A 57671-nucleotide genomic window follows, 5' to 3' on the forward strand; every position below is an offset into this window, starting at 1 on the left:
TCACCCTACCCTGGGATTGCTATACACTGGTGCTCGACGATGCCGGCAACGATGGTCTCTCCTGGTGGGCCAACCCGGGACAGGGACAAGGCAGCCTATCGCTAGTCGACGGTCGCACAGGCACACAGCTCAAAAGCTTCAATGCCGATTTCGGCGTGCAGGTCTTCTATGCTTTCACTGTAGTATTTGGTCTTAGCGTGCCCGAGATCGACCTGAACAAAGATGTGCTGGTCTATCCCAATCCCAACAACGGCAGCTTTACAGTACAGATGCAGGGTTTCAACGGAAAAGTTGACCTGGAGCTATCCAATGCTGTGGGTCAAAAAGTATGGGGCCGGCAGGTAAGCTGCTTGGGCAGCATGACAAAAGTACCTTGCGAGACCAGACTGCCCGCCGGTATTTACCTGATGCGGATGAGCAGCGGCGGCGCTTCCGTGGTGAAAAAGATCGTGATCGAAAGATAAAGCGTATACAGGTCTCGCCTACCTGTCCAAAAGCCTGCGCATGTGCGCAGGCTTTTGTTTGCCGGAAAGATCCCTATTGATACAATATCTGCTCTACGACACCGGAAAAGCTGACCTGTGGCGCTGGCAACGCCTGCAATACCTTAGATGCCCGCAGGAATAGATCTGGCATCAATATATGCAAGCAATAAGCCCCGGTCTGGCGACCGGGGCTTATTGCTTTATGATGTTACTATAGGTATTTAATAATTCAGCAGCCACGCTATTTTCTCCTTCACCTTATCGGCATTGGGCAGCATAGCCGCTTCAAGGCCGGTATTCATAGGCACAGCAGGCAGGTTTAGCGCGCCTATTGTTTGTACCGGCGCATCCAGGTTACGGAAACAATGTTGCGCTATCTTGCCCGAAAGCGCTTCGCAGAAAGAGTTATTGAGCTGCTCTTCGGTGAGCACGATGCATTTACCGTGGCGGGTCACAGCCTCATATACCAGCGCTTCGTCGAGCGGGTACAGTGTACGCAGATCAACAATCTCTACACTTCCCGGGAAATGCCTGGCCGCCGCCTTGGCCCAATACACCCCCATGCCATAAGTAATGATGCAAAGCGAATTACCGTTAGCCATCTGTTCTTCATCGGCCGCCAGCACCACATTTCCTTTGCCGAAAGGCAACACATAATCTTCATCGGGCTCTACGGTGCGGGCCTCATCGGTACCGGGCACCTTGCTCCAGTAAAGTCCCTTATGCTCCAGCATCACTACGGGATTGGGATCGAGGAAGGCCGCTTTCATAAGGCCTTTCATATCGGCTGCATTGGAAGGATAGGCAATCTTAATCCCTTTGATGGTGGCCAGTGTGCTTTCCACGCTACCGCTGTGATAGGGTCCGCCACCGCCATAAGCACCTATCGGTACCCTTACGATCATGTTGACCGGGAACTTACCGCAGCTCAGGTAGCAGGATTTGCTGATCTCGGTCACCAACTGGTTCAGACCGGGATAGATATAATCGGCAAACTGCACTTCCACGATCGACTTCAGGCCCAGTGCGCTCAGGCCTACTGTAGAACCAATAATGTATGCTTCCTGGATTGCGGTATTGAACACACGCGCATCACCAAATTTATCGGCAAGGGTGGCTGCTTCACGGAACACCCCACCCAGCCTGCGTCCTACGTCCTGTCCGAAGAACAGGGCCTCGGGGTATTTCCGTAATATCTCTTCCACCGCATGCAGTGCAGCATCTACCATCACGGTCCGCTCCTTGCCTGCCGGGCTACGGTTTCCTTTTTCTTCAGTAACCGGCGTAGGCGCAAATACATGATCGGACACGGTAGCCGGATCAGGATCGGGCGCTGCCATGGCCATCTCAAATTCCCTTTGTATAAATGCCTTTTCCTCTTCTTCTATCTTATCCAGCTCGGCTTCACTTAAGCCGCGGCTCAGCAGCACCACTCTCAGCTTCGGTCCCGGATCATCTTTATAGTGCTTGGCCAGATCTTCTTCGGTACGGTACCATTCTTTACGTACGCCCGAAGTATGGTGACCCAGCAGGGGCACTTTGGCATGCACCAGTATGGGTTTCCGCTCCTTTCTTACCCAGTCGATGGCCTGCTGCATACCATTGTACGAGGCTTCGAAGTCGCTGCCATCGATCCTTACCCGCTCCAGGCCCTTGAAGCCGGCGGCATACTCGTAAGCATCCATAGTACGTGCCTCGTCGCTGCTCACCGAGATACCCCAGTCGTTATCCTGCACGAGATAGATTACCGGTAGCTCCTTCAGCACGGCAAACTGGAAGGCTTCGCTTACCTCGCCTTCGGTCACACTGCCATCGCCCAGCGAGCATACCACCACCGGCGGTTGCGGAAATTCCTTCAGCTGCTGCGATTCAATATAGGCGATACCCTGCGCCACGCCTGTGGTGGGGATCACCTGCATACCGGTAGCACTGCTCTGGTGAATGATCTGCGGTAGATTGTCCCTGCGGCTATTGGGGTGATTGTAGTAAGCGCGTCCCCCGGTAAAGGGGTCTTCTTCCTTAGCCAGCAGCTGCAGCATCATTTCATAAGGCCGCCAGCCCATACCCAGCATCAGGCTTTCGTCGCGATAGTAAGGGCTGACGTAATCGTATGGCTTCAGCAGAAAACCCGTGGCCAGCTGTATCGCTTCATGCCCCCTGGAAGTGGAGTGTACATATTTACAGACCGGCCGGTTATTTTCATAAATATCAGCCATCGCCCTTGCGGTCATCATGAGGCGGTAAGCTTTGAGCAAAATATCGTTGGAAAGCATGGTTCTTGTTTAATGCGCGCAAAGATAAGCGAAATGCTGCAAGAGGGCTACACGTCTATATTACAGGTTTTACCTATAGATGGCATTCCGTGCTGGTAACCTGGCACTACCGGCAAGCCAGAGGTTTTACATATAAAGACGCAGGCTTAATGTACTGCGTCTTGGGTATCAAGACAACACAAGCTCTATTCCGTCGCGCAGCGTTGCACTTGCATATTATCAATTTTTATTCTTTTCTAACCTTAATTGTTTTGGTCTGTAAGGTATCTATGTACTTAATCAGATAAAGCCCATTTGCAAAATGGCTCATGTTTATTGTCATTTCCTGAGCTACCGGTTGAAGTCTTACCAGTTGCCTCCCGGCTACATCATAAATGATAATCTCAGCACCATCTCCATGGTTCCCAGAGGTTTTCAGCGTAAAATACTGCCTGGTAGGATTCGGATAAACTGTTAAGGCAAATTCTCTGGCTGGACCTACTAATGCTGTCACCGTTTTTGAATAGCCAATGCTATGATCTGCACCCAACATCTTCAATCGATAATAACTAATCCCTTGCCATGGCAATTTGTCAACATATTGGTAATCTGAAGGCCTTTTTTTTGCGCTAACTGTGGTTAGGTAGGTAAATATTTTTCCGTCAGCGCTTCTCTCCAGCTCGAAATAATCGGCTGCCGATTCATTTGCCGTACGCCAGCTTATTTTGTTTACAGTCCCTTCATTATGCGCCGATATGTCAATCAATGTTACTCGCAACGGCACAGACCGTGCACTGTTGCTTGTAAAGTTAGTAGCAAAAAAACCCAGGTAATTATAAATAATATCCGCTTTATTAAGGATAACAGTACCAGGCGTTATAGCACCAGCAGGCATTAATGAAAAACGTATCATGCCCGAAACACCGGGAGCAATGACACCAGGAGAACCTGAAAAAGTAAATTTCAGAACATTTCCTGCCATCGGTACAATAGTATAATTATGAGAGGCACTTAATATCTGCAATGTATTTATATCAAGAAGCGGACTTATAGTATCGAACACAGTAACTACCTGCATCGGCGCGGTGCTTGTATTCTTAAATAAAATTGTATAAACCACAGGCTGCCCGGTTTGCAAGTATATACTATCAGTAACGCCTGTTTTTAGCTGTGGTGCCGCCATTCCGTATACACTATCACACAAAATGAACGTATTATTTACAGCATTCAAGTCGGGTTGCACAGGCATTATTACTGCAGTATTACAAAGGTAACTGCCTGTAGACGGATTGGAATTGAGCATCAAAGCAACTTTTATTGGCGCAGTTCCCAGCGCACTCAAATTAGCAACACTCCAAGTAAGCACCTGCCCGGTTTGCGTTTGTCCAGCTAAGGAAGAGGCCAAGAAGTTTAATGCGGGGTCGAGACTTAGCGATAAGGTGGCAGCGTCTGATGAGCACCCGCTATATTGAGGATAAATATAAACGGTATCAATACTTCCTGGCGTCCAGTAATTATGAGCTGCAATAATACTGTAGTCGCTTGCACCGACAGCACATTGGTAAGGAATATTGTACGTTATATATCCCGCGGCGTTATACATGTAAGTCAAAGTGCTCGCCGGCATACAAGTTGCACTTAAGGACTGGCCATTGGTCAGTTGCTGGGGAACCGTGATATTCACCTGGCTCCCTTCAGCTGCATTAAAATAAATATAGCCATTGATATCAGTTACGGCATTAAAGGTCTGCCCGTTTGCTGTTACCACTACTGTAATATTGGTCAGGGCCGTCTCATTGCCTTGCTTGGTACAGTTACCGTTAAGATCTGTAAACAGCCTGGCTTTTGGCACTTCACAAGAATGGGATACAATCAGGTTAGTAGTATAGGTATATTTATACACTGCCGAATCATTTTGACCTTTGATGAGCCAATAGCCTGGACAATAGGTTCCGTAGCTGTAAGTTGTTATCGGCCCCGCGGTATAATAGTAAGCAGAAATGGAGTTAAAGGGATCGGGGAACAAGAAACTAACCGTGTCCGGTTGACCACCCATACCATCGAAATAAGCAAAATAAAATTGATTCTGCTCGTTACGGTTGCCCCAGAGATGCCCTTTGAGCGTAGGGGTAAATACGCTGTCGCAAGGCCGGATATTACTCACTTCAGGAAAGACGTTGTAGCCGTTCGTCAGACCCGCACCGACTATAGTTACACTATCGATAAGCGGTATTTCGTAATAGCCGGTATCGCGTTGCAATATAGGCCAGGAACATCCTGGCGTAAAATAACGAGAATAATACCCTTTGCCCAATTGAGACGTAGCGCTAAGTACTATTTCGCGTAAGGTATCGTTACTGGCCGATATACTGAAACGCAAAGTCTCATTATCCAAGGCAACAGGGTATAGATTATAGCTACATGCAGCCATGAAATTCTGGATGAAAGCCTCTCCTGTATCTCTTACACAATTCCTATTCGCATCATAAAAAGCTTTTATTTTTGCTACACCACAATTGTTGATCTGGAAATTCTGTCGCAAAGTATCTGCGTAAGTATCATCCCACTTTTTGACAATGAAAGTCCCCTCCAGGTTATAGCCAGTAGTGTAGATTACCTTCTGGAAATAAAAGGTGAGTGTGTCATTTATAGGGGGAGCTATAGCAAAAGAATCCACCTGGCCGTCGCTGTAGGAAGCGATCAGAGAATAAACTGTGCCGGGGCCACCGCCAACCGTCTTAGTGTGTAATGCCAGTAACAATGTGTCGCCCTTGCATCTACTTCCATTCAGATTCTCATCGACGTCCAGGGATGCGATATCGATCCCGCCTTTATAAGCAAAATCCACACTATCCAAAGCGTCGGTAATGTAGGAGGGACTGCAATCCGCTGCTTCAGCAATATTATCAAAATAGTTGTAGTAGCCGGGACCGTATTGGGTAGTATAACCAAATTGCGGATCCCGATATACTGTGTCTCCGGGCCATACCAGAGTTGTAATGGTACCATCAGTGTTCTGCTGATAAGGGTTGCTGCCGTTACGGGCTACAGAATATAGCGTGTAGTTGTCGGCGTTATCTGCCAAATTGTAAAGGAACTCTCCTGGAGTCTTTAGACAATCATTGTTTTCATCACTAAATCCGGTGATTCTTACCGGATGACAATTCGCGAAACTTAATGTCTTTGGTAATGACATTAAAGGCCCATAGTAATTTTCGTTGTACAGGTAAATTCTTGCAGTCACCAATCCGTTAACGCCGTTATATAAATGGCTGAAATTCTGATAGCCGTTAGTTGTAAAAAAATTACTGGTTACCCCATCACCGAACGTAAAGTTGACCTGCCAGCTTCCGAAAGTGTTGGATTCGGAATTGACGTGGAAAGGAAAATCAACTAGGGAGCCGTTACAAATCATAGTATCCATATAATCACCAAACATCGTCAGTGCTACATTCTGCCCGCTATACAGACGAACGGGGATACTGTAATTGGAAACCGCGCCTGTAATAGGTGTAATTGTGTTGCACGCGGTTTCGACATAAGCATTGGCAAAATCAAAAGTTCCCGTTTGAGGTAATAAAGACTCGCCCGGATATACAGGCAGTTTAAACTTCCCCAAGCTATCGAGATACACCTTTCGGCTAGTGCTACCATTAAAAAAATTATGATACCGATTAGCACATCCTAGTTCCGCGTCATCTTGGACGCAATTCTGAATACAATCATAAAATACTGTACCTGATGCTTTAACACAGTTACCTATAGTCACGTTTAGCTGTACACTATCATGCAACACATTTCCAAGATCACGTACATAAGCTTTGACAAGATAGCTACCGTTGGCGGCATACTGATGCTGCCCCTGAAAAATATAGGAGCTATTATAGCTGCTTGTCTGAAAGGTATAAGTGCCTGTACTTCCGTCCCCGAAATCGAAATCGACATAATAATTCAAATTTTGATTGTTGAGCGCAAACAGCGCACAGGAAAAGGAGGCAGTATCTAGAACAGAGCAAATGCCGCCATCGGCAATCAACGGTCCGTTAATCGTATACTGCGGCGGTTGCGAAAAACTTCCGAAGCTGAACAAAATGCAAGCAAACAAAAAAGAGAAATACTTTAATAGCATGGCAATTTTTGGATTAAGATGTGCAAAAATATGACATAAATTAACAATTAATATTATTTCTCTTGGTAATCTTTGTGTCTAAATCATTTTAAAAAAGCCGCCCTGTCGGGCGGCTCAGATGTGTCCGGGTACCTTGGAGCAAGCGTTTCCCTTTGAGAACATCGGCATATTTCCCATGTGCAACATGCAAACGGGACTCATGATCGTCTATTTTATCTTTATACCCACTTTGGCGGCATAGGTCCGCTGTGCGGTCTGAGCATCGGATTCACCGGTATTAATCTTGTTTACGGCAGCATTAAAAGCTTCGATGGCTTTGTTGTATGCTTCTACATCTTGGCTGCCATTCAGATTGAGCAGCTTTTCGGCAGCGGGCACATAATCTGTCTTCACGATCTGGAACATCTTTAACACTTTTTCGTGAAAATCTTTGGCCGCTTCAGAAGGTTTTAGGCCATTCATGACACTGATACAACTGTCAGTGCTTTTGGTAATACTTTTCAATTCAGACATGGATTTTTCTTTATCTGTACCGCTGCTTGCCGCTGTTACTTTGGAAGCAAAATTGGTAGCATAGGCGGTATACATATTGGCTACCGTATCATTGTACTTCTTTTCGCTCATCTGGCTACAAGCGCTGAACAGCACGAGCGCGGCGGCAAGAATAAAAATGCATTTTTTCATAATTTATCAGTTTTTCGGTGTAAAAATACTTTTATACTCCCGGGGCCCCTGCCTTTCTTTCACATGCGTGCTTTTCAACTAAAAATTTGTCGGCAGAAAAAAGAAAAGCGTTTTTCTATCTGCCAGCTGCAGGCATCGCTGTGCAATTTTGGCTGTCAACCGTTACAAGTGGCTGTTATTCCTGAAAAAATGGCAAGATTTGCCGGTTGGCACATTTTTGGAGGGCCATTCTGTTGCAGGGTTGTAGGGTTTACAGCCGCAGCATACATTTCCAAACAATTAATATCTATAATCAATCTTTTTATGGCTAAGAAAGCTAGCATTACCCCGCTTCACGACCGAGTGATCGTAAAACCGGCTGCCGCTGAAACGAAAACCGCAGGTGGCATCATTATCCCCGATACTGCTAAAGAAAAACCCCAGCGCGGCGTTGTTGTGGCAGCAGGTCCCGGTAAAAAAGACGAGCCCGTAACCGTTAAAGCTGGCGACACTGTGCTTTATGGCAAATATGCCGGCACCGAGATCACTGTCGAAGGTGAAGACCTGATCATCATGCGCGAAAGCGATATCCTGGCAATTGTATAACGTAAAATGAAAATTAAAAATGCAAAAGGATACCCTTGCTGCATTTCAGATGCTCATTTTTTGAATTTTTACTTTTAAATTCTGAATAAAAATAAAATGGCTAAACAAATCCTTTTTAATATTGACGCCCGCAACCGGATGAAGAAAGGCGTTGACACCCTGGCAGATGCCGTCAAAGTAACCCTGGGCCCCAAAGGCCGTAACGTAGTGATCGAAAAGAAATTCGGCGCTCCTTCTGTAACCAAGGACGGTGTTACCGTTGCTAAAGAGATCGAACTCGAAGATCCCATTGAAAACATGGGTGCTCAAATGGTGAAAGAAGTGGCCAGCAAAACGGCCGATATCGCCGGTGACGGTACTACTACTGCTACTGTACTGGCACAGTCTATCATCTCCGAAGGGCTGAAGAACGTTGCCGCAGGCGCCAACCCTATGGACCTGAAGCGTGGTATCGACAAAGCTGTAACTGCTGTAGTAGCCAACCTGAAAAAACAAGCCCAGAAAGTAGGCAACGACAACCAGAAGATAGAGCAGGTAGGTACCATTTCTGCCAATAACGACAATGAGATCGGTAAGCTGATCGCTGAAGCGATGGCTAAAGTGGGCAACGAAGGCGTGATCACTGTAGAAGAATCCAAAACTACCGATACCAAAGTAGAAGTAGTAGAAGGTATGCAGTTTGACCGCGGTTACCTGAACCCCTACTTCATTACCAATACAGAAAAAATGCAGGTAGAAATGGAGAATCCTTTCATCCTGATCTTTGACAAAAAGATCAGCACCATGAAAGATATCATCTCTATCCTGGAAAAAGTGGTACAAAGCGGCCGCCCGCTGCTGATCATCGCCGAGGACGTAGAAGGCGAGGCCCTCTCTACCCTGGTACTGAACAAGCTGCGCGGTTCCCTGAAAGTAGCTGCCGTTAAGGCTCCCGGCTTTGGCGATCGCCGTAAGGAAATGCTGCAGGATATCGCGGTATTGACCGCCGGTACCGTAATCAGCGAAGACCTGGGCTACAAGCTGGAAAATGCCGACTTTACTTATCTCGGTCAGGCCGAAAGCATTACTATCGACAAAGACAACACCACTATCGTAGGTGGTAAAGGCAAAAAAGCCGACATCAATGCCCGCGTAACCCAGATCAAATCCCAGGTGGAAACCACTACTTCCGATTACGATCGCGAAAAGCTGCAGGAGCGCCTGGCTAAGCTGAGCGGTGGTGTAGCGGTACTGTATGTAGGTGCTTCCACTGAAATGGAAATGAAAGAAAAGAAAGATCGCGTTGACGATGCTCTGCACGCTACCCGCGCCGCAGTAGAAGAAGGTATCGTAGCCGGTGGTGGTACTGCCTTTATCCGTGCTATCGATGGCCTGGCCAAGCTTGAAGGCGCCAACAACGACGAGCAGACCGGTATCGCTATCGTACGCCGTGCGCTCGAAGCACCTCTCCGCACGATCGTGGAAAACGCCGGACTGGAAGGTTCTATCATCGTTCAGAAGATCAAGGAAGGCAAAGCCGACTTCGGCTTCAATGCCCGTACCGAGCAGTTTGAAAAGCTGTTTGCTGCCGGTGTGATCGACCCGACCAAAGTAAGCCGCGTAGCCCTGGAAAATGCTGCTTCTATTGCCTCTATGTTGCTGACCACCGAATGTGTGATCGCCGACAAGCCCGAGCCCAAAGGCGGCCCTGCTGCCCCGGCTATGCCAGGTGGTATGGATATGGGTTATTAATCGATCTTTCGATAAAAGCTTATATAAGACAAAGGCTCCGGATTATTCCCGGGGCCTTTGCTCTTTTAAGAATTCCTAAGGCCTGAATGTGCTACCTTAGCCGGGTACCAAAAACACCCGTTATGACCACAACAGTCCCTCATCGCGATCGCAGAAGCTTCCTGAAACATTCTGCGGCACTCACACTGGGCCTCACCTTCCTTGGCCGCCTGGGCCACGCCGCAGCCCCCGTTCCCGCTGATGATGAAGAAGGCCTGCTGACCATAGGACCACTAAAAGGATATACGCCGCAGATAGGCACCCTGGTTTCGATGCTTAACTACAACCGGGATACCATTGTGAGAGCCGTAAAATCGTTGACCATGGAACAGCTGGACTACCTGCATGACGGCCATGCCAATACCATAGGCGCTCTGGCAATGCACCTTGCCGCCGTAGAAAAATACTACCAGATCAATACCTTTGAAGGCCGGCAGGAATTCAGCGCCGAAGAAAGCAAACTATGGCATGCCCCCATGTCGCTGGGTAAGGACGGCCGGGCCAGCATCAAAGGCAAAGACGCCCCGTACTACCTGGATCTCCTGGGTTCGGTGCGGGCCCATACCCTCGAAGAGTTCAAGAAAAGAGACGATAAATGGCTGCTGGCCAAAGATCCTGTATGGTCTAAACCCGGAGAACCGGTCAATACTTATTGGAAATGGTTCCATGTATGCGAGCATGAATCCAACCACCGCGGACAGATCACCTTCCTGAAAAAAAGGCTCCCCGGCGCCAAGGTTGATGATGGAGAATAACCTTGGAAAAGCGTTCCTGCTGTTCTAGTCTCAAAAAAGAATACTTAAGTCTGCTGAACCAACAGCAGGCTTTTTTATGTCGTCTATAATTTTACCGGGCTGGCACGTTTACTTTTTATAACACTTAACATCCGGCCATCAATAAAGAACTATAGCACGAATACCCCCCACCATGAAATCACAACACATCACCGGCGCCCTGCTCCTACTTGCGGTTGCCTTCAGCGCCTGCACCAAGAACACCTGTCCGGCCTACTGGCAATACCCCGGCTGCCACTCACCGGAACGGGAAAGATTTTACGGCCTATATCGCGGCACTTCCCTGCTGGACGATAGCCAGCAGACGACAACCCAATGGCAAATGCAGGCCGGCCCCGAAATAGGCCAGCTCAGCATGGCGCCCGACCTGGTGCTGCAACTTGACGAAAAGGACCCGAGGGTGTTCACGATCAAAGACCGGTCCCTTATGGGCAATAACCGGTATATCCGCAGCAAAGGCTCCAAGGGATTTTTCAATGGCAGCGAGGTAACTATGGAGTTCTGGGCCGATGAGGGCTCATCGGTTGTGCCCGGCGAAAAGCTGATCCATTATACCTTTACCGGCACCAGGCAGTGAGCAGGGCACGGTATTAAAGCCGGAGCAGCTTCAACGTTTGCTTTACAGCCCCCTCATTATTTACCTTAAGCAAATAAAGTCCCCGCGAAAGGGTGCCGGCGCCAATCCGTATCGCGGTGCTGTTGCCATTGGTACCCTGCCATAGCCTTTTCCCGGCAATATCATATAAAACCAGGCGGCAACCGGTAGGTATTCCTTCCAGCAGCCAGGAATCGGCCGTGGGATTGGGATAGACCAGGTATAAGCTCGTATCGAAGCCTTGCAGGGACAAGAGCGAATGATCGCGGCGTATACTGTCGGTGCGCAGCAACACATGATGTTCGGGATCCAGGGCTATGCTGTCTACCGGCCGGTTCCAGGTAAAGGCAAAGGTCTCTGCCGGTTGCCTGTTATCGGCGCGCACTATGGTATCGCCACCGGAGCCATAGATTCTTATAGGCAGCGGCGTACGGAACAAAGCGACCGAAGCCGGGGCCGAGCCGGCTTGTTCCAGGTGCACCAGCACCTGGTCACCCACCTGGTTCCAGCGCGCCTGGTACACAGGGTAACCCTGCCCGTAGATCCATTGTGTGAAAAAGGTATCCAGGTTGCGCCCCAGGAAGCTTGCCGCCACCGCTTTGATTTGCTCGGTACCGGCAGTACCATAGGCATATTGCTCCTGGTAGCCTTTCAGCATAGCGAAGAACAAGGAATCGTTATCAAAAACATACCGCAGCGTATGGGCTATCACAGCGCCTTTGCAATAGCTGAGCTGGTAGCTGAATATCCTGCCCGTAGCGGTAGTGTCGGCACAGTATACCGAACCATCCGGAATGCTCCGGGCCTGGTCGTGCAGGGCACTCATGATCGCGGCGCCTGAAACCGCACCTTCGGCATGCGACCTGAAGAGATAATCGAGGTAAGTCGCCATCCCCTCATTAAGCCAGATATCGGCCCAGGAGGCGCAGGTCACATGATCGCCAAACCATTGGTGGCCCAGCTCATGCGCCACCAGGGAGGTGCCGAAATTGTTGAGCGTGGTCATGGTCTGGTGCTCCATTCCACCGCCCAGCGGCGTAGTGCAGTGGCCGTATTTTTCTTTCCAAAATGGATAACGGCCAAAGAGTCCGGAGAAATAGCGGACCATTTCCGCCGTAGCATCCATGCCGGGCTTATACGAGGTGAAAGCCCCCGTATCGCTGTAAATATAATTCTGGACCAGCATCGAATCGGTGCTGCCGTCGAAATGCATATAGTACGAGTAGTCGGTATAGGGACCTACCGCCACCGAGATCAGGTAGTAGTCGATGGGATAGCGGCTCTTCCACTCAAAACGGGAACGGCCGCCGGGCAAAACCGTGATCTGCTCCAGCTTGCCATTGCTCCCGGCTTTCAGACTTTCCGGTACGGTGATCCATACATCGGAGGAATCGATCTTGTCGGCCAGCGATTGCTTCACCGGCCACCAGTCGCGGGCAAAGTAAGGTTCGCTTAAGGTATAGGTGATCGACTGGTGCCATTCGGGAGATACTTCGGTACGGATACCTGCCGAAAAGAAACCTGCGCCGGCTGCTGGCTGTCCATGGTAATAAACAAGAACTTCCAGGAGCGCGCCCGGAGGCAAAGTCGAGGGAAGGCTCACCTCACGCAGGGACCCCGCCGTAGCTACCGGTAGCATAGCCCCGTTGAGCCGCAACGAATCGATGGTATAACCGTCCGACAGCTCAAATACATAATGTTCCAGCGGCGCATCGCGGACCACGGCCCTGGTATAGGCATTACCGGAGAGCTGCGGACTAAGATTGTCCAGCACAACATCCAACTTGACATAACGGACATCGTATGTTTCTTCCCGCGGGTCGGCGACATAAGGAACAGAAGAAGCCTGCTGCTTGTAGCGGCTGCAATGGCCATAAGAGGCGTCCTCCGTCTGGGCGCCGGCAGACAGCGCCATACCGCAGGCAACTGCAACGGAAAATATCTTCTTTCGTAAAAATGCCGGGATCATTGACAATAAAGGTATTTAAAAATACCTGATCGGGGTTGTGATAAAGCGTCATTTTCCCACCACCTGCCCTTATTAAGATCCGGTCGGCGTCGTCCGCAACAGCAAAGAAATTTCAGACCTGCAGAAAAGTTCCGATATTTACGAGAGGAAGACCAAAGGGCATTGTCGCCCCCCAGTCCGTTTTTCTCCCTTAAATAAAATTATGCTCCCGGTCTCCGGCATCCACCATATTGCACTTATCTGTTCGGATTACGAACGCTCGAAGCAATTCTATACAGAAATCCTGGGGCTCACAGTCATTAACGAAACATACCGTGCAGAACGACGTTCGTACAAGCTCGACTTGGCGCTCAACGGCGTCTATATACTCGAATTATTTTCCTTTCCCGATCCGCCGCCAAGGCCAAGCAGGCCCGAAGCCACCGGTTTAAGGCACCTGGCCTTTGCCGTTACTGACCTGGCGCTTACCATAAGTTTGCTGCAAGCAGCGGGCATCGCCACAGAGCCCGTACGCACCGATGTGCTTACCGGCAAGCGTTTCACCTTTATCGCTGATCCCGACGGGCTGCCTATCGAATATTACGAGCAATAGAGCTGCTGGCTTCGGCTACCATTTGAACGATAGGCCTACGTTCAGCGCGCTCATCTTATCGGGTCCGAACTCAAAATAAGCACCAAAGCCACTGACGATATAGTAACGGGCGCCCAGCCGCAAAGAGAACACACCGGTATTATCACTCACCTTGGACTCGGTGCCGGTACCATCGGTGGGCTGCGACTTAACACTTACCGTTTTAAAACCCAAACCGATACCGGCATAGCAATCCAGGTTTTCCACCTGGATCAGCTTGTTAAAGTGGTAAAAGCCGTTGACCCCAAAGCTCAAAGCATTGGTACGGTAGTCCTTCGGCGAGGCTTTATTCATCTGGTCTTTAGCGTAGGCATAGGCGCCATAAACGCCCAGCCCTATAGCATCGGCAAGGCCGTACTCGTACTTCAGGTATATGGGCCCTACATTGGTATGGCTGATCTTTTCTTCCAGGTTAACATTGAGATAACCCGTACCGGAGGTGTTTCCCAGCCCATAGCCAAATGTCAGGATCTGCGTACCCCGGTCGAAAGTACCATTATTCCTCTCCTTATAGGGTTGATCGTAGAAATCGACGGGTGTTTGTGCATGAAGCGCAGCATTACTTCCCAGTAACACCATGCACAGGGCGCCGGTTAGCTGTGCGGTAGTCATAAAGTTTCTTTTTGGTTAAAGAATGGTGTCTGGCGATAGGAAAACAGGAATCTGACAGCCGCGACCGGCCATCTTATCATATCTTAATTTCAAACAATTGATCTATTCGATTGTTGGAAGATAATATACACGAGAAAGAACATATTCTATGATAGAGCCATTGATGAATCTACCAGGCAATGTTGTGGGCTTCAGGGCAACGGGAAATGTGACCAGGGAAGATTTTGAACAGGTTGTATTGCCAGAGGTGGAACGCCTGGTTGCGAAGACGGGTAAGCTGAATTACCTGCTGATCCTGGATACCCCCTTAAAGGAATTTACTTTCGGCGCCTGGATGCAGGATGTGCTGCTGGGTATCAAACACCTGACGCAATGGAACCGTGCTGCGATCATTACCGACTCGGCAGGGCTGCAGCATTTTACCAGGATCTTCAGCGCGCTGATGCCCGGAGCATTCAGGGGTTTCGACAAGCTGGATATTGATGTTGCCGTCGATTGGGTGTCGGAAAAAAGCGATGACACGAAAGGGAAAATGGATTTTAACGGATAGCTTTGCCCTCAAAAAAAGGGAATGACAAAAGCATTACAACATGAGCACATTGCCCGGCAATGGTTTGCAGCGTTCAACGCGCATCAGTTGGAACAGTTGCTGTCGCTGTACGACGAACAGGCGCAGCATTACAGCCCGAAGCTAAAGCAGCGGCAACCCGAAACCGAGGGTCTGATCAAAGGAAAGGCTGCATTAAGGGCATGGTGGCAGGATGCCTTTGAGCGCCTGCCGGGCCTGCACTATGAAGTTACCTCCCTTACCGCTAACGACGACAGGGTCTTTATGGAATATATACGGCAAGTACCTGGTGAAGAAGATATGCGGGTAGCGGAAGTGCTGGAGATAGGAGACGGCAGCATACTGGCGTCGAGGGTATACCACGGCTAAAAGGATACCAATGGAACTACATACAAATAAAACAGGGCTGCCCCGGATAGGACAGCCCTGCTGCTTTTAATATTGTTCCTGCTCGTTTGGAAAATCTTTACTCTTTATATCGCTGATGTACTGTCCTGCAGCCTTTTTGATATCATCGTAAAGGTTCAGGTAGCGGCGGAGAAAGCGCGGCGAAAAATCTTTGGTAATGCCCAGCATATCGTGCATCACCAGCACCTGGCCGTCGACATGCATCCCGGCGCCAATGCCGATCACCGGTATCTTCAGCTCCTCGGCGACGCGCTTACCCAATGTAGCCGGTATTTTCTCCAGCACCAGCGCAAAAGCACCGGCGTCCTGCACAGCATGGGCATTGCGGATCAGCAGCTCTGCCTCCTCCTCTTCTTTTGCCCTCACGCTGTAGGTACCAAACTGGTAGATCGACTGCGGTGTAAGACCCAGGTGGCCCATTACGGGTATGCCGGCCGATACGATGCGGGCTATGGACTCGCACACCTCGGCGCCGCCTTCCAGCTTCACAGCATGCGCGCCGGACTCTTTCATGATGCGGATAGACGAGTTCAGGGCTTCTTTGCTATTGCCCTGGTAGGTGCCGAAGGGCAGATCACAGATCACAAAGCAGCGCTGGGCGCCTCTCACCACACTCGAGGCCAGGAAGATCATCTGGTCGAGGGTAATGGGCAAGGTGGTCTCATGCCCGGCAATCACATTGGATGCCGAGTCGCCGATGAGCAGGATATCGATACCGGCTTCATCAAATATTTTGGTGAAAGAATAGTCGTAGGCGGTCAACATAGAGATCTTCTCCCCGCGATCCTTCATTTTTTGTAACGTGTGGGTCGTTACGCGTTTTACTTCGCTGTGCACCGACATAATTATCGCATTTTTGAGGGTGTAAATGTACCTTTTTTCAGTAAAGCGGCAAGCTTTACAGGAAAAGGTCCTTTTGCAGGCTGCCGCCCGGATTTACCGCATAAGGACTGAAGTCGGTGACACCGGCTTCGCCCAAAATAACCTCGTCCAGCAATTGACGGCCGGTGAGCTTACCTGGTCCCTGCTGCAGTATATGAAACACCGCATCAGCCAGTATATCGGGCTTACGGCTCCGCTGCATCAGGTATTCACCGCCCAGCAGGTTGTTTACTGCAGCCGTTGCGATGGTGGTTACCGGCCACAACGAATTGGAAGAGATACCGTCTTGCTTAAACTCCTCGGCCCAGCCCATGGCCATCATGGTCATGTTGTATTTGCTCAGGGTATAGGCAATGTGTGCGCCCAGCCATTTGGGCTGCAGGTCTACCGGCGGCGACAAAGTGAGGATATGCGCATTCTTTGAACGCAGCAAGTGTGGCAGACAGTGCTTTGTCACCAGGAAGGTGCCACGCACATTGATGTCATGCATCAGGTCGAAACGCTTGCTCTCGGTATCTTCGGTATTGGTGAGCGAGATGGCCGAGGCATTGTTGATCACGCCGTCGATACCGCCAAATGCCGATACTGTCTGCGCTACAGCATCCTGTATCATCTCTTCCATACGGATATCGCAGTGTACGGGCAGTGCTTTGCCGCCGGCCTTTTCAATTTCTTCAGCCGCAGAAAATATAGTCCCTCCCAGCTTCGGATTTTCCTGTACCGATTTGGCAGCGATGGCAATATTGGCGCCTGCCGCAGCGAGCTTCAGCGCTATTGCCTTACCAATACCCCGGCTTGCGCCGGTAATGAGAAAGGTCTTATTTTGGAAAAGAGACATAAGATCTTGTTGTATGAAGATTACAGAAAAACTTACCAGATACCATACTTAGTGACTATCCAGATAAAGGAAACAAAGTTTTGTAGGTCTATAAATACTGGCTGACACGCTCTGCTTCATTCGACTTTTTATTTGGTGTCAATATCCCATTTTTCTTTCTTTTTTGCTTCGCCAAAAAACAGGTATCGACTTTAATGCAGTATTGCCGAACATAGGATCATAGATTAACGTTTTAATCATTAACCAAAAGTGTCCTTTCCATTGCTCCTGTTTTGGGGGCTGGTTTCCTATATACGGATAATCACTTTATACTTTATAGACAATCGCATTGATATTCATCCCTGCGCCTACCGAGGCCAGCAGGATCACGTCGCCGGCATGTAGCTCATGTTCCGGAAGCTTTCCCTTGCGTACGAGGTCGAGCAAGGTAGGCACTGTGGCTACAGAACTATTGCCCAGCTTGTGGATGGTCATCGGCATCATATGAGCCGGCACGGATTCTTTGCCATACAGGGCAAAAAAACGTTTACCAATCGCCTCATCCATCTTTTCATTGGCCTGGTGCAGGAACACTTTTTTCACCTCATCGATAGCAATACCCGATTGATCCAGGCAAGCCTTCATGGCCAGCGGTACCTGGTTGAGGGCGAATTCATAGATCTTGCGGCCCTGCATCCTGATGAACCGTGTACCGGGTGTCGCGCCTGGTTTCAACGATGTTTCGAAATTCAGGTAGTACACCTCGTCATAGGTAAAAGAACGGCTGGCTGTACTCAATATACCACTATCGGGAGCATCGTCCCATTCTGCTATTACCGCGCCCGCGCCGTCGGCATAGATCATGGAATCCCGGTCATGTACATCCAAAACCCGTGACAATGTCTCGGCACCAATGACAAGGTATCGCTTTGCGGCGCCCGTTTTAAGAAACTGGTTGGCGATAATCATTCCTTGTATCCATCCCGGGCAGCCGAAAAGAACGTCGAAAGCGACGCAGCCTGCATTTCGTATCCCGAGATTATGCTTCACTCTTGCCGCTAAAGAAGGCACCGTATCCGACTGGACCTGACCTGAGGGTATATTACCATAATTATGGGCGACGATAATGCCGTCCAGGGTTTCGGGATCGATCGCAGCATCTGCTACAGCCTCCCGGGCCGCCATCGTTGCCATATCGGAAGTCTGCTGATCCGGCCGGGCATAACGCCGCTCTTCAATACCGGTGATCCCTCTGAATTTCCGGATAATTTCGGCTGGATCGGCATCGATCGGCTGATGGGTAGTGTCGTAAAACTGGTGCTGAAGAAATTCCTTTTCGCCGATGATCTTTTCCGGTATATAGTTTCCTGTGCCGATTATCCGTGCTGCCATGAATATTATTGTTTACATGACCCGGACGTTGTGCCCAAGCCTGATTATTGGCGTCATTACTGCGCCAATTGGTTCACAAGGGCGATATATTGCTGCTTCGCAGCATCTTTTGCCACACCTTGCTGTCGCCTCCAGGCTTCATGCTTGGCTTTAGCTACAAAGTCAAAGGTACCATAATCTCCTTTATCAGGAGCATCTCCCTCCGTAGCCTGCTTATATAAGCTGTACAGTTGCAACAGGGTATCATTATCCGGCTTTTCCGGTAAAGTCTTGCTAGCCGCTACTGCAGCCTCAAATTCGGTTATAATTGCCATAATCGGTTATTATTTTAGCCCTCACCAAATATTTCCGGTGGGCATCAATTCGGACTCCGGGTCCAAGTGGTCGTGCGCCCCAGCATGGAAATGCCTACATATCCCCGTATCGATAGCTTGCTGTCGCTTTCGTAGGTAATCTTGCAGCTATAGGTCTTTCCGTTCTTGGGATCGTAAATGGTGCCATCTTCGTACATTTTGTCGCCATCCTTGTTGAAGCCCTTCAGGATGAGCAGGCCAATGATGGGCTGAGACTGCAGGTTTTCCTTGGGATTATTGACGTCAGTCTTAGGCTTACCGTCTTTATTCGGCTCTTTCAACCATACGATCTTTCCATAGAATTTCCCGTTCTTAGCTTTGTATATCTCGATCTTTGCTTCCTTCTCCTGGTTGAGCCAAAAACCTTCCACCTTATCTTTCTGAGCGTAAGTAACTTTGGCGCCCAGAACCATTACGCCTAGTAGTAACGTCGCCAACAGGGCTATTTTCTTCATCATAAGCTTTCGTTTTTTTTAGGGTAAAGAAAAAAATTCCGTTTAATCCGCTTTTGTTCTGACATGCTTCCAGGATTTGATCTGCCAATTGATCAGCCCGGTACAGATATGGTTCCCATCGGCATCGTAGACCTCTGCCGGGAACTCTTTGAAGATGGCCTCCATATGTTCCAGGGGCTGCAATACTTCCTTTGTAAAATCCGCGTCCGGCAACCGGAAGGTAACCGACACATCCTTTTTGGCCTGGTAATGATAGGTCATATGGATGTTCTTCAGAATAATGCGGTATGCCTTTGGGTCCAACCGCAGCAGCAGGCTCAATCCAGAAACGTACTCGCACAAGGTTGCCAGCAGACAGGCATGTATCCCTTTGATATGGTTCCGGTTGGGTCGTACATTCTTCGCCACGATAGTAATGCTGTCATCCCCTATTTGCGTTACCTTGAGTCCATGCGGCTTATTGAACGGCACGGTACGCAGCAAACCCATATTGAGCAGCCATAGCTGGAAAGAAGATCGCCTGGCTTTGGCTACTTGTTGCTGTAAACGGTTCATCCTTTTTGGATTGTTTTATCGGGTACAGGTTCCAGCACAAAATCATCGGTACGCGGCAGCTCTTTCAGAAAGCGCTCTCTGAAGGGCTCCGGCGGGGCTGTAAGCTTGCGCTTCACCATGTCGATCCAGGCGCCGTCCACCTGAATTCTTGCCGCCAACACACCATCGTCGCGGAATATTTCCTGCAGAAACGACCAGCGGGAGCCATCTTCACGGCATTTGCCGAGCAGGCAGGTTACCCTCACAGTATGTCCCAGCATCACTTCACGCAGGTACACGCTTTCTTCGCGGAACAGTATTGGTCCGATCTTCGCTTCCTGCATCACGGTGATATTCATACCCAGCCGTTCCAGCATCTCAAGCCTGGCCTGTGCCGCAAAATCGGCATAGGCACTGTGTCGCAAATGCATATTGGCATCTATCTGCGCCCACAATACTTTCGCTTCTAAAAAAAATTTGTCCATAATAATAAAGCCGGGAGCGCCGTCCGGCAACGCTCCCCAGGTTTCTTTTTTTAGGGGAACCGGACACCGCTGTACTTATTGACATCTACATCCGGAATAGACGAACGGTAAGTCTGATTGGCGACGCGAATAATTTCGTTGGCCACCAACGCATAACCCCTGGGTGTAAGGTGAATTCCATCGAGCGAAAAAGCGCCACCGGTTACAAATGCAGGTGTATAGGTTACGCCGTTCCAGGTAACACCCGATTGCAGGCTTTTCAGGTAAGTATTGGCATCCATGAGCGCCAGGCCATATTTGTTCGCATTATCCGCAATTACCTGGTTGAAGGCCGCGGTAGCGGTCTTTACATTGCTTACTTCCGAAGCATCCAGCACATATTGCTTAGGTATGGGCTTCATGCTGCCCCAGCCGCCACATTTCAGCGAATCGCCCGGGGTAGTGATCAGCAGGTATTCGCCGGCCTTGATCTGCCTGAGGTTACCGGGAGCCGCCTCATCTTCGATAATAAAGTAGTTGGCCCCTGCAGTAAAAGAGATACCCAATGGGGCATAGGCTGCGCTCAATTGTGCAGCCTGCGTCGCATCCAATACAAGACCTTTAGGATTGATGGTAGTGAAATAAGGAATAGTGGTCACATCGGGTATATTGATCAGGACGCCTTTAGGGCTTCTGCCGCTGGTCACGATTGCGCCTACCACCTTATTGTAAGTAGCCGTAAAAGCAGGTAGCGGAGAGATGTCGGTCAGGTTGATGCCGCCGTTGGCGCCTTCGCCCCCGGCTGTAGCATAGCCCAGCACATCGTTGGCGCCCAGCCAAAGGGTAAAGAAGGTGGGTACGGGTTGCAATGCGGCATCCAAAGGACGTTGCATAGGGCTGGAAAAGAAACGGCCGGCATAGGGATTGGCCAGGCCATAGCCTGCCACATCATAATCGATGCAACGGATACCCGGTATACCTACATTGTTGTAAGGGCCACCGGCGGCGATATTGGTAGCGCTGCCGGCCGTATCGGGCACACCGGAGTAGAGCTTCGGTCCCAGCGATGTAACCCCTTTGCAATCCGTTACCAGATCCAGCACGCGCTTGGGTAAGCGGCCGGCAGCCGGTGCAATGGGCCAGCCCGATTCGCCGGGCAGTAGCGGTTGCTTGAAATCTCCGCCGCCTACGAGTTTGAATTGCCCGGCAAGCATATTGGGGTACGAATTTTCCTGTCCGCTGCGATAGAGCGAGCCATCGGCAAAGCCGGCCGTAAGCGAATTGCCCATGGCAACATAGACAGAAAAGTCGGCCGAACCAGCCGAAGGTGTATCGGGATCGATCTTGGATTTACAGGAGAAGGTAAGCAATGCAGCAGAGGCCGCTATGAAGAGATATGATTTTTTCATTGTTGGTTGGATTAGCGGTTAAAAAGTATAAGAGATACCGATAGCAGGCAGCAGGCTCTTGATCTGGTAAGCACCCCTGAAATTGGCCGGATCGTAGGTTACATCTCTCCTCGGTGTGGTGGTATAATTCAGGGCCGCCATTATGCTAAGCCGAGGCAAGGGCTGATAGGTAGCGCCACAGGACAAGGTAAGCCTGTTGCCATCTACCGCATCGGGCGACAGCAGGTTGTCGCGTGTGGGCGTAGGATCATAGGCGCCTCCGGCCATAATCGCAAACTGGTCGGCGATCTGATAATGCGCTCCCAACCGGAAGGCAACCGTATTCTTATAAGAACGGGGATCGTGTGTATCCTGTACCGCTTTGTTTTCAGCAAAATCGAAGCTCAGAGAGTCGTAAGTCTTCCAGCCGGCAAACACGACGTCAGCCTGTACCATAAGGTCGCTGGTAAATTTATAACCCAATCCTACCGTCAGTATTTCGGGCAGCGGCAGTTTCGAATCAAAGGTGGTATTGGGAAAATTGCCGGCCAGCGATCCGGGTACGGTAAAGGTCGCGTCTCCTTCATTTACTTTCATATTTACCTTGGAGCGATAAGAGATGCCGAACTGCAGGTCATCGGTCGCTTTGATCTGTACGCCCACATTGAAGCCGTAGCCATTGGCGCCGCCTTTCAGCTTGGCCTGCCCGTCGTTGCCGTTGATATCCTGTACTGGTACAGCCTTCGTAATATCGACTGTTCCCCGGGCATATACAAAACCGGCGCCTACAGAGATCATATCGTTGACCGCATAGCTTACCGTTGGCTGGAAAAAGAAACTTTGCAGACTGATCGACTCCACTACATACCGTCCGGTCCAGCTATTGCCCCAATCCAGCTTATTACCAAAAGGAGTGTAGATGCCCAGGCCTATGCCTATCTTGCTTCCTTTCTTTATAGGCCCGCCAACGTACACAGCAAAGGGAGTGGTCGTATGCGTCTCGGAACTGGCAGAATAACCGCCGGTAGGCGTTTGCACATACTTCACATTGGGAGTAACAATATTGACACTACCATAGGCCTGTATGCCATTTAGCCGCGACAGCCCACCGGGGTTAAAAAAGATAGTAGAGGCATCCCATGGCCAGGCCACACCGGTTCCGCCCATTGCGGTTTGCCGTATACCCTGCAGATTTAGTTGAAAGCTGCCGCCGAAAGCCATAGAAGAGGCCACCAGCGCAGTAGCGGTAAGCGTACAGATCTTTTTCATTGTTGTTGTTTTGGGTTAGTAAAAATGGCTAAATGCATCATGCTTCTTGCCGGTAGCGGCGGCGCCTTGCCGGAAGAATAGCAGGCAGGAAAGCCGTGGCCTTCCTGCCTGCTACTTATTTAATAGCAATATTTATTGGCTTCGATCAGCTTCGCAGCAATACTCCTGCGTGCTTCGGTCGTATTCAATTCGTCGGTCTTGGTAAAACGTTTCAGTCCCATCATCATCATCCTGCGCTCATCTCCATCGGCAAATGCATTGAGCGCATTGCGACCCGCGGTATGGATGCGTTGCGCAGCATCGAAAATATAGACCTTTGCCATGGCTATCTTTTCTTTTGCCGCTTCTTCACCGGCGCTACCTGCAAGCTTTTCTACACGCAACAGTACCGACTCGCTTACATAGAGCTCGATCAGCATATCGGCCAGGTACAGGATCACTTCCTGCTCCTTGCTCAGGCTTTGCATAAGCTTCTGTACCGCGGCGCCTGCAGTCATCAGGATCGCCTTTTTAAATCCGGAAATATAGCTATGCTCTTTGGCAAAAAGGCCTTCTTCCTGCGCCCCGAAGTCGGGAATGCTCATCAGCTCGCCTGCCACTTTCTGTGCAGGGCCCATCAGGTCGAGCTCGCCTTTCATGGCACGTTTCAGCATCATATCCACACTGAGCATGCGGTTGATCTCGTTGGTTCCTTCGAAAATACGGTTGATGCGTGCATCGCGGTAGGCACGATCCATAGGCGCTTCGGCGCTATAGCCCATGCCACCATATATCTGCACGCCTTCATCGGTTACATAATCCAGCACCTCCGAGGCATGCACTTTGATGATGGCCGCTTCAATGGCAAATTGCTCGGTGCCCTTCAGCTTGGCCTGCGCGGCGTCCATACCACCGGCAATGTAAGCATTGGTCGCATCTTCGATATTCTGGCTGGCGCGATATACGGCAGCTTCCGAGGCATAGGTACGAATAGCTTGTTCGGCAAGCTTGTATTTGATCGCGCCATACTTGGCAATAGGACGTCCGAATTGCTCCCGCTCGCCGGCATAATTGACGGCTTTGCTGATCACCTCTTTGGAAGCGCCGAGCGCCGCGCCACCCAGTTTGATACGGCCCAGGTTCAGGATATTGACAGCGATCTTAAAACCGTTCTCCCGGGTCGACAACAGATTTTCGACCGGCACCTTGCAATCGTTGAAGAATACCTGGCGGGTAGAGCTGCCCTTAATACCCATTTTATGCTCTTCGGGGTTGAACGATATACCTTCAAAGCTTTTTTCGACGATGAAGGCGCTCAGATTCTTATCGTCGTCAATCTTGGCAAACACCGTAAAGATATCGGCAAAGCCGCCATTGGTGATCCACATTTTCTGTCCGTTGAGGATATAATGCTTGCCGTCGGCAGAAAGCGTGGCTTTGGTTTTGCCGGAATTGGCATCCGATCCGGCTCCGGGTTCGGTAAGACAATAGCAGCCCTTCCATTCGCCAGTAGCCAGCTTGCTCACATACTTCTTCTTCTGCTCTTCGTTGCCATAATAAAGGATAGGCAAGGTTCCGATACCCGTATGGGCCGAAAGCGCCACGGCAAAGGAATGTCCTGCGCCCAGCACCTCAGTAGTGAGCATGGACGTCACGAAGTCTTTTCCTACACCATTGTATTCTTCGGGTACACTCATGCCCAGCAAGCCCAGCTCACCGGCTTTGTCGAGGAGAGAAGGCATAAGGCCCTCTTCCTGCTCGTCGATGCGGTTAAGATTGGGATCGACATTTTGTTTCAGAAAATCGCGGCACATTTCCGCAATCATACGTTGTTCTTCGTTCCAGTCTTCGGGAATGAAGATATCTCCGGCTTTCGTGTCTTTGATCAGAAATTCGCCGCCTTTGATTGCTGCGTTCATATTAGTATTGAGATTTGGGTATTGGGTATTGAGATGTTACGTTGCCAATACCCAAAAGGTTTTAAAAATTATTTTAAGTCAATAAGCTTTGCTGAAGTCGGTAATTCATCTTCTGCAGATCATCCAGACGATCCAATAAAAGTGCTGACCGCTCTGTATCCAGTAGTTCCAGTCTTTGGGCAATAATAATCTGAGTTTGGAGTTCGTACGAAGAACCATTGGCGATAGCCAGAAAATGCTTAAAATCTCCATTTGTATTTCTACCCGCCCCTTCTGCAATATTTGAAGGAACAGAAACAGCTGATCTCCTGATTTGAGAAGTTAATCCGTAGGTTTCCTCTTTAGGAAAGTAAGCAGTGGCACCATACACTTGTGTCGCAAGATCAATGGCCTTGTGCCATATCTTCAAATCGCTGAGCTTATGCATATTCTTACAATTTTAATTGCGAAAATTCACCTGACGCTGGTACTTATTACTTACTGCCTCAATACTCATTACTCACTACCCAATACTCAAGCTACATCATCTCAAATATCCCGGCGGCGCCCTGCCCGGTACCTACACACATGGTTACCATGCCATATTTCTTTTCGCGGCGCTTCAGCTCGTTCAATACTTGTACGGTAAGCTTGGCGCCGGTACAACCCAAAGGATGTCCCAGGGCAATAGCACCGCCATTAACATTAACGATCTCCGGATTCAGGCCCAGCTCCCTGATCACCGCCAGCGATTGCGAGGCAAATGCTTCGTTCAACTCGATCAGGTCGATATCATCCTTCTTCATACCTGCTACCTTAAGGGCTTTAGGAATGGCTTCTATAGGACCGATACCCATGATGCGGGGCGGCACACCGGCGGAGGCATAGCTAACCATACGCGCTACCGGTGTGAGGTTATTTTCTTTCAGGAACTGCTCGCTGACCACCATCACAAAAGCCGCACCATCGCTGGTCTGCGAAGAATTGCCTGCGGTCACGCTGCCACCTGCGGCAAACACGGGCTTCAGCTTCGCCAGCGCTTCTGTTGAAGTATCGGCGCGCGGGCCTTCGTCGGTATCGACCACGTACTCCCGGGTCTTTTTCTTACCGCAATTGGCGCCCACATAGGTTTCCTGTATAGTCACCGGCACGATCTGGTCTTTGAACTTCCCTTCGGCCAATGCCTTCAGGGCCTTTTGATGAGAATGCAAGGCAAATTGATCCTGGTCTTCACGGCTTACTTTATATTCTTTGGCCACCTGTTCGGCAGTCAGGCCCATATTCCAGTAATAATCGGGATGTGCCAGGGCTGTATCGGCATCGGGTACCACCCGCCATCCCCCCATGGGAATAAGGCTCATGCTTTCGGAACCGCCGGCAATAATACAATGTGCCAACCCACTATGGATCTTGGCTGCAGCGATAGCGATCGTTTCGAGTCCCGAGGCGCAGTAGCGGTTCACAGTCACGGCCGATACTTTGTCGGTATCGAAGCTCATGAGGGATACAAAACGGGCGAAGTTGAGCCCTTGCTCCGCTTCCGGCATGGCATTGCCTACGATAAGGTCGTCGACCTGTTCGGCTCTCACCTGCGGTACCGAGGCCATCAGGTGTTTGATCACGTCAGCAGCCAGTACATCGGGGCGGGTGAAACGGAAGCCTCCGCGGGGCGCTTTGCCCACGGCTGTCCTGAAGCCGGTTACGATATATGCGTTCATTTGATTTTTTAGATGTTAGATGTTAGACATTAGATATTAGACATTGGGATCGTATTGTCCTGTCTCCTTCCGTCTTTTCTTTTTACGATGTTATAGCGTTCTGTTCTTGATATTTTCCTTGAAGGCATAAGTCATTTTTAGCAGTTCATTGATATTGTGTGTCAGATATTCAGATTGCTCGGCGTTGATCAGATGTAACTTCTCTGAAATAATAACCTGCGTTTGCAGCTCATAAGCCGATCCGGTCGCTATACCGAGAAAGTGTATGAATTCTTTATTTGAATTTCGACCGGCGCCTTCCGCGATATTAGAGGGAATAGAAGCAGATGACCGCCTTATCTGAGCAGTAAGCCCATAAGTCTCTGTTGGCGGGAAATGGGCCGTCGCCTTATACACATCTACGCATATGTCGATAGCCTTGTTCCAGATTTTCATATCCCCGAGTTTATGCATAACATTTTGTTTTAAAAAGATGAATACCGTTTATACAGGCACATCAAAAGGTTATGGTTTTATCTGGTATCTAATGTCTAGCATCTAATATCTAACGTCTGATAACTAATTTCTAAGTACTTTTCCGCCGTTCAGAATAGACTGTATCCTTTCCAGGGTTTTCTTTTCGGTCGTCAGGCTCAGGAAGGCTTCGCGCTCCAGGTCGAGCAGGTATTGCTCGCTCACCTCAGTGGGCTGGGAAAGGTCCCCGCCGGCCAGCACATAGCCCAGCTTCTGCGATATCTTTACATCGTGCTCGCTGATATAATTGCCGGTAAACATGGAGTTGGCGCCCAGGTAAGCCAGGCCCAGCGCCTGCTTGCCCAGCACTTTAATATCCTTGCGGTGTGCAGGCTGCACATAGCCGGCGTTAGCCATTTCCAGGCATTCGGCCTTGGCCTCGGCCAGCAACCGGTTGCGTGAGATCACTACCTTATCCAGGCCTCTACGCAGGTAGCCCAATTCAAAGGCTTCTTCTGCCGAGGTCGATACCTTGGCCTGACCTATGGTAAGGAAACGGTCGCGATAGGTATTGAGCGCTACATCGCCTTCATGCAGAGAATCGGAGAGCCGTACAGCAAACTCCTTGGAGCCACCCCCGCCCGGTATCAGTCCTACACCAAACTCCACCAGGCCGATATAGGCTTCGGCATGCGCCACTACCTTATCGGCATGCAGGCACATTTCACAGCCGCCGCCTAATGCCATATTGTGCGGAGCCACTACTACGGGTATAGCAGAATAGCGGACACGCATCATGGTATTCTGAAACTGGCGTATAGCAAAGTCCAGCTCATCGTATTCCTGCTCTACAGCCATCATGAAGATCATGCCCACATTGGCGCCGGCGCTGAAATTGCCGCCTTCGTTGGAGATCACCAGGCCTTTGTATTCTTTCTCAGCCAGGTCTATCGCCTTGTTGATACCTTCCAGCACCTCACCGCCGATACTGTTCATCTTGGTATGGAATTCCAGGTTCAGGATACCATCGCCGATGTCGGTGATTGTAGTGCCGCTGTTCTTCCATACCGTCTTGCTTTCGCGTATGTTCTCCAGCAATATAAATTCTTCGGTGCCCGGAATGACTTGGTATGATTTTGTAGGAATATCGTAATACAGGCGATGGCCATTCTCTATCTTGTAGAACGTAGTGTTTCCTGCCGACAGCATATCGTATACCCACTGTGCAGGCTTATTGCCGGCCTCTTCCATTGCTTTTATGGTAGCTTCAACGCCCAGTGCATCCCAGGTATCGAAGGGTCCGAGCTCCCAGCCGTAACCGGCCTTAATAGCATCGTCGATCTTGTACAGCTCGTCGGAGATCTCGGGTATACGGTGGCTGGAATAAGCAAAAAGCGGGAACAGTGTGGCGCGGTAAAAATCACCGGCCTTATCTTTTGCGGCGATGAGCATGCGCAACCGCTGCCGCAGGTCGTCGACAGGTTTGGTGGCTTCCAGCACGGCAAACTTCACTTTCTGGGAAGGTTTATATTCCAGGGTCTTCAGATCCAGTGCATGGATCTCGCTTTTGCCACCCTCCCCTCTTACTTTTTTAAAGAAACCTTGCTCGGTCTTGCTACCCAGCCATTTGTTCTCAATCATTTTGTTGACGAAGGCCGGTACTTTCAGCATCCCTTTTGCTTCGTCATCCGGTACATTTTCTACCAGGCTGTTGGCTACCAGGGCCAGCGTGTCGATTCCCACCACATCGGCGGTACGGAAGGTGGCCGATTTGGGACGGCCCACTACGGGCCCCGTTAGCTTGTCTACCTCTTCAACGGTCATCCCGGTCTTTTCCACATATTGCAACAGGCTCATCATGCTGAAGACCCCGATACGGTTGCCAATGAACGCTGGCGTATCCTTGGCCTGCACGGTCGTCTTACCGAGGAATTTTTCACCGTAATGCATCAGGAAACTGATCACTTCCTTATTCGTGTCGGTAGTGGGAATGATCTCGAGCAGCCTGAGATAACGCGGCGGATTAAAGAAGTGCGTTCCACAAAAGTGCTTCCTGAAATCTTCGCTGCGGCCTTCGGCCATCAGGTGTATCGGAATACCGGAAGTATTGGAAGTAATGAGCGAGCCCGGCTTGCGGTACTGCTCTACATTGGCAAACACCTTCTTTTTGATGTCGAGCCTTTCGATCACCACCTCGATCACCCAATCGCAGTCCTTAATGCGGGGCAGATCGTCGTCCAGGTTACCGGTGCTTATTCTTTTCGCAAAGGATTTGCTATAGATGGGCGAAGGGTTGGATTTAAGGGCGAAGGCCAGCGCATCGTTCACGATCTTGTTGCGGGCCTTGCCATCGCCTTCGGGCGCATCTTTGGGTACAATGTCCAGCAGCAATACCTCCAGTCCTATATTGGCGAAATGGCAGGCAATACGACTGCCCATTACCCCGGACCCCAGCACGGCTACTTTTTTAATGATCCGATTCATTTGAGATTTAAGTATTAAGAGTCAGGTATTAAGTATTAAGTATTAGGTATTAAGTATTGGGTATTGGGTATTGAGTATTGGGTATTGAGTATTAAGTATTGGGTATTGGAATTTAGAATTTGGATACATAGTACTTGAGACCTGATACATAGTACTTGATACCCGCTCCATCACACACTGATCGCCTGCCATACTGCTTCGTGGAACTTTTGCTTGGCGCCTTTCTTATTCAGATCGGTCTTGTGCGCCAGGTGCAGCTTAATGATCGTATTCATGGGTCCATGGATCAGAGCTAACAAAATGGCATCGGGAATGTTCCGGATCACACCTTGCTTTTTTCCCTCCCGCATCATCTTATAAATGGGCAGGAGCAGGGTAAAATTTTCATCCTGGTTTTCTTTGAATAAAAAAGGGGCATAGGTGTATTGCTCAATAAAACTGAAATTGTCCGGCTCAGCCAGATAGAAGTCTATCGCCAGATCGATCATATTGAAGAAATTGGCCTTTACCGGCTTGCCATCGTCGTAGCCCTCGAGCACATTCTGGTTAAACTCATTCACGATCATGCCATACAATGCATTGATCAGGTCTTCCTTTCCTTTAAAGTACAGGTAAATGGTTCCGGCTGCTACGCCGGCTTCCTGCGCAATCTTTTTCATGTTCAGGTGATAGAATCCTTCACGGTTGACCAGCTTCAATACACTTTTGAGAATGGCCTGCTTTTTGTCCATACAACAATATTAAGCAAAAAAATGAATGAACGTTCATTTTTGAAAAAAAAGAGTAAGCTGGTACTCACCGGCCCTTAACCGGTCGCTAACCAAGGCCGCGGCCCTGTTTTCAGCAACCGTTAATGTGCAAAACTTCTTAACGTTTCATTTGATTTTTATGGCGACTATAAATACTTTCGCCACTGTAACCCTTCATCTTTTATACGCATTGTCATGAAACCGCTCAATTTGCAGGAAGACCTGATCCGGGATTTCCAGGAACAGAAAAAGACCGTTAAGGAACAGGTGGCGCTCATTGATCCCATGGCCACATCGCTGCGCAAGCCGGCCGCCAAACGCCTGTTCCATACCGGCATCATCGTCTTCATGGAGATCCTTTGCTGGCTGCTCGTATTGGGCTGCATCGCCTTCGTGCTCTTTGCCGATAAGCTTTATCCTTTTTATTACCTCAGCCAGCTGCAACACGATACTGCATTGGGCGAACGCTATAAGCCGGAAGACCTGAAGGCGCTGCACTGGATGGTGAGGGGAGCCGGCCTGGTCCTCGCGCTGCTCCTGCTCATAGTCGCCCGCATGCTGGCGGCCATCCGCCTCAAGAACAGCATCCTGCACATTGCCGGGAAAAATATGAAGCAACTGGTGGAGCAGCTGCTGAAACGGAAGGCAGCCATGGAGAATATGGAGCAGAAGTATCCTTCCGAGTTACCTCAGAACGACGATGCCGTCGTGATCCAGGTACAGAAACCGCACAATGATATTCTCCTTTAAGCCGTCCAATAAGAGCAAAAGGTTAATATTCGCGGCAACGGTATTTCATATGGATTTAAAATTATCTTTGCAGCCATTTTTTAAAAAAACCGTATCCTTCAATGTCCTTTGAACAAATACAGGAAACCGCTGCATTCATACAAAGCAAGATCAAACAGACGCCCATTGCGGGTATTATCCTGGGCAGCGGCCTGGGCGACCTCGCCAGGGTGGTAGAAGCCGAGGTAGAGATCCCTTATTCCGATATCCCCAATTTTCCTCACAGCACGGTTGAGGGACATGCGGGCAAGCTTATCTTCGGTACATTGAAGGGTCGGCAGGTAATGCTGATGGCCGGCAGATTCCATTATTACGAAGGCTACAGCATGCAGGAGGTAACTTTTCCTGTAAGAGTAATGAGGGCGTTGGGTGTGGAAACCCTTATCGTGTCCAATGCCGCCGGTGGCATGGACCCCGGGTTCAAGGTGGGCGATATCATGTTCATCCGCGATCATATCAACCAGTTTCCCGAACACCCGCTGCGCGGTAAAAACGACGATCGCCTGGGCACCCGCTTCCCCGACATGAGCGAACCCTATAACCTGGGCTTGCTGGCCAAGGCCAGGGATATAGCCCGCAGGCTGGAAATACCGGTACACGAAGGTGTCTATGTGGGCCTGCAGGGGCCCACTTTTGAAACCCGTGCCGAATACCACTGGCTGCATGTGATCGGTGGCAATGCCGTAGGCATGAGCACCGTACCCGAAGTGATCGTGGCGATACACGGAGGCATGAAGGTATTTGCCGCCAGCATTATTACCGACCTCGGCATCCGCGACGAGCTCAATGTGATTACTCATGAAGAAGTGCTGCAGGCCGCCAATGCCGCAGCACCTAAGCTGGCTGCCATTGTATCGGAACTGATCAAGACGATCAATTAAGCGACAAACATATCCCGGAGCGCTGCCCATTGAGTTGGGCAGCGCTTTGTTGCAAGCAGGCGGGCATACCACCTGATGCTGTATTCCTGCAAGGCCGTTCCCATAAGGCTATTTTTATTTGATACAGCCTGCCCCGAAAGTTATTATCTTAGCCTCCGGCATGGGTTATTGTTTTACGAAAAGGATAAACAAGGCAGGATCAGGCATTCATGCGGCTGTAACTTTTGTTCTGGGCTTGTTGCTTTTATGCGCCGGCCCCGGAGGTGCTTTTGCCAAATCGGTACTGTACGACGGGCGGGACGGGCTTAACGGCAACGATATTAATGTAGTGGAAAAAGACAGCCGCGGCCTTATGTGGATAGGCACACACAATGGCCTGAATATTTATGACGGCTATACCTTCACCCGGGTTACCGGTCCTCTCGCCAACAGGCATATTTCCAGCCTGGCCTTGTATGAAGCCCGGCAACAGATGCTTGTGGGCACCGATGCCGGTCTCTTTGCCGTCGACCTCGCCACATTGACCACTTCGGCGGTGCTGGCCGCTGTGCCCGCCGACCGGGAATGGGCGATAAGCCGTGCCCACCATATTTTTGTCGATCCCGGCACCAGCACCGCTTACATATCTTTCGGGCAAGGCTATATAGCCCGGATCGATGCACAGAACCGGCTGCGGCTCCTGTGCCGGATGGCAGACACCGGCCGCGCCGTGGGGCAGATCATCGCCATGGATGGCCACCTGCTGGTCAACAACGGCTGGCTCTACCGGATCGACCCTGGCAACGGGAGCATGAAGATGCTGACCGAGGCGAATGCAGGAGGACCTTTTACCTACCTGGCCAGGTCCGGCAATACCCTGCTGCTAAACAACAGCTCAGGTAAGCTGTCGCTGCTGGATGGCCACAGCCTCAAAAGTGCTTTCCCGCCGGAGTTGAAAAAGAAGATCGATGCGCTGCCCTATGGCATTCTACAAGCCGTGCTGCGGGATAAAAGGCTCTACTTGCTTTGCAATAACTATACTTTTTTTGTGATCGACCTGCAGAGCGGTAAGGTCATTGAATTTTCCAAAAAATACCCCGACATTTTCGAAGGCAAAAATTACCATTCTCTTTTTGTAGACGAGCACGATATCATCTGGATCGCAACCAACAAGGGGTTGATCAAAGCAGAAGACAGGGCCGAACGCTTTAACAAAGGACTATACAGCTTCCCCGACCGTGTGAGCACCCGCAAGATCATTGAAGATGATAACGGCGACCTCTATGTATCGTCTTACAACGGCCTCTGGCACTACTCCAGCCAAACCAGGGACTGGCATGCCTATATGCGTAATAGCGACGCCGTAATCCAGAGCAATCCCAGGGCTTATGCCGGCCCGGTAACGCCCCATACCCTGCTGCCGGAAACGGAGAGCAATTATATTTACCTGGGCTTTGACGCAGAGCAGCTGCTGCGCTTCAACAAGCGGAAAAAGATATTTGAAACGCTCGACTACATGGTCAATCTTAAGAAGGACCCGATCGGCGGTATCTACGCTATTGTACAGGACAACAAGGGCCGGCTGTGGCTGGGCTGCGGCAATGGCCTGGCTACTTACGATCCGGTGGCCAATACAATGCTGCTGCATCGCAACGATGGCTTCGATGTGGGCAACAGGGTCCGCTACATTGCTGCCAGCGACAATGAAGACCTGTTTTACGTAGGCACCGTTGCCGGCTTGTTTATTGTAGACCCTTTACGCGGTATCCTGCACCAGCTGAATACCCGGACAAAACCGGCTCTGAGCAACAACGATCTTCTCTTTGTTCAGCGCGACAAGCAAGGCTATATCTGGCTGGGTACCAACGGTGGCGGCATCAATGTGGTATCGCCCGACCTGAAATCGGTACGGTTTATCCGCCGGCAGGACGGGCTCAGCAATGAGGTGGTATATGCCATAATACCGCAGCAAAAGGACAGCAATATTCTTTGGATCAGCACGTTTAACGGCCTCGACCGCTATCGTAAGGACCGGCGTTCCTTCTCCAACTATTTTGAAGAAGACGGGCTCAGCTCCAATGAGTTCAACCAGAATTCCTTTCTTACCACCGCCAGCGGCGAAATGTATTTCGGCAGCATCAATGGCATCACTTCTTTCGACCCGGCGGAGTTCAGTGAGCCCGAACCCTTTAAGGTATTTGTATCCGGCATTTCGGGCTGGAACGACAGGACACAGAGTATTCAGCTCATGCGCAACAAGGCAGCCACAGATAATACCATCGTAAAAAAACCTTCGGACCTGTTGCTGGAACTTCACTTTGGTTGCACCGATTACAGCGATCCGCTACGCAATACTTACAGCTACCGCATCAGGGAAGTTTCCGACAAGTGGGTCACGCTCGACGACCGCCATACCCTCAACCTGGGCGGCATTCCCTACGGCAGCTATACCATCGATGTGAAGGCGATCAACCCAAGAGGCGTCTCTTCGGCAAATGTGCTGACCTTCCTGGTAAAAGTTATCCAGCCTTTTTACAGGACCTGGTGGTTCTTTGCTCTGCTGCTGCTGGGCCTCGCGGTGATTTTCTATACGGCCTACCAGATCAAATACCAGGGCTTTAAGAATATCCTGCACCTTCGCATGAAGATCGCCAGCAACCTGCACGACGAGGTGGGCAGCCTGCTCACGCGGATCACCATGTTTTCCGACAACCTGCGTTATAGCCGCAATACCGAAGAGCAACGTAATGCCAAGCTGGAAAAGATCGCCGAGCTTAGCCGCAATGCCGTAGCTTCAATGAGCGATGTGCTGTGGACCATAGATTCGCGCAATGATTTTGCCGGCAACCTGCTCGATCGTATGCGCGAACATGCCGAAGAAATGCTCTTTCCTTTGGGAATAGATGTTAACTTTGTATTATCCGGGACCGATCTGAACCAGCCGATATCTTCGGATACCCGCGGCGAGATCTACCTTATCTTTAAGGAGGCGGTCAACAATATCGCCAAGCACAGCAAGGCTAGCCGTGTGGATATTGCTTACCAGATCACCGACCGGCACTTCAGGCTAAAGATCACCAATAACAAAGCCGGGGAGCTGAGCAACGAACAATCGACCGGCCAGGGGCTGAGCAATATGCGCATGCGTGCGACCAGGGTAGGCGCCCGGCTGACCGTACATTCGGGAGACGATCAATTTACCATCGAGGTGAGCAATTGACCAAGGCATAAATTAAAGAACCATGAACAGCAGCAAGAAACTGAATATCGCGATCATCGAAGATGTGGAAGACATCAGGCTTAACCTGAAAGAATACCTGGAAGGAATGGAGGATGTGGAAGCCGTGCTGGCAGTAGATAGCATGGAAGCCTTCTTTGCCCAGGGCAATATCAAGCAGCCACCCGATGTGGTATTAAACGATATAGGCCTGCCGGGCATGAACGGCATCGAAGGCATCAAAATGATACGCACCCTGTTTCCCGACACCGATATCATTATGCTTACGGTATTCAGCGACAGCGACAAGATATTCCAGTCGATATGTGCCGGCGCCACCGGCTATGCGCTCAAAGGCACGCCCATGCCCGAGATTTATAAAGCCATACTGGAAATCAAAGCAGGAGGCAGCTACATGTCGCCGTCTATCGCGCGCAAGGTGATGAACTACTTTATTCCCGAGAAGAAATATAAGACCGAAGGATTGACCCCTAAGGAAAAGCAGATCGTGGAAGCCCTCACCGAGGGGCTCAGCTATAAGCTGATTGCCGATAAGCTAAGCATGTCGATGGATACCGTCCGGTTCCATATCAAGAATATCTATCGTAAGCTGCATGTGAATAGCAAAGCCGAGGTCATCAGCAAGGCATACAGGGGGGAAATATAGCTACAGGTATACTTCCAGCAGGCCGTCGGGCAGGTCAACCTGCACGAGCTTACGGGCAACATCGATGCCTACTATCGTGGCATCGACCAGCGGTATCATTACTTCCCGCCCCTTATATTGTACCGTAGCCAGTACCTGTCCGGGCGTTTCAAACAGGTCGTCGATAATGCCCAGCTCCCCCACTTTGCGATCTGCGATGCGAAAGCCGATCATATTGGCAGATACTGCCTTGGGCTTTAATTTATTGAAAACACTGTCCTCCAGGTATACCTGCTTCCCGCTCAATGAACGGGCCAGCTCGACAGAGTCCACTTCATCCAGCTTCAGCAATACTTCATCGGGACCCGTCACTTTACGTTCCTCAATAAAATACGGAATGTAGCTTTCCCGGCGCAGCTCGATAAAAATATGTGGCAGCTTATTCCATATCTGCTTGTCGTCGAGCTGGTGGTGCAGCACTACCCTGCCGTCAAGGCCATGGGTACCTGTTATTTTTCCTATGGAACTGTAACTCATGAAGTCCGGTATTGTTTTCCACCGGCAAAGATACTCCGCGTTATTTGTTAAAACTTCAGCCCGGCTTTGTGCAGAAAGCCATTTTCCTTGTCATAATGGCTAAAAATTCCTTTTTTTACACCTGGAAAGCAGGCCTTTGCTGCAACGGCCGGTTTCTTTCCCGTTATTATTTATTATGTCGAGGTCTGTTAAAATTATCTGGCGAATCTTCTTTGCAGGATTGGCCGCATTCATTCTCCTGATCACCGCTATAAGCCTGGGCTGGCTGGGATATATGCCTTCCATGAAGGAGTTGGAAAATCCCGAAAGCGCGGTTGCTTCCGAAGTATATGCTGCCGATGGCAGCCTTCTGGGAAAATATTACATCAAGAACCGTTCCAACTCCAAGTATTCCGAGATATCGCCCAATGTATTCAACGCCCTCATTGCCACGGAAGATGAGCGCTTTGCCGATCACTCCGGCATCGACGGCGTAGCAGTAATGCGCGCCGTGGTATTTATGGGCAGCAAAGGTGGCGGCAGCACGATCACACAGCAGCTGGCGCTCAACTTGTTCAACGACAACCGGGCATCCAATAAGCTGGTACGCGTGGTGCAAAAGCTGAAAGAATGGGTGGTGGCGGTAAAGCTGGAAAAAAACCTGACCAAGAATGAGATCATCACTTTGTACCTGAATACGGTGCCCTTCGGCGACAATACTTATGGTATTAAGAATGCGGCGCTTACCTTCTTCAGCAAAACGCCGGACAAGCTCAGCATCGAAGAAGCGGCCGTACTGATAGGTATGCTCAAAGGCAACACCATTTACAATCCCCGCCGGAACCCAGAAAAGGCACTGGCCCGCAGGAATACGGTGATCGATCAGATGGAAAAATATGGTTACGTCAACTCCGCAACAGCGTCGGAAGCCAAGCAAACACCGCTGAAGCTTACTTACCAGCGCCTCGACAACCATGAAGGCCCGGCGCCTTACTTCCGCCAGGTAGTAGAACAGGAAGTAAAAAAATGGTGTAAGGTACATAAAAAGGATAATGGCGATAACTATGATGTGTATAAAGACGGGCTTCGTATTTATACTTCGATCGACCCGCGCATGCAACGCTACGCCGAAGAAGCCGTGGCCCAGCACATGAAAGATCTTCAAAGCGCCTTTGCCGCCCAACCGCAGATCAAGAACGGCACCATATGGCAAAAGGGCAAACCAAAAGAAGCCTTGAAGAGTCTGGTGCAGCGCTCCGACCGCTACCTGGCGCTCAAAGAAGATGGCATGAGCGAATCGGATATTATGAAAGAGTTCAATAAGCCGGTACACATGCGGGTGTTCACCTGGGAAACCAAGGATCACATGAAGGATACCACCCTTTCGCCCCTGGACTCGATCAAATATATGAGAGCCTTTCTTTCGGCCGGCTTTATGGCCATGGATCCCTATACCGGCGAAGTAAAGGCCTGGGTAGGCGGTATAGACCACGAGTATTTTCAGTACGACCACGTGAATATTGGCACCAAACGACAGGTAGGCTCTACGATCAAGCCGCTGCTCTATACCCTTGCCGTCGACAATGGCTACTCTCCCTGCAGCTCCGTAAGCACAGCGCCGCAGGTATTTGCCGGCCAGTCGAAACCCTATAATGCCGGTGGCGCCAAGTATGGCAATATGTCGATGAAATCGGCCTTGGCGCTTTCAGTCAACAACGCCTCATTGTACCTGCTCAACCAGGTAACCATCAACTCATTTATCGATTTTGCGCACAAATGCGGCATCAGCAGCAATATCGAACAGGTACCTTCCATTGCCCTGGGTGTTTCGGACATATCGCTGTACGAAATGCTGTGGTCCTATACCATGTTCCCCAACCGCGGTATCAATACCCAACCCATTTTTATTACCAAAATAGAGGATAAGAACGGTAACCCCCTGGAAAGCTTTATCCCGGTGCAAAGAGAGATCATTAATGCACAGACCGCTTACAAAATGGTGCTGATGATGAAAGGCGTTACCGAGATCGGTACAGCTAAAAGGCTTCGCTACCGCTACGGCCTCAGCGGCGAGATGGCTGGAAAGACTGGTACGACCAATAACCAGGCCGATGCCTGGTTTATCGGCTATACCCCGCAGTTGCTGGCCGGCGCCTGGGTAGGCTGCGACGACCGCTTCCTGCGTTTTAGCAGTACGGGGCAAGGCCAAGGCGCTGCCGCCGCGCTACCGATATGGGCCTACTTTTTCAAAAAGGTACTTGCCGATAATAAAACCGGCATCAACAGCAAAGAGAAGTTTGTGGAACCCGCCGACTTCAATAATTGCGGCGACCTGGGCGCAACGGGAGGACAGTATTACGACGGCGGACAGACAGGCGGCGTTGATAGCGCCGGTAACCCGATCAACCCTGGCGTCAACGATACATCGGAGCCGGTAGAGGAAATACCGGCCACCGAATGGGATAAATAAGCTTTATATCCTTACCGATAGCAGAGCGCTGTTGCCTTGTGGCAGCAGCGCTCTTTTTCTACAGCTGCATACCCGTAACGATCATTGGCCCTGATACAGGAAAGGCCCAAAAAGAAACGAGCCTTGATATACATTCCGATGCACATTAAGCACCCACAAAATCGCTGAAAATGTTATTCAGGGCCCGGTACAACAAATAATCTGTACCTTGCAACAACATAACGTATATAACAAATACGATGCCGCCACCGCCCGATTCTCCCGGTATTCCTGCCTGCCTGCATAACCGGTGCGTGATGGACGGCAATGATATGCGAATACAAACGGCCATGCGTTCCGGCGCCATTTAAACCTTCATTTGATATCATGTCTGCCAGATCAATTATCCTCGCGCTGCTGCTATGGAGCTACACGACTGCTCAGGCGCAGTACTACCTGTATGCGCCACATTACGCCGACAGCATGCAGCAATTGCTGGACCAGCCTGCCAGCGATAGCTTCAAGGCACGTATCGCGCTTCAGCTGGCCACCTTCTGGATACCCAAGGATACCTTAAAGACCAAAGCCTATATCGCGCAGGGGCGGAAACTGGGCATCGCCAGCCCTTTCCTGACCCAGGTAGCCAATGCAACGGAAGCCTATTACTTGTTTGCGACCGGCGCATCGGAACAAAGCGAGGCCTTATACGAAAAAGTAGAGAAAGGACTGGCCGGGTCGCCGTTTAAGGAAGCGTTCAGTGTTCGTTCCTTTGCCTGGAGCTGCAGGGCAGTGTTACGGCAAAAGGCCGACGATGACGAAGGCTATGTAAGACTAATGCTTACCAAAGCAATTCCACTGGCCGAGCAGGCCGGCGATTCGGCGTCGCTTGCCACCCACTATGTGGGCGTTGGCGTAGCCTTTATGAACCTTGACCAGAACGAAAAGGCAGAGACTTATTTTGACAAAGCCATACCCATGCTGCTCCGCCTGGGAGCGGAAAGCCGTTTGATCGCAGCCTATAAGCGCGTCGGCGAAAACTATGTGCTGCTCAAAAAATGGGATAAGGTAAAGGAAACGCTGAGTGCGATCAAAGCCATTCTGTTTAAATATCCTGATTCAGATCACTATTCGGGCTATTACATGCTGGAAGGGCTTTATCTTAAAGGGCAACAGCAGTATAAAGAGGCAATACGCAGCTTTGACAAGGCTATCGCGAAAGCCAGCGGACCGCAGAAGACCTATTTCATCGACGAGCTGAATTTTTATAAGCTCGATTGCCTGATGGAAACCCGGAATTATGGCAGGGCCCTGACCGTGTTGACAGCGCTTTCCTCCGATACGCGGAATATGGAGCTGGATCAGAACAGGTTGGAGGTCTATCAAAAATTTGCATTGATCTACGCCGGCCTCAAAGACTATGCTGCAGCCTACCACTACCAGATGCTGTATGGCGGCTTGAACGACAGCCTGAATGCCAGTAAATTCAAAGACAATATCAACCTAATAGAAGCCCGCTATAATGCCGCCAGATCGGAAAAACAGGTGGCCACTTTGAAAGCAGCCAACGCACAAGCCGCACTGAACGCCAGTAAGAATCGTCTGTTTAACATTGTTCTGGCCAGCGCCTGTCTCCTCCTGCTGGCGTTCGCCACCTTTTACTATTTCTACTATAAAAGCAACAAGAAACTGCTTGAGCAAGAGGCCGTCAACCATCATCAGCAATTAAAGGAAATGGCGCAGCAGCAGCAGCTTACGGTTACCTTATCGATGCTGGAAGGTGAAGAGCGCGAGCGCGAGCGGCTTGCAAGAGATTTGCATGATGGCGTAGGCGGCCTGCTTTCCGGGGTAAAGATCAATTTCTCTTCCTGGGCAAATAATAACCTGCCGCCAGCGACGAAAGAACCGTTCAACAGGATCATGGGGCAGCTGGACCACTCTGTAGTAGAACTTCGCAGGGTTGCCCGCAACCTGATGCCGCAGTCGCTGCTTGAGTTCGGGCTGGTTACCGGGCTCAAAGATCTTTGCAATTTTTACGCTAAGGACGGACTAGAGATCGATTTCCAGGCCTTGGATATTGATCCGGGTATCGATAGGTTGAAGCAGCTGCACATCTATCGTATCATCCAGGAATTGTTGTCCAATATCGTTAAGCATGCGCGGGCCAGCCATATTCTGCTTCAATGCAGTCAAAACGGGGAGCGGTTCCTGATCACCGTAGAGGACAACGGGATCGGCTTCGACCCGGAGCATCAGCCGGGCAAAGGCGCCGGGATAAAAAATATCCGGAACAGGGTAGATTACCTTGAAGGAAGGCTGGACATCCGGTCTGGCCCCGGCGACGGCACTACTGTAGACATTGAGCTGAAGGTAGCATGATGCATTGGTATCAGGTATCAGGTATCAGGTATCAGGTATCAGGTATCAGGTATCAGGTATCAGGTATCAGGTATCAGGTATCAGGTATCAGGTATCAGGTATCAGGTATCAGGTATCAGGTATCAGGTATTTGAACTTTGATTTTTGATTTTTGATTTTTGATTTTTGATTTTTTTTGCCAACTGCCCATTGCCAACTATTTACTTGCATACTGAAACTTGGTGGTTGAAAAGAATTTCCCCCATTGATTGTCGACTGCAGAGAGCAGGATTTCCTCCCTTCGAGAGCTGAATTCAAAAAATAACATCTCTTTTAGAGTGCAATAGCAGGACGAGCTCCGGGCAAAAACCTGGCTATCTAGGTTTCTCACGGCAAACAGTAATTACAAAAATTTACAATACAGCTAATAGAATATAATTCTATTTACTAACTCATAATTACCATACATACGATCTGGCAGGAGGACAGTATATACTCTTTTAAATTGCGTAACTTTAGTCGAAGGAATTCGTGCATCATGCCCCCGGGGCAAGAAGTCACGCAATCTTAAACCAAACCAACCTTTACCGTATTGAAGAGGACCAAACTTCAGGCTGTCTGCTTGCTGGCAGCAACAATATTTTTCTCTTTAAAAGCCCATAGCCAGACGACTCAGACCGGCATGCCGCTTCCCGGCAACAATGAGATCATCCTGGAACAATTCGAATGGCATAACATTCCGGGTAAGGACACGCCGAAAGTAGCCGTGCGCTTTACTTTGCGCAACCTTTCCGGCGACAAACCGATCCGGTCTGCCCGCTTTACTCTCATAGCCAAAGACAAGAACGGGGTTATGCTCATGGAAGGTGGCTCGGCGCTGCACCAGTTGTCCGGCCAGGAAACGATAACGCCCGGCACTTCAGGCACTTTCTCTTTCCCAGCCGCCTATACGATCCGCGGCGTAGATCAGGTCGTTCTGAAAGAAGTATATGTCACATTTTCCAATGGCTCGCTTTCTATATTGAAAGAGCTATGACCTCTTCCCACCTACATCCGGAGCCAACAAAGGCTGCCTATGGGGCAGCCTTTGTTGGGGAAAAACAGGGTGAACACGACTTATTGTGGCACCTTAAAATAGCTTTCGTCTTTAATGGTGTTCACTTCTACCTTGCTCAAGGTAAGCGAGCCCGACATACCGGCTTCTTCTTTCATCGGCACCACGATACCTTCCGGTAATTTGGTATGATTGCTGAAGTTTGAAACGACTTCCATAGTCTGGCCCATCGCATCTGCCTTTTCCACAGAACGCACGAGGTACCACGTAGCAGCATCGATAAAGTAAATATGCTCGCCCTTTTCGGCATCGGTCACTTTCAGCTTAAATGCCGGCTTACCGTCGATATCTTCTTTGCCGGCAAGCTCAATAGCGTATTTTTTTGCATCAGCCTCCATCAGCTTGTCCTGGAAATCAAGATGCTCAGCAGCTTCCTTTATCTGCTCCTGGGGCATTTGCTGTGGTTTCGTCTGTCCTTGTATAGGCATAAACGACCATCCTCCCGTAGGAGTAATGATGAAATAATTACTCACCCCTCCGATAACAAGGTCTTGCTTCAAGCCTTTACCTTTTAATACGGCAATGACCATATCGATCTCGGAGCCGTTCATATTGGCCTTACCCTCTTTTTTCATAGAGGTGATCTTGGACCAGTTGGCAGTTCCGCCTATGGCGTCATTATGTTTTTTTACGATCTCCTTGGCGTCCTGTGCGGTCGCCGTGGCAGCGGTAGCCAAAGAAAACAGGCCGGCCAGCAGGACTTTGGTTGTTTTTTTCATAGCATTTTATAAGTAGGGTGCTAATGTACAGGTTTCCCGGCGGAAATGGCCGCCCTGTCTGTTAATAATTACGAATACGTTGCGCTCCTGTAAAGGGATATCTTAAATGGCCGGCTTCACCCCAAGGAGAGTGCCCCCTACTCAATATAGCATTGGTAAGTTGTCCCCAGGGTAGATTGCTTTTGATTACAGTCGTCTTCGGCGCTATTCTTGGTTTTGGCCCTTACAGAATACCGGTATGTTTCTACCCCGTTCAATTTGCATACACAGTCGTAGTCTTTGTTGCAGGAAGTAAACAGGAAGCCGCCTATAGCCGTCACAGCCAGTGTTATGAGCATTTTCTTTTTCATACCGTGTTGTTTTTGGGTCAGCTATACCAACAGGAGCACATCTGCTTTTGTTCCGTCCAAACCCATAAAGTAATGCTAAGGCCTTTCCAAATTATCCCTTATCCTGCGGCAGGAGGCCAATAGCCCTGCCATGCTCGATGGCCTCCGAACTATGCTCAAAGAAGCAGGAATGGACATTTGCAGGTAAGCCCGAAAGTAAGGTCTCTGTCGCCACGGCCCGCGAAGCACGCACGTTGCGGATATAAATGGCATAGATCTGCCCGGGATGCTTTTCCGCTATTGCCCGGTACAACTGAGGATCCTGCTGCGAGTTATCGCCCAGCAATACGAATTGCTGGCGCGGAAAGGCCTGCAGCACACGTGATATGCGGATAAGCTTGCCCGAATGTCCGGTCTTGCCGCTCCGGAGCAATTCAAACCATCGCTTTACCTGGTTGAGCAGAAAAATGCCGGGCGGCAGGTTATTGTAGCTGAAGACACGGTCCAGATAATCATACAGGTTCCATTCGCTGCTCGACACGTAAAACATAGGATTGGGCGCCGCAGCATGGGTATGCGCCAGCGAAAGCAGTTTATAGTGATTGGCCGTTTCGAGGAAAATGCGCCGCCGCTCCGGGTTACGCGCCAACAGCTCGTATAGCCGCCGGAATACCGTCGCGGAATAAGACTTCATGATCGTGTCGTCGATGTCGGAAATAAAGGCGAACTGGGTTACATGCGGTACCCAAAGCTTCCCTTCGGCAGGCGCCGGGTTGTCGTTGCCTAGGCCTACCGTAAAAGGATGCCAGCCTGCGGCCAGCGTGTGTGCCGAAGCCCATTCAAAACGGAAAAAGCCATCATACTCGCTATGCCCCTCCAGCACCTGATCGTAAAATTGTAACCGTAGCGGGACATAAGGCGCCGGTTTGAGCACAAATAACCGTACCAGCTGCACCAGGTTGAGCAAAAAGCTGTTCCTGAAGCGCCGGAACCTGTAGGGCTTTCTATGGAAAACATGACCATACACCACCAGGCTGCCTGTATGTCCGAAACCCTGGTAAACTTTTATAAAGGCTTTTCGTTGTATGGAAGGTCCTGCCTCGCGTCGCAGCATAAATTCAACCGGTACCCGGCTCATCTGATGAACAGCATAACACCCGAATTAAAGCTATTGTTTGTGATCAATCCCGGTTCGGGTAATCATGCCGTCGATTTCGAAGCCCTCATTACCGAATTTTTCAACGCTTATCCTGCCATCCGCACCGAGCAGCACCTGCTCGGTGACCATACCGATTGCCATGTATTGAAACAAACCCTGCTGGCTGCCCGGCCCGACCGCATCGTCGCTGTGGGCGGCGACGGCACCATCAAGCTACTGGCCGAAATACTTACCGGGACCGATATTCCGCTGGGCATTGTGCCCGCAGGCTCGGCCAATGGCATGGCCAAAGAGCTGCGCATCCCCCTGGATGCACACGCCGCCCTCAAAGTGGTCCTGGAAGGCAGCCCGCACAGGATACACCTGGTACGCATCAACGGCGAGCTATGCATCCACCTCAGCGATATCGGCTTCAATGCCTATGTAGTCAAAACCTTCGATGCTCAGGGCCACAGGGGCATGCTGGGCTATATCAAAGCGGCCTGGAAGGTGCTGTGGCGGCACTCCCGCATGAAGGCAGTATTCAGCATCAACAACCGTACCGTAGAGCGTAAAGCCGTAATGATCGTGGTCGCCAACGCAACCAGCTATGGCACCGGTATCCGTATCAACCCCGAAGGCCGTCTCGACGACGACCTCTTCGAAGTAGTGATCGTACGCAAAATATCCCTGCTTGAAATATTCAAGATGGCCTTTACCCGCCGGCCTTTCAATCCGCGTAAAACGGAGCTTTTCCAAACCCGTTCGCTGCTGATCCGCTCCAGACACAAAGCACATTTCCAGGTCGACGGCGAATACCGAGGAAAAGTCAATGAGCTGCGGGCCGAGCTATTGCCGGCCGCCCTTTCCATCATCTACTAAAACAACTGTAGCTACAACAGTTAGGTCGAAAATATTCTATGCCCCCCTCACGTGGAATGTCTAAGGCTGTTTATCTTTGCACTCTGGCCACATCTGCCGGCAATAATATTGCCCGTTGATCGTTTTGGTCAGATAATCCCTTGCTTCCCTGAACCAGAAGCCCGTGGAGGACTTGTTCCAATTTGCATTGAACCGCATATGAACCCTGTAAGTAAATTTAAGTCCCTGTTGCAGGACAACAGGACCGTTATATTCCTATACCTGGCTATCACCATAGTCTCTTGCGTGCAATTGATACTGATCGACAAGAATAACAACTTCTATATCTTCCGGTCGTCCAGCTATCACTTGCTCCACGGCCTGCCATTGTACAAGGCTTATCCTAAAGAGTATTTTGACTTTTTTTACTACAATCCCGTATTTCCGGTATTGTTCCTGCCTTTTGCCTTGCTGCCGCTGTACACCGGGCTGGTCGTATGGCTCATCGCTATCTCCCTTTGCTGCTATTTCGTCTTTAAAAAAATACCGCTCGCCAGCCATAAGGTAAATGCCTTCATGCTGATGCTGCTTTTTGACCTCCACAATAACCTTGATCATACCCAGACCAATCCCTTCGTGCTTTCCTTCATGCTGCTCGTGTGGATATTGATGGAAAAAGAAAAACTTTTCTGGGCATCGTTCTTTATTGTCCTCTGCTTTTTGATCAAAGGATATGGGGGTATTATCTGTCTTCTTTGTCTATACTACCGCAACTGGTACAAAATGATATTTTATGGTCTTTTCTGGCTTATCGCCTTCCATATCCTGTTGCTGCTTTTTGTAACGCCTCATACGGCCCTGCAATATTACAGCGACTGGCTGCAGGTCATTTCCAGCGACGGCATTAAAGAAAGCTATTCGATCTACGGTGTGCTGAATAATCTCAACGAAATACTACCTGAGAAATTTATACTGGCCGGCGCCCTGCTCCTGCTGGCGGCCTTTATGGCCATGCAATTCTTCATCAGGCAAAGAGAGAAAAGCCATATTGTGGCCTTTCTGCTCATCTGGGTCATCGTATTCAACCGGGCATCCGAGTCAGCAACCTATATCATAGATATTGCCGGCTGCGCTATCTGGTACCTTAGCCGGCCCGCCAATAGGTTTTCGACTGCATTGTTCTGGATTACCCTGTTGGTAGCCACACTCATACCTACCGATATATCCGCGGCATTCGACGATTTCCGTTACCACTATTATCTTAAATGCGTGCTTAGCTTGTTCATCCTGGCCGATATCTTTATCTATACGGCAGGCTCGTTGCGGCGGCAAAACATCACCGTTAAACCAGCGAGCTTATGATATTGGACCTTGTCATTCCTTTCTACAATCCGAAACAGGGCTGGGAGCAGAAGCTGGCGCGCAGGTTCACCACACTGACCGACGAGCACTTTGGCGGCGATAAGCATCTCATCAACGTGATCATTGTTAACGACGGATCCCGCGACCGCTTCGGCGAAACGGAAATCGCCTATCTGCGCCAGCACATACCACACCTCAAGGTTGTCTCTTATGTCGAAAACAAAGGCAAGGGACATGCGCTGCGTTGCGGCGTGGCTGAAGCCCTGACCAGCTACTGCATTTACTCCGACAATGATTTTCCCTTCGGCCTGGGTGTTATCAGGGAAATGTACAACACGCTGCAGCAGGGCGCCGATATCGTAACCGGCCGCCGCACCAGGGGCAATTATTTCAGCCACCTTCCTTTCAAACGCAAAGTGATCTCCAAAGGGCTCGCCTTTGTTAACCGCTTTATACTACGCCTACCCGTAAGCGATACCCAGGCCGGCATCAAAGGCTTCAACCGGCTGGGCCGCAAGCTATTCCTGCAAACTACAACGGAACGGTTCCTTTTCGATATGGAATTTATACTGCTGGCCGGACGCGTTACTGGCATCCGCATACAGGAGATCGACGTAAATGTGGTGGCAGGTACCGAAATGACCGATTTCAGCCGCAAAGTCATGCAGCAGGAGTTCCGAAACCTTATCCGTATTCTCTTAAAAAAGAAAAATGGGAAACAATCCCGGAAAGATATTATTTAGCATCGACCTCGAAGAATTCGATATTCCCGGAGAATACGGGCTCGACCTGCCCCTGCAAACCAAGCTTGAGGTGAGCCTCCGTGGCATGCAGGCGTTGGAAGCGCTTATGGACCGGTACCAGGTGCGCGGCACACTGTTCACTACGGCATTCTGGGCGCAGCATTATCCCGATTATGTGCGCCGGCTTTCGGAACGGCACGAGATTGCCTCGCATACTTTTTACCACAACCGGTTTGAAGCAGCCGATCTGGCCAGGTCGCGGGAAGTCCTTACCGCCATCACCGGCAAAGAAGTTACCGGCCTGCGCATGCCCCTGATGCAGGAGATCGATACTACTGCCGTAGCTGCTGCCGGCTATACCTACGACTCGTCCCTGCACCCCACCTGGCTGCCCGGCCGCTACAATCACCTTAAGGCCAGCCGCACGCTCTATGCCCGGGAAGACCTGTGGATATTACCGGCCAGCGTAACGCCCCTGCTCCGCCTTCCGGTGTTCTGGCTTATGCTTAAAAATATGCCCATCAGCCTGTATAAACTTCTGTGCCGGCGCATCCTTATCAAAGACGGCTATATTGTGCTGTATGTGCATCCCTGGGAATTTACCGACCTTAGCACCTATCCGCTTCCAAGTCTTATCAAAAGGAAAGATGGCGGTAAGCTGCTCAGTAAGCTGGAGGCCTTATTTGCCTACTTCAGCAAAGTAGGCTGTACTTTCGAAACCCATGCCTCTTTCATCAAAAGCAGGACCGGCGTACCGCAGGCAATCCCCTCAGAAAGCCATTATTGATGCCCTGCCTTAAACCTAAGGCCTTTTGTCTTGTTTAATAAAGAAAAAGAACGCTATGCAAACAATATTGCGCTCCTTCGTCCTGCTTATATGCCTGAGCCTGTTAACAGTCTCCGATACCTTTGCCGGCTCGCTCATCGACGATATCCTGCGCTATACCAACGAATACCGTCAATCGAAAGGCAAACCGCCCCTCGAGCTGGATAACGAAGCAAGCGACCAGGCCGAGGCCCATAGCCGGGATATGGCAAAAGGCCGAAACGGATTTGGTCACGAAGGATTTAACGATCGCGTGAAAGCCGTATCGAACAGTGTGGGCAAGGTATCGGCAGCTGCTGAAAATGTAGCTTACGGCGATATGAATGCCCGCCAGGTCGTCGATGGTTGGATCAAAAGCAAGGGGCATCGAAAAAATATGCTGGGCGATTACAACCTGATCGGTATCGGTGTCGCCAAAGGTCGCGATGGCGCGCTGTATTTTACCCAGCTTTTCATCAGGCATTAACAAGCCGCATTTGATTATATTTGAAGCACGGATTGCAACCCATCCGTTTCTTCCGATGAAAAGAACATTCCTCTATCTCAGCGCCTGCGCTACACTACTGGCTGCCGCATGTGGCGGCGGCAACAGTAACGGCGGTGGCAATAATGCGCAAAAAGAAGCACAAGCCTTTATTGACAGCTATACCCAAAAGTATGTCGATTTGTATACCCGTGCTTCAGAAGCCCACTGGAAAGCCAATATCGAGATCAAAGCCGGCGACAGCACCAATTCAATAGCCGAACAAAAGGCCGATGAAGCCACCGCCGAATTCACGGGCAGTACCGCCAACATTGAGCAGGCAAAAAAATTCCTCGCCCTTAAAAACGAACTGACACCGATACAGGTGAAGCAGTTGGAACATATCCTGTACTTTGCCGCCAACAACCCGCAGACCATAGCCGATGTAGTGAAGCAGCGGATCAAAGCCGAAAGCGAGCAAACGCAGAAGCTGTATGGTTTCCAGTACTTGCTCGGTGGTAAAAAAGTGTCGACCAACCAGATCGACGATATCCTCAAGTCGGAAACGGATCTCAGCAAACGCCTGGCGGCATGGAACGCCAGCAAGGAAGTAGGCAAAACGCTGAAAAGCGGGCTGGTCAACCTGCGCGACCTGCGCAATAAGACAGTTCAGGCCCTGGGCTATAAGGATTTCTTTGCTTACCAGGTATCGGATTATGGTATGAGCGCCGATGAGATGACGCAGACCATGGACAAGCTGATGGCCGACCTGTGGCCGTTGTACCGTGAGCTGCACACCTATATGCGTTACGAGCTGGCGAAAAAATACAATGTCAAAGAAATACCCGACTATATCCCTGCACATTGGCTTAGCAACCGCTGGGGACAAGACTGGAGCGCGATCGTAAATGTAAAAGGCCTCAATCTCGATAGCGTATTGGGCAAGAAGACGCCGGAATGGATCGTGAAAGAAGGTGAAAAGCTCTATGTAAGCCTGGGCTTCCCCTCCCTGCCACAATCCTTCTGGGACAAGTCCAGCCTGTATCCCTACCCTGCCGACTCGGCCGTCAAGAAAAACAATCATGCCTCGGCCTGGCATATGAACCTGGACAAGGACGTACGCAGCCTGATGAGCGTGGAGCCCAATGCCGAATGGTTTGAGACCGCTAACCATGAGCTGGGCCATATCTACTACTACTTGTCGTACAGCAATCCCAAGGTACCGATGTTACTGCGTGAAGGTGCCAACAGGGCTTATCACGAAGCTGTGGGCAGTATGATGGGACTGGCTGCGATGCAAAAACCCTACCTCGTTGGCCGTGGCCTCATCGATGCCGGAGTACAGACCGACAGCGTGCAATCGTTGCTGAAAGAAGCCATGAACACGGTAGTGTTTATTTTCTTCTGCTCGGGTACCATGAGTAATTTTGAGAAAGAAATGTACAGCAACAACCTGCCACAGGATCAGTTTAACCAGCGCTGGTGGGCGCTGGCTAAAAAATACCAGGGTATCGTACCACCTGCCGAACGCGGCGAGGAATACTGCGATGCCGCTACCAAGACCCATATCAACGACGATCCGGCACAGTACTACGACTATGCCTTATCGTATGTTATCCTGTACCAGTTACACAATCATATTGCGAAAAACATCCTGAAACAGGACCCCAGGGCCACCAATTATTATGGCAATAAGGAAATCGGTAGCTTCCTGAAAACCATACTGGAAAACGGTTCTGCCAAAGACTGGCGCGAGGTGCTGAAAGCATCGACCGGCGACGATCTGAACGGCAAAGCGATGCTGGATTATTTTCAACCACTGGTATCCTGGCTGAAACAGCAAAATGCCGGCCGCAAATACAGCTTGCCGGAACAACTCTGACCTTTAACAAGGAAATTTTCCCGCAGCGCCGCTGTGGCGCTGCGGGAAAAAACTTTGTTCCTCCTCGCCTTTGTGGCCATTAATAACCATCTTCCGCAGCGCCACAAGAAAAACAGTAGCATACCAATTGCCATGCACAGACCGCTATCGTGTTCCGACCAGCAGCTTGCAACTGAGAGGAAACTAAGCGCCGCTTCTCTGCGGCGCTGCGGGAAAATTAGCCTCCTTAGTGAGAAAAACTATAGCAGTATGTAAAGAATATTTTGCGAATAATACCGATTGGTATAATTTTGTCCTGTCAATCAGCAATTGCCGCCATGACCAAAGCAGAAAAAACGAAACAGTATATCATTGCACAAACAGCGACCCTTTTCAATAAAAAGGGATATGCCGGTACTTCACTGCAGGATATCACTACTGCTACCGGCCTCACCAAAGGCAGTATTTACGGTAACTTCGGCGGTAAGGACGAAGTGGCCCTGGCCGTATTTGATTACAACATTAGTAAGGTAAAAGGTATCCTCCGCTCGGAAGTGGCGAAGCACCACACGATTAAAGGGAAACTGATGGCTTATGTAGATGTTTATACCCATTTTCCAAAATTCGCTTTTCCCGATGGTGGTTGCCCCATGCTCAATACAGCGGTAGAAGCCGACGATACCCATCCGCAGCTGAAACAGAAAGCGAGGGATGCTATTTTGCGCTGGAAGAAAAGTATCGAGACATTGATTGAAAAGGGGATGAAGAACGGCGAGATCGTCAAACCGGTAGATCCGGAGCAAATGGCGCTTACCATCATGGCCACCATCGAGGGCATGATCATGATCGCCGGCCTGACAGGTAAACCGCAATACCGGAAAACGATTATGCTGTCCGTGTCGAAAATGATAGAAGATCTTTTTTGATAAATGTCTGTCCACAGGCTATTTGAAAAGACAATAGATGAGCCACTATAACCGGCTTTTTTCAAGTAAAATAATATACCGATCGGTATAAAAACAAAATGAAAGCAGCATACATTACCGATTATCAACGTAGCCCGGTGGGCAAATACGGCGGCAAGCTGAGTGCTATCCGCCCCGATGACCTCGCGGCCTATACCATACAAGCCCTGTTGACGCGTAATCCCGGCCTCGATCCTGCTGCCATAGATGAAGTGATCCTGGGCTGCGCCAACCAGTCGGGAGAGGACAACCGTAATGTCGCCCGCTTTGCAGCGCTACGCGCAGGCCTTCCGGTCACCGTGCCAGCTTATACTGTCAACCGCCTCTGCGCTTCCGGCATGCAATCCGCGGTAAACGCCTTTATGCAGATCGGCGCGGGACTGGCCGATGTGGTGGTCGCAGGCGGCGTGGAAAGCATGAGCCGCGCCCCTTTCGTGATCTCCAAAGCAGGAAAGCCTTTTGACCGGGGCCAGGAAATGGCCGATACCACCCTTGGCGCACGCTTTTACAACCCGGAGATCGCAAAAACCTATACACCCCTCAGTATGGGTGAAACAGCAGAACAGGTAGCCGACCGCTGGCAGATCGAAAGGGAAGCACAGGACCGCTATGCCCTGCAATCGCATCAGCGTTACCTGGCAGCCCATAGGGAAGGAAAATTTGCAGCTGAACTGATGACTGTCCCTGGGATACCGGAGCTACCAGGTGCACCGGACGATGAGGCCGTACGTACTGATACCTCACTGGAAAAGCTGGCTGCGCTACGCACAGCATTCCGCCCTAAGGGTACGGTGACCGCAGGCAATGCCGGCGGGATCAATGATGGCGCCAGCGCTATGCTCATCGCCTCGGAAGATGCCGTGGCACGCTATGCCCTTCGGCCCTTAGTCCGTATTGTCTCGGCCAGCGCCGCAGGCGTACACCCCGATATTATGGGTACAGGCCCTATACCGGCCATCAGGAAGCTGCTGGCACAAACCGGCCTGACCGTTGACGATATCGATCTCTTCGAGATCAACGAGGCCTTTGCAGCGCAGGTACTATGCTGTGCGCAGGAGTTGGGCATTGCCATGGAAAAGCTGAACGTCAACGGCGGCGCCATCGCCATAGGACATCCGCTCGGGTGCTCGGGCAATCGCATTACCGGACACCTGGCATTGGAACTGCAACGCAGAAAAGCCCGTTACGGCATCGCCGCCATGTGCGTAGGCGTAGGTCAGGGCGCTGCGGTACTTATTGAAAACACATTCCTCTGATCTATATGAAAGAAGTATTCATCGTTTCCGCCAAACGTACGCCCATCGGGAGCCTCATGGGCAGCCTCTCCTCTTTTAAAGCGACCCAGCTGGGCGCCATCGCCATTGAAGCCGCTTACAATGCCGCCGGCATCGATCCCGCTCAGATCGACGAAAGCTATATGGGCAATGTGCTCTCCGCTGGCCTGGGACAGGCGCCTGCTCGCCAGGCTGCGATCTTTGCCGGCATACCGGCGGCCAAAGACGCTACCACGATCAACAAAGTATGTTCCTCCGGCCTCAAAGCAACCATGATCGCTGCCCAGCAGATACAGCTGGGTCTGTCGGAACTGGTGATCAGCGGCGGCATGGAAAGCATGAGCAATACACCGCATTATGTACCCTTGCGTAAGGGCCAGAAATACGGCGACGCCACACTTACCGACGGCATGATCAAAGACGGGCTCTGGGATGCCTACCACGACTATCATATGGGCAACGCCGCCGAGCTGGCCGTACGTCATTTCAAGCTCAGCCGGGCAGCCCAGGACGAATATGCGCTGGCCTCGTATGAGAAGGCGGCCAAGGCAACCCGCGACGGCAGGTTTACCCGGGAGATGATACCGGTGACCTATCATGGGAAGCACGGCGATATCCTTATCGACAAGGATGAGGACATTGATAAAGTGATCCCCGAAAAGGTGCCGAAGCTGACGCCTTCATTCGAGACCGGTGGTACCATCACCGCGGCCAATGCCAGTAATCTTAATGATGGCGCAGCCGCCTTATTGCTGGCTTCGGCTGAAGCATTGCAAACACATGGTCTGAAGCCGCTGGCCCGCATCCTCTCCTTTGCCGACGCCGCCCGGGAGCCCGAATGGTTCACCACCGCGCCTTCCCTGGCAATCCCCAAAGCTCTGGCCCGCGCCGGGATACAATTGAGTGATGTCGACTTCATGGAGCTCAACGAGGCTTATGCCGCCGTGATCCTTGCCAATCAGCAGCTATTGGGCCTGAACCTCGACAAGGTAAATGTGTATGGCGGGGCCGTAGCATTGGGTCACCCTATCGGCGCTTCGGGCGCCCGTATCCTGACCACACTGACCTCTGTTCTGCAGCAGGAAGGCGGACGTTATGGCGTTGCAGCCATCTGTAACGGCGGTGGTGGCGCCTCCGCTATGGTGATCGAAAACCTGCAGGATCGCTAAATAAACTTTTTCCGCATCGGCACAGCGTCGGTTATTGTGACTTTCGAAGAAGCATATATTTCGATGAATAAGCAGCACAGACAAGGCGGATAGAGATGTTACGGTGGCGCCCGCAGGCCTGCCAATGATAACTATTCAAGAGGCAGAAATTTTTTGCAGAAATTTTTGCCAGGCTTCGACTCCGCTCAGCCTGACAAAAATTCTGATCGCAAATCAGAGAAGCGATACCGCAGTGTAAATGCGTTATAACCATGGTCACCCTGAGCGCTTAGAAGGGTAAAGGGCCGGCTTAACATTAGTCTGTCAGCATATCATTTTCTAATGATGGCATGAAAAGCATCAGTCCTCGGCATGACAATGGGATATATACGGTTTAGCGCAGGCGAAGTGAAGGATTTCAAAAAACCAAGAGATCGGAAAGCCTTAATTACGGCATATTCATAATAAGATAGCGGCAAGCCGTCAGCTATCTACCCGACAACAATTATTATCTATTATTTTTCATCAATTAAAATCAAAATAAAATGAAAACAAGCGGCAATACCGTATTGATTACCGGCGGCAGCGCAGGCATAGGCCTGGAAATCGCCCGCGCCCTTATTGCGCAAGGAAATGAAGTGATCATCACCGGCAGGAGCGAAGAACGCCTGCAGCAGGCAGCAGCCCAGCTGGGCGAGGTAACCACAATCGTCAACGATATCGCTAAAGAAGAAGCGGTACAGACATTGGCACAACGGATGGAAAAGGATTTCCCGGCATTGAATATCGTCATCAACAATGCCGGCCACGCCTACGCTTACCAGCTGAACGACAAGGCAGGCGCGGCTACGAAAGCCAGGGCAGAGATGCAGACCAATTATTTTTCCGTACTGGACCTGAACGAGCAGCTGCTACCCTTGCTGTCCCGTCAGCCGGAAGCGGCCATTGTCAATGTTTCTTCCATCGTGGCTTTTGTTCCGGGAAGCAATATCCCCACTTATTCCGACACCAAAGCAGCCTTGCATTCTTATAGCCAGGCATTGCGCTTTACCCTGGCCAAAACCACCGGGATTAAAGTATTTGACCTGATGCCACCGTTGGTCAATACCGAATTTTCGAAGGAGATCGGCGGCGAGCATGGCATACCGCCGCAGGATGTGGCCACAGCTTTTGTAGAGGCACTGGCCAACGATGCGTATGAGATCCGTGTGGGTGGCACAGAGCAGCTGTACCAGCTTTTTCATTCCGATCCCCAGGCAGCTTTCGCGGCGATGAATGCCGATCGGATACCTGCCTGATCTTTTTATTACCAAAAAATATACCGATCGGTATAATTAATGAGAAAGAGAATCTTGTTGATCACTGTGATCATGGCGGCCATGATGGAGCTCATCGACACGTCGATCGTCAATGTAGCGCTGTCGCATATGAGCGGCAATCTCGGCGCCACGCTGGAAGACACTTCGTGGGTCATTACCTCTTATGCGATCGCCAATGTGATCATTATTCCCATCACCAGTTTCCTGGCAGCCAAGTTGGGCCGTCGTAATTATTATATTGGCTCGATCCTGGCCTTTACACTGTTCTCCTTCCTGTGCGGACAGGCCACCAGCATATGGATGCTGGTGGCCTGCCGCTTCCTTCAGGGACTGGGCGGCGGCGCGCTGCTGTCGGTATCACAGGCCATCGTATTTGAGCTATTTCCAAGGGAAAAGCAGAACGTGGCCAGCGCGCTGTTCGGTATCGGCGTATTTGTGGGGCCCACCATTGGTCCTACCTTGGGCGGTTATATTACCGAGTATTATTCCTGGCCCTGGATCTTTTACATTAATGTACCGCTCGGCCTGCTGGTCGCCGGCTCCTGTTTTATTTTGCTCCACGAGCCCTTACTAAAGCAAAAGGCCGGCAAAGTAGACTGGACCGGCATTTTACTGCTGGCCACGGGTGTGAGCGCATTACAGACCGTACTGGAACGTGGGGAAACGGAGGACTGGTTTGAAACCCCATATATTATCTGGCTCAGCGTCATCGCCGCCATCAGCCTGATCTTATTCATCTGGTGGGAGCTTCGTACCGAAAAGCCCGTGGTCAACCTGCGCGTGCTGAAGAGCAGGAACCTGGCTATTGCCGCCATACTGACTTTTATCTCCGGTGTAGGCATGTTTAGCTCGGTATTTCTTACGCCGGTGTTTGCGCAAAGGCTATTGGGTTTTACGCCTACCCAGACCGGCCTGCTGTTGTTGCCCGGCGCCTGTATTGCCATAGGCGGATTGATTGTGTCGGCGCGGCTGTTGCAACGGGGCGTGCCGCCCGCTTATATGATCGCCACAGGGATCTGCCTGTTCGGATTGTTCAGCTGGCAGATGTCGCGCATGAACGGCGATGCCGGCGCGCAGTTGATCAGCACGGCGCTGGTATGGCGCGGCCTGGGCCTGGCCATCGTTACCGTACCGCTAACTACGCTGGCGGTATCGACATTGCCCGCCACCGATATGCCGCAGGGTGCAGCGCTCAACAACATGATGCGACAGCTGGGTGGCTCCTTCGGCCTGGCCCTGGTCAATACCTACCTGGCCAATCGCAATGCCGTCCACCGCTCCGACCTCGTATCTCATCTCAATGCGGAGAATCCCCTGGTTACCGAACGACTACAACGGATGACAGGGTATTTCGCAGCAAAGGGTGCTGCCTGGAATGAAGCAAGGCAGGAGGCGCTTAAGGTCCTGGATTCCGGTATTGTGCGGCAATCGAGCCTGCTCAGCTTCAGCGATGCTTACCTCGTTATCGGCGGTGTATTCCTGATTGCCTTACCTTTATTGCTGCTTGCTGCAAAAAGGAAGCGCGCCCGGCCTGCGGTGGTCCTGTCGGATCACTAAAGAACGGCGCAATATTTAAATAATAACCTTATGAAAAGAGTAGTGATCACAGGCCTCGGCGCTGTTACCCCATTGGGCAATTCGGTGGAATCATTCTGGAACAATATCCTTGCCGGCAAAAGCGGTGCCGCTCCCCTGACCCGTTTCGATGCTTCGAAATTCAAGACCCGCTTTGGCTGCGAGGTTAAAGATTTCAACCCTGAGGCTTATCTGGAAAAGAAAGAGCTAAAGAAATACGATCTGTTCGCACAATATGCGATCGCTGCCAGTGATCAGGCTATAGCCGATGCCGGTCTTGATTTTAGTACGATGAGCTTCGAAGAGCGTAGCGCTACCGGTGTGATATGGGCATCGGGAAATGGCGGCATCGGCACCTTTGAACAACAGCTCAAGGAATACTACGAAGGCGATGGTACGCCACGCTTCAGTCCTTTTCTTATTCCCCGGATGATCATCGATATCGCCGCAGGCGCTATTTCCATCAGGCATGGGCTGCACGGCCCCAACTATGCAACCGTATCGGCCTGCGCCTCATCCAATACGGCTATCATCAATGCATTTGACACCATACGGCTGGGCAAGGCGGATATGATGATCGCCGGTGGATCCGAAGCAGGGATCACCCCTTCCTCCATGGGCGGTTTTAATGCTTCGCAGGCACTCTCGCGCCGTAACGACGATCCGGAAGGCGCCTCCCGGCCTTTCGACCGCGACCGCGATGGCTTCGTGATCGGCGAGGGCGGCGGCGCGCTCATTCTGGAGGAGCTGGAACACGCGCTGCAACGCGGCGCAAAGATCTACGCTGAGGTGGCTGGCGGCGGCATGGCTGCAGATGCCTATCAC

51 protein-coding genes (2 of these 51 running past the window's edge) are annotated in these 57671 nt (G+C 50.6%); 27 read left to right on the top strand and 24 right to left on the bottom strand.

Annotated features, from left to right (window positions below):
* A protein-coding gene (locus tag DZK30_RS18045) for a LamG-like jellyroll fold domain-containing protein (RefSeq protein ID WP_118975559.1) crosses the window boundary here: on the top strand, nt 1-464 show its final stretch. Its footprint begins 3028 nt before the window's first position; the window shows 464 of its 3492 coding nt (coding positions 3029-3492); the start codon falls outside the window, past its left edge; it ends in the stop codon at nt 462-464.
* A gap of 242 nt (nt 465-706) precedes the next feature.
* On the opposite strand, the gene DZK30_RS18050 is transcribed toward DZK30_RS18045, so the two are convergent.
* The 3 genes from DZK30_RS18050 to DZK30_RS18060 all read right to left on the bottom strand — a co-directional run bounded on the left by DZK30_RS18050 (nt 707) and on the right by DZK30_RS18060 (nt 7550).
* Nucleotides 707-2758, bottom strand: a complete 2052-nt coding sequence (locus tag DZK30_RS18050; protein WP_118975560.1) for an alpha-ketoacid dehydrogenase subunit alpha/beta — start codon at nt 2756-2758, stop codon at nt 707-709.
* A 226-nt stretch (nt 2759-2984) separates the two neighbouring features.
* A complete protein-coding gene (locus DZK30_RS18055; protein ID WP_118975561.1) occupies nt 2985-6866 on the bottom strand; it encodes a T9SS type A sorting domain-containing protein in 3882 nt (1293 codons plus the stop codon).
* Between the two features lie 207 nt (nt 6867-7073).
* Nucleotides 7074-7550 carry a hypothetical protein gene (locus tag DZK30_RS18060; protein ID WP_118975562.1) on the bottom strand — a complete coding sequence of 159 codons (477 nt, stop codon included), beginning with the start codon at nt 7548-7550 and terminating at the stop codon, nt 7074-7076.
* Nucleotides 7551-7853: 303 nt separating this feature from the next.
* On the opposite strand from DZK30_RS18060, the gene DZK30_RS18065 reads away from it, so the two are divergent.
* The 4 genes from DZK30_RS18065 (at nt 7854) to DZK30_RS18080 (ending at nt 11276) form a co-directional block, all read left to right on the top strand.
* Nucleotides 7854-8135, top strand: a complete 282-nt coding sequence (locus DZK30_RS18065) for a co-chaperone GroES (RefSeq protein WP_118975563.1) — start codon at nt 7854-7856, stop codon at nt 8133-8135.
* 96 nt (nt 8136-8231) lie between these two features.
* Nucleotides 8232-9866: a chaperonin GroEL gene (gene groL / locus DZK30_RS18070; RefSeq protein WP_118975564.1), complete on the top strand. Its 1635-nt coding sequence runs from the start codon at nt 8232-8234 to the stop codon at nt 9864-9866.
* A gap of 122 nt (nt 9867-9988) precedes the next feature.
* The gene (locus DZK30_RS18075) at nt 9989-10660 is read left to right on the top strand and encodes a DinB family protein (RefSeq protein WP_205529485.1); all 672 of its coding nucleotides are present in this window, start codon (nt 9989-9991) and stop codon (nt 10658-10660) included.
* A gap of 172 nt (nt 10661-10832) precedes the next feature.
* Nucleotides 10833-11276 carry a hypothetical protein gene (locus DZK30_RS18080; RefSeq protein ID WP_118975565.1) on the top strand — a complete coding sequence of 148 codons (444 nt, stop codon included), beginning with the start codon at nt 10833-10835 and terminating at the stop codon, nt 11274-11276.
* 13 nt (nt 11277-11289) lie between these two features.
* Here DZK30_RS18080 and DZK30_RS18085 read toward each other — a convergent pair whose 3' ends face one another.
* On the bottom strand, nt 11290-13263 hold the full coding sequence (locus tag DZK30_RS18085) for a M1 family aminopeptidase (protein WP_118975566.1): 1974 nt from the start codon (nt 13261-13263) through the stop codon (nt 11290-11292).
* Nucleotides 13264-13465: 202 nt separating this feature from the next.
* Between DZK30_RS18085 and gloA2 the strand changes: the two genes are divergently transcribed.
* The gene (gene gloA2 / locus DZK30_RS18090; protein ID WP_118975567.1) at nt 13466-13855 is read left to right on the top strand and encodes an SMU1112c/YaeR family gloxylase I-like metalloprotein; all 390 of its coding nucleotides are present in this window, start codon (nt 13466-13468) and stop codon (nt 13853-13855) included.
* 15 nt (nt 13856-13870) lie between these two features.
* Here gloA2 and DZK30_RS18095 read toward each other — a convergent pair whose 3' ends face one another.
* Nucleotides 13871-14506: an outer membrane beta-barrel protein gene (locus DZK30_RS18095; RefSeq protein WP_118975568.1), complete on the bottom strand. Its 636-nt coding sequence runs from the start codon at nt 14504-14506 to the stop codon at nt 13871-13873.
* A gap of 148 nt (nt 14507-14654) precedes the next feature.
* On the opposite strand from DZK30_RS18095, the gene DZK30_RS18100 reads away from it, so the two are divergent.
* Together DZK30_RS18100 and DZK30_RS18105 are read left to right on the top strand one after the other, a co-directional pair.
* On the top strand, nt 14655-15056 hold the full coding sequence (locus tag DZK30_RS18100) for a SpoIIAA family protein (RefSeq protein ID WP_118975569.1): 402 nt from the start codon (nt 14655-14657) through the stop codon (nt 15054-15056).
* A 21-nt stretch (nt 15057-15077) separates the two neighbouring features.
* Entirely contained in the window at nt 15078-15443 is a 366-nt protein-coding gene (locus tag DZK30_RS18105; protein ID WP_118975570.1) for a nuclear transport factor 2 family protein, read from the top strand.
* A gap of 66 nt (nt 15444-15509) precedes the next feature.
* On the opposite strand, the gene panB is transcribed toward DZK30_RS18105, so the two are convergent.
* From panB to DZK30_RS18180, 15 genes are all read right to left on the bottom strand, one after another.
* Entirely contained in the window at nt 15510-16325 is an 816-nt protein-coding gene (gene panB, locus DZK30_RS18110) for a 3-methyl-2-oxobutanoate hydroxymethyltransferase (RefSeq protein WP_118975571.1), read from the bottom strand.
* 55 nt (nt 16326-16380) lie between these two features.
* On the bottom strand, nt 16381-17202 hold the full coding sequence (locus DZK30_RS18115; protein ID WP_118975572.1) for an SDR family oxidoreductase: 822 nt from the start codon (nt 17200-17202) through the stop codon (nt 16381-16383).
* A 306-nt stretch (nt 17203-17508) separates the two neighbouring features.
* Nucleotides 17509-18573 (bottom strand): 3-oxoacyl-ACP synthase III family protein, encoded by a 1065-nt coding sequence (locus tag DZK30_RS18120; protein ID WP_118975573.1) that lies wholly within the window; start codon nt 18571-18573, stop codon nt 17509-17511.
* A gap of 56 nt (nt 18574-18629) precedes the next feature.
* A complete protein-coding gene (locus DZK30_RS18125) occupies nt 18630-18887 on the bottom strand; it encodes an acyl-CoA-binding protein (RefSeq protein ID WP_118975574.1) in 258 nt (85 codons plus the stop codon).
* A gap of 44 nt (nt 18888-18931) precedes the next feature.
* The gene (locus DZK30_RS18130) at nt 18932-19384 is read right to left on the bottom strand and encodes a DUF2147 domain-containing protein (RefSeq protein ID WP_205529486.1); all 453 of its coding nucleotides are present in this window, start codon (nt 19382-19384) and stop codon (nt 18932-18934) included.
* A gap of 39 nt (nt 19385-19423) precedes the next feature.
* A complete protein-coding gene (locus DZK30_RS18135) occupies nt 19424-19936 on the bottom strand; it encodes a DUF4442 domain-containing protein (protein WP_118975575.1) in 513 nt (170 codons plus the stop codon).
* Entirely contained in the window at nt 19933-20400 is a 468-nt protein-coding gene (locus DZK30_RS18140) for an acyl-CoA thioesterase (protein ID WP_205529487.1), read from the bottom strand. The genes DZK30_RS18135 and DZK30_RS18140 overlap by 4 nt, the downstream gene beginning before the upstream one ends.
* A 50-nt stretch (nt 20401-20450) precedes the next feature.
* On the bottom strand, nt 20451-21788 hold the full coding sequence (locus DZK30_RS18145; protein ID WP_118975576.1) for an SGNH/GDSL hydrolase family protein: 1338 nt from the start codon (nt 21786-21788) through the stop codon (nt 20451-20453).
* An 18-nt stretch (nt 21789-21806) separates the two neighbouring features.
* Complete coding sequence (locus DZK30_RS18150) at nt 21807-23036, bottom strand: OmpP1/FadL family transporter (RefSeq protein ID WP_118975577.1); 1230 nt, start codon at nt 23034-23036, stop codon at nt 21807-21809.
* Nucleotides 23037-23155: 119 nt separating this feature from the next.
* On the bottom strand, nt 23156-24934 hold the full coding sequence (locus tag DZK30_RS18155; RefSeq protein ID WP_118975578.1) for an acyl-CoA dehydrogenase family protein: 1779 nt from the start codon (nt 24932-24934) through the stop codon (nt 23156-23158).
* Nucleotides 24935-25007: 73 nt separating this feature from the next.
* Entirely contained in the window at nt 25008-25361 is a 354-nt protein-coding gene (locus DZK30_RS18160; RefSeq protein ID WP_118975579.1) for a four helix bundle protein, read from the bottom strand.
* Nucleotides 25362-25452: 91 nt separating this feature from the next.
* On the bottom strand, nt 25453-26631 hold the full coding sequence (locus DZK30_RS18165; RefSeq protein ID WP_118975580.1) for an acetyl-CoA C-acyltransferase: 1179 nt from the start codon (nt 26629-26631) through the stop codon (nt 25453-25455).
* Between the two features lie 90 nt (nt 26632-26721).
* Nucleotides 26722-27066 carry a four helix bundle protein gene (locus DZK30_RS18170; RefSeq protein ID WP_240432951.1) on the bottom strand — a complete coding sequence of 115 codons (345 nt, stop codon included), beginning with the start codon at nt 27064-27066 and terminating at the stop codon, nt 26722-26724.
* A 123-nt stretch (nt 27067-27189) separates the two neighbouring features.
* A complete protein-coding gene (locus tag DZK30_RS18175; RefSeq protein WP_118975582.1) occupies nt 27190-29568 on the bottom strand; it encodes a 3-hydroxyacyl-CoA dehydrogenase/enoyl-CoA hydratase family protein in 2379 nt (792 codons plus the stop codon).
* Nucleotides 29569-29738: 170 nt separating this feature from the next.
* Complete coding sequence (locus DZK30_RS18180; protein WP_118975583.1) at nt 29739-30299, bottom strand: TetR/AcrR family transcriptional regulator; 561 nt, start codon at nt 30297-30299, stop codon at nt 29739-29741.
* A 213-nt stretch (nt 30300-30512) separates the two neighbouring features.
* Here DZK30_RS18180 and DZK30_RS18185 point away from each other — a divergent pair, with 213 nt between their 5' ends.
* The 4 genes from DZK30_RS18185 (at nt 30513) to DZK30_RS18200 (ending at nt 35850) form a co-directional block, all read left to right on the top strand.
* On the top strand, nt 30513-31067 hold the full coding sequence (locus DZK30_RS18185) for a hypothetical protein (RefSeq protein WP_118975584.1): 555 nt from the start codon (nt 30513-30515) through the stop codon (nt 31065-31067).
* 101 nt (nt 31068-31168) lie between these two features.
* Entirely contained in the window at nt 31169-31987 is an 819-nt protein-coding gene (locus tag DZK30_RS18190; RefSeq protein ID WP_118975585.1) for a purine-nucleoside phosphorylase, read from the top strand.
* Nucleotides 31988-32147: 160 nt separating this feature from the next.
* Entirely contained in the window at nt 32148-35186 is a 3039-nt protein-coding gene (locus tag DZK30_RS18195) for a ligand-binding sensor domain-containing protein (protein ID WP_162903213.1), read from the top strand.
* Nucleotides 35187-35208: 22 nt separating this feature from the next.
* A complete protein-coding gene (locus tag DZK30_RS18200; protein ID WP_118975587.1) occupies nt 35209-35850 on the top strand; it encodes a response regulator in 642 nt (213 codons plus the stop codon).
* Here the strand turns inward: DZK30_RS18200 and rimM are convergent, their stop codons facing one another.
* A complete protein-coding gene (gene rimM, locus DZK30_RS18205; RefSeq protein ID WP_118975588.1) occupies nt 35851-36366 on the bottom strand; it encodes a ribosome maturation factor RimM in 516 nt (171 codons plus the stop codon). It lies immediately after the preceding gene.
* A 220-nt stretch (nt 36367-36586) separates the two neighbouring features.
* Here rimM and DZK30_RS18210 point away from each other — a divergent pair, with 220 nt between their 5' ends.
* The 3 genes from DZK30_RS18210 to DZK30_RS18220 all read left to right on the top strand — a co-directional run bounded on the left by DZK30_RS18210 (nt 36587) and on the right by DZK30_RS18220 (nt 42185).
* The gene (locus DZK30_RS18210) at nt 36587-38815 is read left to right on the top strand and encodes a penicillin-binding protein 1A (RefSeq protein ID WP_240432952.1); all 2229 of its coding nucleotides are present in this window, start codon (nt 36587-36589) and stop codon (nt 38813-38815) included.
* A gap of 366 nt (nt 38816-39181) precedes the next feature.
* Nucleotides 39182-41170, top strand: a complete 1989-nt coding sequence (locus tag DZK30_RS18215) for a tetratricopeptide repeat-containing sensor histidine kinase (RefSeq protein WP_162903214.1) — start codon at nt 39182-39184, stop codon at nt 41168-41170.
* A 571-nt stretch (nt 41171-41741) separates the two neighbouring features.
* Complete coding sequence (locus tag DZK30_RS18220; RefSeq protein ID WP_162903215.1) at nt 41742-42185, top strand: hypothetical protein; 444 nt, start codon at nt 41742-41744, stop codon at nt 42183-42185.
* 80 nt (nt 42186-42265) lie between these two features.
* Here the strand turns inward: DZK30_RS18220 and DZK30_RS18225 are convergent, their stop codons facing one another.
* From DZK30_RS18225 to DZK30_RS18235, 3 genes are all read right to left on the bottom strand, one after another.
* Nucleotides 42266-42982, bottom strand: coding sequence for a LolA-like protein (locus DZK30_RS18225; RefSeq protein ID WP_118975592.1), 717 nt, complete (start codon nt 42980-42982; stop codon nt 42266-42268).
* Nucleotides 42983-43119: 137 nt separating this feature from the next.
* Complete coding sequence (locus DZK30_RS18230; protein ID WP_118975593.1) at nt 43120-43332, bottom strand: hypothetical protein; 213 nt, start codon at nt 43330-43332, stop codon at nt 43120-43122.
* 91 nt (nt 43333-43423) lie between these two features.
* Complete coding sequence (locus tag DZK30_RS18235; protein ID WP_118975645.1) at nt 43424-44425, bottom strand: App1 family protein; 1002 nt, start codon at nt 44423-44425, stop codon at nt 43424-43426.
* A 27-nt stretch (nt 44426-44452) separates the two neighbouring features.
* Between DZK30_RS18235 and DZK30_RS18240 the strand changes: the two genes are divergently transcribed.
* From DZK30_RS18240 to fabF, 12 genes are all read left to right on the top strand, one after another.
* Entirely contained in the window at nt 44453-45331 is an 879-nt protein-coding gene (locus tag DZK30_RS18240) for a diacylglycerol/lipid kinase family protein (protein WP_118975594.1), read from the top strand.
* A gap of 198 nt (nt 45332-45529) precedes the next feature.
* Nucleotides 45530-46672, top strand: a complete 1143-nt coding sequence (locus DZK30_RS18245) for a glycosyltransferase family 87 protein (RefSeq protein ID WP_118975595.1) — start codon at nt 45530-45532, stop codon at nt 46670-46672.
* Nucleotides 46669-47415, top strand: coding sequence for a glycosyltransferase family 2 protein (locus tag DZK30_RS18250; RefSeq protein WP_118975596.1), 747 nt, complete (start codon nt 46669-46671; stop codon nt 47413-47415). The genes DZK30_RS18245 and DZK30_RS18250 overlap by 4 nt, the downstream gene beginning before the upstream one ends.
* Complete coding sequence (locus DZK30_RS18255) at nt 47384-48202, top strand: polysaccharide deacetylase family protein (protein WP_118975597.1); 819 nt, start codon at nt 47384-47386, stop codon at nt 48200-48202. The genes DZK30_RS18250 and DZK30_RS18255 overlap by 32 nt, the downstream gene beginning before the upstream one ends.
* A gap of 55 nt (nt 48203-48257) precedes the next feature.
* The gene (locus tag DZK30_RS18260) at nt 48258-48707 is read left to right on the top strand and encodes a CAP domain-containing protein (protein ID WP_118975598.1); all 450 of its coding nucleotides are present in this window, start codon (nt 48258-48260) and stop codon (nt 48705-48707) included.
* Nucleotides 48708-48762: 55 nt separating this feature from the next.
* Nucleotides 48763-50586, top strand: a complete 1824-nt coding sequence (locus DZK30_RS18265; RefSeq protein ID WP_118975646.1) for a M2 family metallopeptidase — start codon at nt 48763-48765, stop codon at nt 50584-50586.
* A 317-nt stretch (nt 50587-50903) separates the two neighbouring features.
* Nucleotides 50904-51491, top strand: a complete 588-nt coding sequence (locus DZK30_RS18270; RefSeq protein ID WP_118975599.1) for a TetR/AcrR family transcriptional regulator — start codon at nt 50904-50906, stop codon at nt 51489-51491.
* 98 nt (nt 51492-51589) lie between these two features.
* On the top strand, nt 51590-52786 hold the full coding sequence (locus DZK30_RS18275) for a thiolase family protein (protein WP_118975600.1): 1197 nt from the start codon (nt 51590-51592) through the stop codon (nt 52784-52786).
* A 5-nt stretch (nt 52787-52791) separates the two neighbouring features.
* Nucleotides 52792-53973 (top strand): acetyl-CoA C-acyltransferase, encoded by a 1182-nt coding sequence (locus DZK30_RS18280; RefSeq protein WP_118975601.1) that lies wholly within the window; start codon nt 52792-52794, stop codon nt 53971-53973.
* 524 nt (nt 53974-54497) lie between these two features.
* Nucleotides 54498-55250, top strand: coding sequence for an SDR family oxidoreductase (locus DZK30_RS18285; RefSeq protein ID WP_118975602.1), 753 nt, complete (start codon nt 54498-54500; stop codon nt 55248-55250).
* Nucleotides 55251-55289: 39 nt separating this feature from the next.
* The gene (locus DZK30_RS18290) at nt 55290-56828 is read left to right on the top strand and encodes a DHA2 family efflux MFS transporter permease subunit (RefSeq protein WP_118975603.1); all 1539 of its coding nucleotides are present in this window, start codon (nt 55290-55292) and stop codon (nt 56826-56828) included.
* A 30-nt stretch (nt 56829-56858) separates the two neighbouring features.
* Nucleotides 56859-57671 carry the 5' portion of a beta-ketoacyl-ACP synthase II gene (gene fabF, locus DZK30_RS18295; protein ID WP_118975604.1) on the top strand. 438 nt of this gene lie beyond the right edge of the window, so the window shows 813 of its 1251 coding nt (coding positions 1-813); the start codon lies at nt 56859-56861; its stop codon lies off the right edge, out of view.

It is taken from the genome of Taibaiella koreensis (assembly GCF_003545715.1).
In the GTDB taxonomy this organism is placed as follows: domain Bacteria; phylum Bacteroidota; class Bacteroidia; order Chitinophagales; family Chitinophagaceae; genus Taibaiella; species Taibaiella koreensis.

Bases quoted from the DNA above. Each gene is read 5' to 3' on its own strand.
- DZK30_RS18235 (WP_118975645.1), bottom strand. From the start codon at position 44,425: ATGCTGCGACGCGAGGCAGGACCTTCCATACAACGAAAAGCCTTTATA.
- DZK30_RS18240 (WP_118975594.1), top strand. From the start codon at position 44,453: ATGAACAGCATAACACCCGAATTAAAGCTATTGTTTGTGATCAATCCC.
- DZK30_RS18130 (WP_205529486.1), bottom strand. From the start codon at position 19,384: ATGATGAAGAAAATAGCCCTGTTGGCGACGTTACTACTAGGCGTAATG.
- DZK30_RS18065 (WP_118975563.1), top strand. From the start codon at position 7,854: ATGGCTAAGAAAGCTAGCATTACCCCGCTTCACGACCGAGTGATCGTA.
- DZK30_RS18170 (WP_240432951.1), bottom strand. From the start codon at position 27,066: ATGAAAATCTGGAACAAGGCTATCGACATATGCGTAGATGTGTATAAG.
- DZK30_RS18150 (WP_118975577.1), bottom strand. From the start codon at position 23,036: ATGAAAAAGATCTGTACGCTTACCGCTACTGCGCTGGTGGCCTCTTCT.
- DZK30_RS18180 (WP_118975583.1), bottom strand. From the start codon at position 30,299: ATGGACAAAAAGCAGGCCATTCTCAAAAGTGTATTGAAGCTGGTCAAC.
- DZK30_RS18250 (WP_118975596.1), top strand. From the start codon at position 46,669: ATGATATTGGACCTTGTCATTCCTTTCTACAATCCGAAACAGGGCTGG.
- DZK30_RS18145 (WP_118975576.1), bottom strand. From the start codon at position 21,788: ATGAAAAAATCATATCTCTTCATAGCGGCCTCTGCTGCATTGCTTACC.
- DZK30_RS18290 (WP_118975603.1), top strand. From the start codon at position 55,290: ATGAGAAAGAGAATCTTGTTGATCACTGTGATCATGGCGGCCATGATG.
- DZK30_RS18100 (WP_118975569.1), top strand. From the start codon at position 14,655: ATGATAGAGCCATTGATGAATCTACCAGGCAATGTTGTGGGCTTCAGG.
- DZK30_RS18160 (WP_118975579.1), bottom strand. From the start codon at position 25,361: ATGCATAAGCTCAGCGATTTGAAGATATGGCACAAGGCCATTGATCTT.
- DZK30_RS18120 (WP_118975573.1), bottom strand. From the start codon at position 18,573: ATGGCAGCACGGATAATCGGCACAGGAAACTATATACCGGAAAAGATC.
- DZK30_RS18195 (WP_162903213.1), top strand. From the start codon at position 32,148: ATGGGTTATTGTTTTACGAAAAGGATAAACAAGGCAGGATCAGGCATT.
- DZK30_RS18085 (WP_118975566.1), bottom strand. From the start codon at position 13,263: ATGATCCCGGCATTTTTACGAAAGAAGATATTTTCCGTTGCAGTTGCC.
- DZK30_RS18140 (WP_205529487.1), bottom strand. From the start codon at position 20,400: ATGGACAAATTTTTTTTAGAAGCGAAAGTATTGTGGGCGCAGATAGAT.
- DZK30_RS18255 (WP_118975597.1), top strand. From the start codon at position 47,384: ATGGGAAACAATCCCGGAAAGATATTATTTAGCATCGACCTCGAAGAA.
- DZK30_RS18265 (WP_118975646.1), top strand. From the start codon at position 48,763: ATGAAAAGAACATTCCTCTATCTCAGCGCCTGCGCTACACTACTGGCT.
- DZK30_RS18060 (WP_118975562.1), bottom strand. From the start codon at position 7,550: ATGAAAAAATGCATTTTTATTCTTGCCGCCGCGCTCGTGCTGTTCAGC.
- DZK30_RS18280 (WP_118975601.1), top strand. From the start codon at position 52,792: ATGAAAGAAGTATTCATCGTTTCCGCCAAACGTACGCCCATCGGGAGC.
- DZK30_RS18275 (WP_118975600.1), top strand. From the start codon at position 51,590: ATGAAAGCAGCATACATTACCGATTATCAACGTAGCCCGGTGGGCAAA.
- DZK30_RS18190 (WP_118975585.1), top strand. From the start codon at position 31,169: ATGTCCTTTGAACAAATACAGGAAACCGCTGCATTCATACAAAGCAAG.
- DZK30_RS18175 (WP_118975582.1), bottom strand. From the start codon at position 29,568: ATGAATCGGATCATTAAAAAAGTAGCCGTGCTGGGGTCCGGGGTAATG.
- groL (WP_118975564.1), top strand. From the start codon at position 8,232: ATGGCTAAACAAATCCTTTTTAATATTGACGCCCGCAACCGGATGAAG.
- DZK30_RS18105 (WP_118975570.1), top strand. From the start codon at position 15,078: ATGACAAAAGCATTACAACATGAGCACATTGCCCGGCAATGGTTTGCA.
- DZK30_RS18075 (WP_205529485.1), top strand. From the start codon at position 9,989: ATGACCACAACAGTCCCTCATCGCGATCGCAGAAGCTTCCTGAAACAT.
- DZK30_RS18215 (WP_162903214.1), top strand. From the start codon at position 39,182: ATGTCTGCCAGATCAATTATCCTCGCGCTGCTGCTATGGAGCTACACG.
- DZK30_RS18260 (WP_118975598.1), top strand. From the start codon at position 48,258: ATGCAAACAATATTGCGCTCCTTCGTCCTGCTTATATGCCTGAGCCTG.
- DZK30_RS18125 (WP_118975574.1), bottom strand. From the start codon at position 18,887: ATGGCAATTATAACCGAATTTGAGGCTGCAGTAGCGGCTAGCAAGACT.
- DZK30_RS18135 (WP_118975575.1), bottom strand. From the start codon at position 19,936: ATGAACCGTTTACAGCAACAAGTAGCCAAAGCCAGGCGATCTTCTTTC.
- DZK30_RS18080 (WP_118975565.1), top strand. From the start codon at position 10,833: ATGAAATCACAACACATCACCGGCGCCCTGCTCCTACTTGCGGTTGCC.
- DZK30_RS18200 (WP_118975587.1), top strand. From the start codon at position 35,209: ATGAACAGCAGCAAGAAACTGAATATCGCGATCATCGAAGATGTGGAA.
- gloA2 (WP_118975567.1), top strand. From the start codon at position 13,466: ATGCTCCCGGTCTCCGGCATCCACCATATTGCACTTATCTGTTCGGAT.
- DZK30_RS18165 (WP_118975580.1), bottom strand. From the start codon at position 26,631: ATGAACGCATATATCGTAACCGGCTTCAGGACAGCCGTGGGCAAAGCG.
- panB (WP_118975571.1), bottom strand. From the start codon at position 16,325: ATGTCGGTGCACAGCGAAGTAAAACGCGTAACGACCCACACGTTACAA.
- DZK30_RS18230 (WP_118975593.1), bottom strand. From the start codon at position 43,332: ATGAAAAAGAAAATGCTCATAACACTGGCTGTGACGGCTATAGGCGGC.
- DZK30_RS18115 (WP_118975572.1), bottom strand. From the start codon at position 17,202: ATGTCTCTTTTCCAAAATAAGACCTTTCTCATTACCGGCGCAAGCCGG.
- DZK30_RS18245 (WP_118975595.1), top strand. From the start codon at position 45,530: ATGAACCCTGTAAGTAAATTTAAGTCCCTGTTGCAGGACAACAGGACC.
- rimM (WP_118975588.1), bottom strand. From the start codon at position 36,366: ATGAGTTACAGTTCCATAGGAAAAATAACAGGTACCCATGGCCTTGAC.
- DZK30_RS18225 (WP_118975592.1), bottom strand. From the start codon at position 42,982: ATGAAAAAAACAACCAAAGTCCTGCTGGCCGGCCTGTTTTCTTTGGCT.
- DZK30_RS18155 (WP_118975578.1), bottom strand. From the start codon at position 24,934: ATGAACGCAGCAATCAAAGGCGGCGAATTTCTGATCAAAGACACGAAA.
- DZK30_RS18095 (WP_118975568.1), bottom strand. From the start codon at position 14,506: ATGACTACCGCACAGCTAACCGGCGCCCTGTGCATGGTGTTACTGGGA.
- DZK30_RS18055 (WP_118975561.1), bottom strand. From the start codon at position 6,866: ATGCTATTAAAGTATTTCTCTTTTTTGTTTGCTTGCATTTTGTTCAGC.
- DZK30_RS18050 (WP_118975560.1), bottom strand. From the start codon at position 2,758: ATGCTTTCCAACGATATTTTGCTCAAAGCTTACCGCCTCATGATGACC.
- DZK30_RS18285 (WP_118975602.1), top strand. From the start codon at position 54,498: ATGAAAACAAGCGGCAATACCGTATTGATTACCGGCGGCAGCGCAGGC.
- DZK30_RS18270 (WP_118975599.1), top strand. From the start codon at position 50,904: ATGACCAAAGCAGAAAAAACGAAACAGTATATCATTGCACAAACAGCG.
- DZK30_RS18185 (WP_118975584.1), top strand. From the start codon at position 30,513: ATGAAACCGCTCAATTTGCAGGAAGACCTGATCCGGGATTTCCAGGAA.